This window comes from Rhabdonatronobacter sediminivivens (genome assembly GCF_013415485.1).
Taxonomy (GTDB): domain Bacteria; phylum Pseudomonadota; class Alphaproteobacteria; order Rhodobacterales; family Rhodobacteraceae; genus Rhabdonatronobacter; species Rhabdonatronobacter sediminivivens.
Genome location: NZ_JACBXS010000013.1, coordinates 1 through 57,671 on the forward strand (window position 1 = coordinate 1; position 57,671 = coordinate 57,671).

The 57,671-nt window shown below is 67.1% G+C and carries 47 protein-coding genes (1 of these 47 running past the window's edge); 14 read left to right on the forward strand and 33 right to left on the reverse strand.

The features are described from left to right. Positions 1-100 precede the first annotated feature (100 nt). Positions 101-526 (forward strand): hypothetical protein, encoded by a 426-nt coding sequence (locus tag HUK65_RS07915; protein ID WP_179905622.1) that lies wholly within the window; start codon positions 101-103, stop codon positions 524-526. A gap of 209 nt (positions 527-735) precedes the next feature. On the opposite strand, the gene glmM is transcribed toward HUK65_RS07915, so the two are convergent. The 8 genes from glmM to HUK65_RS07955 form a co-directional block, all read right to left on the reverse strand. Then, positions 736-2,085 (reverse strand): phosphoglucosamine mutase, encoded by a 1,350-nt coding sequence (gene glmM / locus HUK65_RS07920; protein ID WP_179905623.1) that lies wholly within the window; start codon positions 2,083-2,085, stop codon positions 736-738. Further along, a complete protein-coding gene (gene folP, locus HUK65_RS07925) occupies positions 2,082-3,128 on the reverse strand; it encodes a dihydropteroate synthase (RefSeq protein ID WP_179905624.1) in 1,047 nt (348 codons plus the stop codon). Before folP ends, glmM begins: the two co-directional genes overlap by 4 nt. A gap of 50 nt (positions 3,129-3,178) precedes the next feature. Further along, positions 3,179-4,096, reverse strand: coding sequence for a dihydroneopterin aldolase (locus HUK65_RS07930; RefSeq protein ID WP_235441836.1), 918 nt, complete (start codon positions 4,094-4,096; stop codon positions 3,179-3,181). A 123-nt stretch (positions 4,097-4,219) separates the two neighbouring features. Continuing rightward, a complete protein-coding gene (locus HUK65_RS07935; protein ID WP_235441837.1) occupies positions 4,220-4,876 on the reverse strand; it encodes a cell wall hydrolase in 657 nt (218 codons plus the stop codon). A gap of 232 nt (positions 4,877-5,108) precedes the next feature. Then, positions 5,109-7,652, reverse strand: coding sequence for a putative PEP-binding protein (locus tag HUK65_RS07940; protein WP_407692422.1), 2,544 nt, complete (start codon positions 7,650-7,652; stop codon positions 5,109-5,111). Positions 7,653-7,938: 286 nt separating this feature from the next. Further along, the gene (gene glyS, locus HUK65_RS07945; protein WP_179905626.1) at positions 7,939-10,188 is read right to left on the reverse strand and encodes a glycine--tRNA ligase subunit beta; all 2,250 of its coding nucleotides are present in this window, start codon (positions 10,186-10,188) and stop codon (positions 7,939-7,941) included. Positions 10,189-10,203: 15 nt separating this feature from the next. Beyond that, positions 10,204-10,713: a DUF6446 family protein gene (locus tag HUK65_RS07950; RefSeq protein WP_327787062.1), complete on the reverse strand. Its 510-nt coding sequence runs from the start codon at positions 10,711-10,713 to the stop codon at positions 10,204-10,206. After that, complete coding sequence (locus HUK65_RS07955; protein ID WP_179905627.1) at positions 10,710-11,648, reverse strand: glycine--tRNA ligase subunit alpha; 939 nt, start codon at positions 11,646-11,648, stop codon at positions 10,710-10,712. The genes HUK65_RS07950 and HUK65_RS07955 overlap by 4 nt, the downstream gene beginning before the upstream one ends. Before the next feature lie 158 nt (positions 11,649-11,806). Between HUK65_RS07955 and HUK65_RS07960 the strand changes: the two genes are divergently transcribed. From HUK65_RS07960 to dnaJ, 3 genes are all read left to right on the forward strand, one after another. Further along, entirely contained in the window at positions 11,807-13,555 is a 1,749-nt protein-coding gene (locus HUK65_RS07960) for a trypsin-like peptidase domain-containing protein (protein WP_179905628.1), read from the forward strand. A gap of 244 nt (positions 13,556-13,799) precedes the next feature. Next, positions 13,800-15,713: a molecular chaperone DnaK gene (gene dnaK, locus HUK65_RS07965; RefSeq protein ID WP_179905629.1), complete on the forward strand. Its 1,914-nt coding sequence runs from the start codon at positions 13,800-13,802 to the stop codon at positions 15,711-15,713. Positions 15,714-15,783: 70 nt separating this feature from the next. After that, positions 15,784-16,950: a molecular chaperone DnaJ gene (gene dnaJ, locus HUK65_RS07970; RefSeq protein WP_179905630.1), complete on the forward strand. Its 1,167-nt coding sequence runs from the start codon at positions 15,784-15,786 to the stop codon at positions 16,948-16,950. 655 nt (positions 16,951-17,605) lie between these two features. On the opposite strand, the gene mutT is transcribed toward dnaJ, so the two are convergent. From mutT to HUK65_RS07985, 3 genes are all read right to left on the reverse strand, one after another. Further along, positions 17,606-18,004, reverse strand: coding sequence for an 8-oxo-dGTP diphosphatase MutT (gene mutT / locus HUK65_RS07975; protein ID WP_235441843.1), 399 nt, complete (start codon positions 18,002-18,004; stop codon positions 17,606-17,608). Positions 18,005-18,021: 17 nt separating this feature from the next. Continuing rightward, a complete protein-coding gene (gene argJ, locus HUK65_RS07980; protein WP_179905632.1) occupies positions 18,022-19,401 on the reverse strand; it encodes a bifunctional glutamate N-acetyltransferase/amino-acid acetyltransferase ArgJ in 1,380 nt (459 codons plus the stop codon). 74 nt (positions 19,402-19,475) lie between these two features. Then, positions 19,476-20,336 carry a peptidylprolyl isomerase gene (locus HUK65_RS07985; RefSeq protein ID WP_179905633.1) on the reverse strand — a complete coding sequence of 287 codons (861 nt, stop codon included), beginning with the start codon at positions 20,334-20,336 and terminating at the stop codon, positions 19,476-19,478. A gap of 222 nt (positions 20,337-20,558) precedes the next feature. Here HUK65_RS07985 and secA point away from each other — a divergent pair, with 222 nt between their 5' ends. Then, the gene (secA, locus tag HUK65_RS07990; RefSeq protein ID WP_179905634.1) at positions 20,559-23,249 is read left to right on the forward strand and encodes a preprotein translocase subunit SecA; all 2,691 of its coding nucleotides are present in this window, start codon (positions 20,559-20,561) and stop codon (positions 23,247-23,249) included. A gap of 145 nt (positions 23,250-23,394) precedes the next feature. Next, on the forward strand, positions 23,395-24,369 hold the full coding sequence (locus tag HUK65_RS07995; protein ID WP_179905635.1) for a hypothetical protein: 975 nt from the start codon (positions 23,395-23,397) through the stop codon (positions 24,367-24,369). A 62-nt stretch (positions 24,370-24,431) separates the two neighbouring features. Here HUK65_RS07995 and HUK65_RS08000 read toward each other — a convergent pair whose 3' ends face one another. The 8 genes from HUK65_RS08000 to HUK65_RS08035 form a co-directional block, all read right to left on the reverse strand. After that, positions 24,432-25,859, reverse strand: coding sequence for a nodulation protein NodH (locus HUK65_RS08000; RefSeq protein ID WP_179905636.1), 1,428 nt, complete (start codon positions 25,857-25,859; stop codon positions 24,432-24,434). Further along, positions 25,856-27,553, reverse strand: coding sequence for a beta-1,6-N-acetylglucosaminyltransferase (locus HUK65_RS08005; protein ID WP_235441839.1), 1,698 nt, complete (start codon positions 27,551-27,553; stop codon positions 25,856-25,858). Before HUK65_RS08005 ends, HUK65_RS08000 begins: the two co-directional genes overlap by 4 nt. After that, positions 27,550-28,509 (reverse strand): glycosyltransferase family 2 protein, encoded by a 960-nt coding sequence (locus HUK65_RS08010; protein ID WP_179905637.1) that lies wholly within the window; start codon positions 28,507-28,509, stop codon positions 27,550-27,552. Before HUK65_RS08010 ends, HUK65_RS08005 begins: the two co-directional genes overlap by 4 nt. Before the next feature lie 227 nt (positions 28,510-28,736). Continuing rightward, entirely contained in the window at positions 28,737-29,426 is a 690-nt protein-coding gene (locus tag HUK65_RS08015; protein ID WP_179905638.1) for an ABC transporter ATP-binding protein, read from the reverse strand. Further along, positions 29,423-30,181 carry an ABC transporter ATP-binding protein gene (locus HUK65_RS08020; RefSeq protein ID WP_179905639.1) on the reverse strand — a complete coding sequence of 253 codons (759 nt, stop codon included), beginning with the start codon at positions 30,179-30,181 and terminating at the stop codon, positions 29,423-29,425. Before HUK65_RS08020 ends, HUK65_RS08015 begins: the two co-directional genes overlap by 4 nt. Further along, entirely contained in the window at positions 30,174-31,154 is a 981-nt protein-coding gene (locus HUK65_RS08025) for a branched-chain amino acid ABC transporter permease (protein WP_179905640.1), read from the reverse strand. Before HUK65_RS08025 ends, HUK65_RS08020 begins: the two co-directional genes overlap by 8 nt. After that, positions 31,147-32,064: a branched-chain amino acid ABC transporter permease gene (locus HUK65_RS08030; protein ID WP_179905641.1), complete on the reverse strand. Its 918-nt coding sequence runs from the start codon at positions 32,062-32,064 to the stop codon at positions 31,147-31,149. Before HUK65_RS08030 ends, HUK65_RS08025 begins: the two co-directional genes overlap by 8 nt. A 61-nt stretch (positions 32,065-32,125) precedes the next feature. Next, positions 32,126-33,262 (reverse strand): ABC transporter substrate-binding protein, encoded by a 1,137-nt coding sequence (locus HUK65_RS08035; RefSeq protein ID WP_179905642.1) that lies wholly within the window; start codon positions 33,260-33,262, stop codon positions 32,126-32,128. Between the two features lie 226 nt (positions 33,263-33,488). Between HUK65_RS08035 and HUK65_RS08040 the strand changes: the two genes are divergently transcribed. From HUK65_RS08040 to HUK65_RS19000, 3 genes are read left to right on the forward strand one after another with little or no spacing between them, the layout of a single operon-like run. Beyond that, positions 33,489-34,919: a YcjX family GTP-binding protein gene (locus HUK65_RS08040; protein ID WP_179905643.1), complete on the forward strand. Its 1,431-nt coding sequence runs from the start codon at positions 33,489-33,491 to the stop codon at positions 34,917-34,919. Then, positions 34,916-35,923: a YcjF family protein gene (locus HUK65_RS08045; protein ID WP_179905644.1), complete on the forward strand. Its 1,008-nt coding sequence runs from the start codon at positions 34,916-34,918 to the stop codon at positions 35,921-35,923. Before HUK65_RS08040 ends, HUK65_RS08045 begins: the two co-directional genes overlap by 4 nt. Further along, positions 35,920-36,750 (forward strand): FAS1-like dehydratase domain-containing protein, encoded by an 831-nt coding sequence (locus tag HUK65_RS19000; protein ID WP_179905645.1) that lies wholly within the window; start codon positions 35,920-35,922, stop codon positions 36,748-36,750. The genes HUK65_RS08045 and HUK65_RS19000 overlap by 4 nt, the downstream gene beginning before the upstream one ends. On the opposite strand, the gene HUK65_RS08055 is transcribed toward HUK65_RS19000, so the two are convergent. From HUK65_RS08055 to coxB, 10 genes are all read right to left on the reverse strand, one after another. Beyond that, positions 36,747-38,168 (reverse strand): FAD-binding oxidoreductase, encoded by a 1,422-nt coding sequence (locus HUK65_RS08055; protein WP_179905646.1) that lies wholly within the window; start codon positions 38,166-38,168, stop codon positions 36,747-36,749. The genes HUK65_RS19000 and HUK65_RS08055 overlap by 4 nt on opposite strands. A gap of 129 nt (positions 38,169-38,297) precedes the next feature. Next, positions 38,298-38,885 carry a GNAT family N-acetyltransferase gene (locus tag HUK65_RS08060; protein WP_179905708.1) on the reverse strand — a complete coding sequence of 196 codons (588 nt, stop codon included), beginning with the start codon at positions 38,883-38,885 and terminating at the stop codon, positions 38,298-38,300. After that, positions 38,885-40,147, reverse strand: a complete 1,263-nt coding sequence (locus HUK65_RS08065) for a M16 family metallopeptidase (protein WP_179905647.1) — start codon at positions 40,145-40,147, stop codon at positions 38,885-38,887. Before HUK65_RS08065 ends, HUK65_RS08060 begins: the two co-directional genes overlap by 1 nt. Beyond that, positions 40,144-41,541, reverse strand: coding sequence for a threonine synthase (gene thrC / locus HUK65_RS08070; protein ID WP_179905648.1), 1,398 nt, complete (start codon positions 41,539-41,541; stop codon positions 40,144-40,146). Before thrC ends, HUK65_RS08065 begins: the two co-directional genes overlap by 4 nt. Beyond that, entirely contained in the window at positions 41,538-42,242 is a 705-nt protein-coding gene (locus HUK65_RS08075) for an SURF1 family protein (protein ID WP_235441840.1), read from the reverse strand. Before HUK65_RS08075 ends, thrC begins: the two co-directional genes overlap by 4 nt. A gap of 107 nt (positions 42,243-42,349) precedes the next feature. Next, positions 42,350-43,156, reverse strand: coding sequence for a cytochrome c oxidase subunit 3 (locus HUK65_RS08080; protein WP_179905649.1), 807 nt, complete (start codon positions 43,154-43,156; stop codon positions 42,350-42,352). 72 nt (positions 43,157-43,228) lie between these two features. Next, positions 43,229-43,834, reverse strand: a complete 606-nt coding sequence (locus HUK65_RS08085) for a cytochrome c oxidase assembly protein (RefSeq protein ID WP_179905650.1) — start codon at positions 43,832-43,834, stop codon at positions 43,229-43,231. A gap of 22 nt (positions 43,835-43,856) precedes the next feature. After that, positions 43,857-44,057, reverse strand: a complete 201-nt coding sequence (locus HUK65_RS08090; RefSeq protein WP_179905651.1) for a hypothetical protein — start codon at positions 44,055-44,057, stop codon at positions 43,857-43,859. A 5-nt stretch (positions 44,058-44,062) separates the two neighbouring features. After that, positions 44,063-45,022: a heme o synthase gene (cyoE, locus tag HUK65_RS08095; RefSeq protein WP_179905652.1), complete on the reverse strand. Its 960-nt coding sequence runs from the start codon at positions 45,020-45,022 to the stop codon at positions 44,063-44,065. Positions 45,023-45,101: 79 nt separating this feature from the next. Next, a complete protein-coding gene (coxB, locus tag HUK65_RS08100; protein WP_179905653.1) occupies positions 45,102-45,983 on the reverse strand; it encodes a cytochrome c oxidase subunit II in 882 nt (293 codons plus the stop codon). Between the two features lie 210 nt (positions 45,984-46,193). Between coxB and tldD the strand changes: the two genes are divergently transcribed. Together tldD and dprA are read left to right on the forward strand one after the other, a co-directional pair. Next, positions 46,194-47,615, forward strand: coding sequence for a metalloprotease TldD (gene tldD / locus HUK65_RS08105; protein WP_179905654.1), 1,422 nt, complete (start codon positions 46,194-46,196; stop codon positions 47,613-47,615). Between the two features lie 98 nt (positions 47,616-47,713). Further along, positions 47,714-49,015 carry a DNA-processing protein DprA gene (dprA, locus tag HUK65_RS08110; protein ID WP_179905655.1) on the forward strand — a complete coding sequence of 434 codons (1,302 nt, stop codon included), beginning with the start codon at positions 47,714-47,716 and terminating at the stop codon, positions 49,013-49,015. Between the two features lie 332 nt (positions 49,016-49,347). Here the strand turns inward: dprA and HUK65_RS08115 are convergent, their stop codons facing one another. Beyond that, positions 49,348-50,322 carry a DUF2125 domain-containing protein gene (locus tag HUK65_RS08115; RefSeq protein WP_179905656.1) on the reverse strand — a complete coding sequence of 325 codons (975 nt, stop codon included), beginning with the start codon at positions 50,320-50,322 and terminating at the stop codon, positions 49,348-49,350. An 86-nt stretch (positions 50,323-50,408) separates the two neighbouring features. Between HUK65_RS08115 and HUK65_RS08120 the strand changes: the two genes are divergently transcribed. The 3 genes from HUK65_RS08120 (at position 50,409) to HUK65_RS08130 (ending at position 54,409) form a co-directional block, all read left to right on the forward strand. After that, on the forward strand, positions 50,409-50,960 hold the full coding sequence (locus HUK65_RS08120; protein ID WP_179905657.1) for a gamma-glutamylcyclotransferase: 552 nt from the start codon (positions 50,409-50,411) through the stop codon (positions 50,958-50,960). A 133-nt stretch (positions 50,961-51,093) separates the two neighbouring features. Continuing rightward, positions 51,094-52,296 carry an AAA family ATPase gene (locus HUK65_RS08125; protein ID WP_179905658.1) on the forward strand — a complete coding sequence of 401 codons (1,203 nt, stop codon included), beginning with the start codon at positions 51,094-51,096 and terminating at the stop codon, positions 52,294-52,296. Between the two features lie 4 nt (positions 52,297-52,300). Further along, on the forward strand, positions 52,301-54,409 hold the full coding sequence (locus HUK65_RS08130; protein ID WP_179905659.1) for a peptidoglycan -binding protein: 2,109 nt from the start codon (positions 52,301-52,303) through the stop codon (positions 54,407-54,409). Positions 54,410-54,530: 121 nt separating this feature from the next. Here the strand turns inward: HUK65_RS08130 and HUK65_RS08135 are convergent, their stop codons facing one another. The 3 genes from HUK65_RS08135 to argS all read right to left on the reverse strand — a co-directional run. After that, the gene (locus HUK65_RS08135; protein WP_327787065.1) at positions 54,531-55,523 is read right to left on the reverse strand and encodes a glycoside hydrolase family 3 protein; all 993 of its coding nucleotides are present in this window, start codon (positions 55,521-55,523) and stop codon (positions 54,531-54,533) included. A 7-nt stretch (positions 55,524-55,530) separates the two neighbouring features. Then, complete coding sequence (locus HUK65_RS08140) at positions 55,531-56,499, reverse strand: SPOR domain-containing protein (RefSeq protein ID WP_179905661.1); 969 nt, start codon at positions 56,497-56,499, stop codon at positions 55,531-55,533. Between the two features lie 113 nt (positions 56,500-56,612). Continuing rightward, on the reverse strand, positions 56,613-57,671 hold the 3' portion of the coding sequence (gene argS / locus HUK65_RS08145; protein ID WP_179905710.1) for an arginine--tRNA ligase. It continues 687 nt past the right edge of the window; the window shows 1,059 of its 1,746 coding nt (coding positions 688-1,746); its start codon lies beyond the right edge, outside the window — the gene reads right to left on this strand; its stop codon occupies positions 56,613-56,615.

Consider the following 57,671-nt stretch of genomic DNA (forward strand, 5'->3'; position numbering starts at 1 on the left):
ATGATCTCCGTTCTGTGTCGCAACTGAACAGAATCACAACCTGCTGAATTCACTCAACTCATTTCCGATTGGCCTCTCAGAGCTGGCATCCAAGCTCGGGGTGGACAAGAGCACGGTTTCAGGTTGGCGGGCGCGCCGCAGAGTTCCGACCCGTTTCGTCAAGATGCTCGATGAACCAGGGCGCGGCACCTTCAATACAGGGGAAGTCTCGGGCGAACTTCAGGAACGCGCCTACTCCATAGCGCTGGCGCGCTTCGTGCTCTTGCGGCACGATCTGGCCGCCAGCGGTGAAGTCAACAAGTCACTGCCCGCTTTCCGCCAGATGCTGCCCTTCTGGCTCATAGTACATCGCGCCGTCCATGACATGCTCTCCACGGTCGAAAGCCTTCAGATCGATCTGGACGCTGCGCAGGTGCTCATTCTTCAGGATGACTTGCTTCATCCAGAGAGAACAAAGATCCGAGTTGCTAGACAACTCGAAGAAGACCTGCGCGACAATCCGCAGCTCACCGGCTCAGGCCGGTAAGGCGCATTTCATACCCCTGGACTGACCGCGACGTGGGACGCATTTGCGTCCCGGTCGCAAAATCCCCCCATTGATTTCATTGAAGAGTTTCCAGCGCCGTTTCGCGCCGCCAGCCCCATAACCCCCGAAATCCCGCAAAAGGCATCAAACTGACTGAAATCGCTCAGCGCTTCACCATCGCAGCCGGGCATGCCCTTTCCGGGGCGCTGTCACTCCGCCGCCAGACCCTCCAACCCGTCGGCAATGCCCTCCACAACCTCGATCATCAGCCCCTCGTCCTCACATTCCGCCATGATCCGCACCAAGGGCTCGGTGCCCGAGCGCCGGATCAGCAGCCGCCCGCGCCCCTCCAGCCGGGCCGAAGCCGCAGCGATCATGCGTTCGGCGCCGGGACGCTCCAACGGGTCATCGCCAGGGGTGTAGCGCAGGTTACGCAGCACCTGCGGCACCGGCTCGAAGCTCCGCGCCAGGGTCGAGGCCGGCTGCCCGGTATCGATCATCGCCACCAGAAACTGCAGCGCCGCGATCAGCCCGTCACCGGTGGTGGTGTAATCGGTCATCACGATATGGCCGGATTGCTCGCCGCCCAGGTTCCAGCCGCCCTCGCGCATGCGTTCGACCACATAGCGGTCGCCGACATTGGTGCGCTCCAGCCGCAATCCGTGGCCATGCAGGAACTGTTCAAGACCCAGATTCGACATGACCGTGGTGACCAGGGTGCCGTCGGCCAGACGCTCTTCCTCGGCCCAGCGGCGGGCGAACAGCGCCATGATCTGATCGCCATCGGCGACCTGCCCACGCTCATCGATCAGGATCACCCGGTCGGCATCGCCATCCAGCGCAATGCCCAGATCCGCGCCTTCGGCCAACACCCGCTGCGCGCAGGCCTGCGGATAGGTGGAGCCGCATTGCGCGTTGATGTTGGTGCCATCCGGCGCCACGCCGAGGGCGATCACCTCGGCGCCCAGTTCCCACAACACCTCGGGCGCGGCGCGATAGGCGGCGCCGTGGGCGCAATCCACCACCACCTTCAGCCCCGACAGGGTCCTGCCCCGGGGAAACGTGGTCTTGGCATATTCCACATAGCGGCCCAGCCCGCCCTCGATCCGCTTGACGCGGCCGATATTGGCGGGCTTGGCGAGCTTGATCTCGGCGGCAACAATGGCTTCGATCTCGGCCTCGGCGGCGTCGGACAGCTTGAAGCCATCGGGGCCGAACAGCTTGATCCCGTTGTCATGATGCGGGTTGTGACTGGCCGAGACCATGATCCCCAGATCCGCGCGCATGGACCGGGTCAGAAACCCCACCGCCGGGGTCGGCACCGGCCCCAGAAGCAACACATTCATCCCGGTCGAGGTCAGCCCCGCCGTCAGCGCGTTTTCCAGCATGTAGCCCGAAAGCCGCGTGTCCTTGCCGATCACCACCCGGTGCCCGTTCGTGCCTCCCTTGCGAAAGAAGCGCCCCGCCCCGGCGCCCAGCCGCAGCGCCATTTCGGCGGTCATGGGCCAGGAATTGGCCGTGCCGCGCACCCCGTCGGTTCCAAACAGCTTTCTGCTCATGCCTGCTTCCCCTGTTCCTGCCCGGCCTCGCCCGGCCCGGCCAGCGCCTGCCACATGGTCAGCGCCTGTCGGGTTTCGGCAACATCATGCACCCGCAACAGATGCGCGCCCTGCGCCGCACCATGCAGCGCCACCGCAACCGACCCGGCCACCCGGTCGGCCGCCTGCTCCACCCCGGTCAGCGTGCCGATGAACCGCTTGCGCGAGGCCCCCAGCAGCACCGGAAGGCCCAGTTCATGCAGCACCGCCAGATGGCGCAGCAGGGCCATGTTATGCGCCACCGTCTTGCCGAAACCGATGCCCGGATCAACGATGATGCGCGCAGGATCAATCCCGGCAGCCTGCGCCGCGGCGACCTGGGCGGCCAGCATGTCGCCGACCTCGGCCACCACATCTGTGTAGCGCGGATCATCCTGCATGGTCTGAGGATCTCCCTGGGCATGCATCAGACAGACCGGCACGCCCGTCTCGGCCACCAGCGGCGCCATCTGCGGGTCATGCCGCAGGGCCGAGACATCATTGACCATATCTGCGCCTGCCTCAATCGCGGCGCGGGCCACGGCGGCATTGCGGGTATCGATGCTGATGGGCGTGGCGATCCCGGCTGCGCGGATGGCGCGGATCACGGGGATGGTGCGGTTGATCTCCTCATCCAGCGACACGGGCAGCGCGCCGGGACGGGTGCTTTCGCCGCCAATATCCAGAATATCGGCATCGCGCGCCATGGCAATGGCAGCATCCAGCGCAGCCTGCGGCTCAAAGATCCTGCCCCCGTCCGAGAAACTGTCCGGGGTGACATTCAGGATGCCCATGATCCGTGGCCGATCCAGGGACAGCCCGCAAATATCCGCGCGCCGGTCGGTCAGGCGCGCGCGCAACCCGGGCGACAGGTCCGGCAGGGGCGCCCGGCCGACGACCGCGCCGCGTTCCAGAAGCTCCGCGTCATGGCACCAGACAAAGGCGCTGCCGGCGACCGGCCAGATACCAACGTCTTCGCGCCCGCAAAACCCGGTCTGCGCCCGAAGCTGCACCCGCCGGTTCATTGCACCCCCCGGACATGCCGGGCGCAAGAGGTCTTCCCCGACATGCGCGCTCACTCCGACCAGGTTTCCCGCGGGACCTGCCCGCCGTCAGTCAGGGATGTCCCCGCAGGCAGGATCAGCGCCGCCGCTGCCAGTTGCTCGGCCAGCCATCCGGCCAGGGCGGGACCGTCGCCCGCGCGGTCCAGCGGGCTGTCGGGGCTGTCCAGCACCAGCTTGGTCGGCGCCCAGATCAGGCTGTGGCCCTGGCGCAGCGCCCAGTCGATTTCCGTCCGGCTGTCGGTCACCATCAGCCGCCGATCGCGCGAGGCAAGCCGCCAGGCGTTCTGCTCCATCGCCAGAAGGTCGATCCGGCGCTGCACGGCGCGCACCCCGGTCTGCGGCACCGCTTCGCGCGGCAAGCCCACGCACAGCACTACAGGCCGCCCCCGCCCCTGCAGCGCATCCAGCCGTGCGCCAAGGTCAGCGGCCTCGATCATGGCGTTGTCCACATAGGCCACCAGCGGATGCACCGCCCGCTCCTGGCCCAGCGCATTGACGCTTTGCACCGGCAGCGCGGCACGGTTGCGCACGATCTCGACCCCCAGCGCGCCGGGGCCGCGGTCCAGCTTTTCGATCCGCACGAAGGCGCGCATGCTCTGGGGTTCGGTCAGGATCCGCTCGGCCACACGCTCGGCCAGGGTTTCCAGCAGGTTCAGCCGCTCGGCGGCCAGTTCATGGGCGATGGCCTCGGTGATCCTGTCATAGGACAGGATCCGGTCCACATCATCCTCCAGCGGCGCAGGATGCGGGCGGATTTCAACCACCACGTTGAAGCACAGCCGCTGCTGCATCCCCCGTTCCGCCTGAAAGGCACCGATTTCAGCCGAAACCACATGATCACGCAGGCTGATTCGATCCCGCGGATCAGCCGGGGCGGTTGCCTCCGACCGCTCGATCGGGTGCGCAAAGGCAAGGTGGATGTCGCTCATGGGGCCCCCTTGGTGCCGTCGGTCCTGTCTGAGCATCCGATACACCGCTCGGCCCGGATTGCCCAGTCAGCACGCGGCATTGCACAGCCCCAAAGCGCCGGTATCCTGTATCGCCGCGCGGGATCAGGCGTTGTTGTCGCGATAAAAGATGTGCGAGCCGATCCGCGTCACCCGCTCGAACACCCGCGACCAGCGCGGGGAGACCTGAGTGGTATGGAAATGGGTTGCGCCCTCGGTCAACGCACGTGGCGCGCCATCGGTCATGACATGGGCAATGCGCTTGGCGGTGCGGCGGGCTTCGGCCTCGTGCATGTTCAGGGACTTGCCGTCACAGGCAAAGCTGAACTGGCACCGGCCCCGCACGGCAGCCGCGGCGCCCTGGTTGACCACGCCGCAGACCGAATTCGGAAAGGCGGGGGATTCGACCCGGTTCAGGATCACCTCGGCCACGGCGAACTGCCCCGCGATGCTCTCACCCCGGGCTTCATGATAGAGCGCGGTGGCCAGACAACTGGCTTCGGACGACAGCTCGCCCACCTGGACAGAGGCCAGCCAGTTGCGGTCATACCGCACCTGCTGCGCCTGCGTTTCGCCCGAAGGCCGAGTCAACCGGGATACATGATGCGCGGCAACACCGTTCATCCCGTCACGTTCCAGCGACATCAGCCGCACCACCTGCGCGCCAGCCACCTCTGGCTCGGCCATTGCCTGCGGCGCGAGAGCCACCATCGAGATTGCCACCATGGCGCCCATCACCGGCAACGTGACCGAAACACGCATGTTGTCTTTTCCCTTGCTTCAGACGCCACTCAGGCGACGGACAAGGTTTCCATCGCAGGCGCCAAATACCGAATTGCAGGACATCGATCCCCTGCGCGAGCCCATGACAGGCCCGTGATCTCAGCGCGGTCGGTAAACCAGCAGGGACGATTCGTCCAGCTTGCGACATGGGGGTGCCGTTTTCATGCGCGAAAACATGCCGATACAGGTTGCCAGCCCCTTAACGGCGCCCCTACCTGGCCCCGGCGATGGCAATCTGCGCCGCGGCCAGCCGCGCCACGGGCACCCGGAACGGAGAGCATGAAACATAGGCAAACCCGGCATCGCGGCAGAACGCGATGGATTCGGGGTCGCCCGCATGTTCGCCACAGACCGAAAGCGTCAGGTCCGGCCGCGCCACGCGCGCGCGTTCAGCACCGATCATGATCAACTCGCCCACGCCTTCGCGGTCCAGCATCTGGAACGGGTCTTCGGAAAAGATGCCCAGCTTGACGTAATCGGACATGAAGCGCCCGGCATCATCACGCGACAGGCCATAGGCCATCTGCGTCAGATCATTGGTGCCAAAGGACAGGAAGGACACATGCTGCGCGATCTCTCCCGCGCGAAGGGCGGCGCGTGGCGTCTCCACCATCACCCCCAGCCTGTAGTCGATTTCCGCGCCCGTTTCGGCGCGCACCGATGCGGCCACGGCTTCAACCCGCGCCTTCACCATCTCGACCTCGCGCACGGCCGAGACCAGCGGGATCATGATTTCCGGCACCACGCGGTCGCCGCGGGTGCCGCCTACAGCTGCAGCAGCCTCGAATATGGCGCGCGCCTGCATGTCATAGATTTCGGGCACCGTCAGGCCCAGTCGCACCCCGCGCATCCCCAGCATGGGGTTGAACTCGGACAGCGCCTCGGCCCGGCGGGTGATTTCCGACAACGGACGGTCCAGCGCATCGGCCAGCCCGCGCATCCCCTCGCGCGTGTGGGGCAGGAATTCATGAAGCGGCGGATCGAACAGACGAATACAAACCGGGCGGGCCTGCATGATGTCGAACAGATGCGCGAAATCCGCCCGCTGCATGGGCAGGAGCCGCTCCAGCGCGGCAGCGCGGTCCTGTTCGGTATCAGCAAAGATCATTTCGCGCATGACCAGCAGGCGGTCATCCTCGAACAGCATGTGCTCGGTCCGGCACAGACCCACGCCCTCGGCCTCGAACCCGCGGGCAATGCCGGCATCGGCGGGGGTGTCGGCATTGGCGCGCACACCGATGTCCCGGCGGGCGTCGGCCCAGACCAGCAGGGTGCGGAAACTCTCGTCCAGGGCAGGCTCCAGCAGCGGCACCGTTCCGGCCAGAACCTCGCCGGTGGAGCCATCGAGCGTGATCATGTCGCCTTCGCGCAGCACGCGCCCCCCGACACTGACGCTGCGTTCGCGCATATCCACCCGCACGCCCGAGGCCCCGACCACACACGGCAGCCCCAGCCCGCGCCCGATCACCGCCGCATGGCTGGTCATGCCGCCGCGCTCGGTCAGCACCCCCGAGGCCGCATGCATCCCGCGGATATCCTCGGGCGTGGTTTCGCGGCGCACCAGAATGCAGGCTTCCTCGCGCGCGGCGCTGGCCTGCGCGGCCGAGGAAGTGAAGACAATCCGCCCCTGCGCCGCGCCAGGGCTGGCGGCGATCCCGCGCGCAAAGAGATCCCGCGGAGCGCGCGGATCAACCTGCCGGTGCATCAGATCCGCCAGCGCCCGGGGCGGCACTCGCATCAGCGCCTCATCGCGCGAGATGATGTTCTCTTCAGCCAGGGCCACGGCCACACGCACCTCGGCCCGGCTGGAACGCACCACGGGCACCGCGTCCAGAACGGCCAGCTCGCCCTTGTCCAGCGTGAATTCGATCTGCATCTCCTCACGTAGTTTGGCACGGGCGATCTCGCCATGGCGCACAAGCGCGCCAAAGGCCTCGGGGCTGTGGTCTTCCAGTGAAGGGCCGCGCGGGTCTCGGGTCAGATAGAGCGTGTCGGCACCGTTCTCCAGCGCCTCGCGGCCCTGGCCATGGGCCTTGAACCGACCCGTGATGCGTCGCTCACCACTGACCCGGTCGATGAACTCGATCACCCCGGCACCGCTGTTGTCTGCACCAAGCCCGCCGGCCATGGCCTGCACCACCAGCCCTAGCCCTGCTTCGGCCGGGGCGCCCTTGGCCTGGCGCAGAAGCCGGGCCGATGTCCCCTCCCAGGCCCGGGCCATGGAGCGCAGCACCTCGGCCAGTTGCAGGGCTGGATCCTGGGGAAAGGGCTCCTCCATTTCGTTTTCATAGTCATGCAGCGCGGCCTGCAGGGCGGGCAGGCAGGGCTCGGCAGCATCAAAGAGTTCGGGGTCCAGGCGGGCGACGTGCTGCGCATAAGCCTGCACGAAGCGCAGATAGAGCCGCGTGGCCACGGGCTCGCCATGGGCAGCGGCGATCTCGGCATGGCGGGTGTCATTCATGCCGATGTTCAGAAGCGCCCCCGGGCCGCCCCAATCCGGAAACTGCGGGCTGGGACGAACCGACAGCAACTGCCCGGGGGCAAATCGCGCCAGCAACCGGTCCATGTCCGGCAGATTGCCGGCGGCAATGGCGCGCACTGCGGCAAAGGAGAGCGAGACAGTGCGCGGCACGGGCATGTCCAGCCGGATCAACCGCTGCAGGCATTTGGCGCGCCAGCCATGGGTTTCCTGCCGGATCACGGCGGAATGGGTGATCTCGGTGAAATCGGTCCGGGTCATGTATCGGCTGGGCATGGGCGGGTCTCCGGGCGTTCGGGGCACCATACGCCGATTGCGCGCCGCTTCAAGCGTGGCGTCGCCGCAGTGCCGCATGGACGGACCTGGCGCCGGTGGCAAAGGGGGGGCTCCCGCCCGTCGGCGACGCATCACAGATGCGCCCCCTCCCGTTGGGCCGGGCGCGCGCTGCGCGCGCGGCCTGCGTGCCAGAGGTGTCGTGCCAGATGTGCAGCGTTAAGGCGGGGCGGGGCTGGCGGGCGGGGGTGGGTGGGTGGGTGGGACGTCCGCCAGCCCCGCCCCTCCGTCAGCCTTCGAGCCGGGTGAGGTCGGCGACCTGCAGGCAGGTGCTGCGGATGCGGTGCAGCAGGTTCAGGCGGTTGCGGCGCAGGATCGCGTTGTCGGCGTTGATCTTGACCGCCTCGAAGAAGGCATCGATGGGCGCGCGCAGGCGGGCCATGGCGGTCATGGCTGTGGCGAAATCCTCGGCGCCCATGGCAGGGGCGATGGTGGCCTCGGCCTTGTCCAGTGCGGTGAAGAGGGCGGTTTCCTCGGGCGTCTCGGCCAGTTTGGGGTCGGGGCCGAAGGAGTATTCGACACCGTCCTTCGCCTCGGCCTGGGTCAGCAGGTTGTTGGCGCGCCGGAACCCCTGGACGAGGTTTTCGCCATCGTCGGTTTGCAGGAAGGTGCTGAGGGCCTCGGCCCGTTTGATCAGGAGGGTAAGGTCGTCGTTGCCAGGCATGGCCAGGCAGGCGTCGATGACGTCGTGGCGGATGCCCTGGTCGCGGAGGTGGACCTTGAGGCGGTCGTGTATGAAGGCGAGGAGGTTGTCTTGCCAATCCTTGGTCGAAGGTATGTAAGTTACCAAATCCACGATTGCCGTGGCCCCTTTTGCGATCACTCTCAGCTGTCCGGTAGCCGCGTCGTTGACAGGGTCCACAGATGGAACCATTTGGCCACCTTTTTTGGCCGCGATCCATTCCGGGTTGTCAATATATAGCTCTCCGTTGGCGGCCCATTGAGCAAGTATGTTTTGGTATGCTTCTCGAACCAACCGAGACAAAGATATCCGTAGGTTGTTTTGCAGCATTAGTCTGAACGCACCGATAACAGCCCGCCGCAGCGCATAGGGGTCTTTCGAGCCCGTGGGCTTCTCGTCAATCGCCCAGAACCCGGTGAGCGTATCAATCTTGTCGGCCAGCGCCACGGCCACGCTCACGGGACTGGAAGGCACCGCGTCGCCTGGCCCCAGCGGCTGGTAGTGCTCCTTGCACGCAAGAGCCACGTCCTTGGGCAGGCCCTGTGCGCGGGCGTAGTAGACGCCCATCACGCCCTGCAGTTCGGGGAATTCGCCCACCATCTCGGAGCGCAGGTCGGCCTTGGCGACGCGGGCAGCGAGGGCGGCGGCCTCAGGGTCGGCGCCGACCAGCGGGGCGATCTCGCGGGCCTGGGCTTCGATGCGCAAAATCCGATCTTTCTGGGTTCCGAGCTTGTTGTGGAACGTGACGTTGGCCAGTCCCTCGGCCATGCCCTCCAGACCGGCCTCGCGCACCTTGCGCAGGTCGTTTTCCCAGAAGAACCGGGCGTCCGACAGCCGGGCCGCCAGCACCTTCTGGTTGCCGGCCAGAATCGTCTGTCCCCCATCCACCGTGTCACGGTTTGCCACAGTCACAAATCGAACAATCTGCCCGGATCTCGGATCGCGCAGAGAAAAGAACTTCTGGTGCTCCTTCATCGAGGTCTGCAGGACCTCGGGCGGGAGGGTCAGGAAATCGGCGCCGATCTGGCCGACCAGCACCACGGGCCATTCGACCAGCCCGGCAACCTCGGCCAGAAGGGCGGGGTCCTCGACCAGTTCCAGCCCCAGCGCGAAGGCCTGGGACTGGGCCTCGGCGCGGATATGGTCGGCGCGGGCCTGCGGGTCCAGCATCACGAAGGCGCGGCGCAGCTTGGTCTGGTAGTCTTCAAACCCGGTGACGGCAAAGGCGTCAGGCGCCATGAAGCGGTGGCCGCGGGTGGTGTCGCCCGCGGTGATCCCGTCCACGTCCAGCGGCACCACCTGCGTTCCAGCCTCGTCCGTCAGGATGCAGAGGATGGAATGGAGCGGGCGGACCCAGCGCAGGGCGCCCGCGCCCCAGCGCATGGATTTGGGCCAGGGGAAATGGCGGATCGCATGGTCCAGCACCTCGGCCACGATCTGGGCTGCTGGGCGGCCCGGGGTTTCGATGGTGGCGAAGAACACCTGCCCCTTCTTGTCGTCGCGCGCCTGCAACTGGTCACGGGTCAGGCCGGTGGCGCGCAGGAACCCTTCGATGGCTTTTTCGGGGGCGTCGGTGCGGGGGCCGCGCCGTTCCTCGTGCCGGGTGGGGCTTTGTGCGCTCAGCCCCTCGATCGCCAGCGCAAGCCGCCGGGGCGTGGCGAAGGCGCCTGCGTGGGCATAGGTCAGGCCGGCCTCGACCAGCCCATCGGTCATCAGCTTGCGCAGATCCTGCGCGGCGCGGGCCTGCATCCGGGCGGGAATTTCCTCGGAGAAGAGTTCGATCAGCAGGTCGGGCATTGCGGGGCCTCGGGCTTAGCGTTCAGGGGGCGGCGGGCAGCCGGGGGGCACGGGGTCGCCATCGAAATGGGCCTCGCCGCAGGGGTTGATCTGGTGCCAGGCAAAGGCGCGGCCATCGGGGTAGACGGCCACCACCCGGTCAATGCCATAGCGGATATGCGCCTGCCCCAGAACGCCGGTGGCGCGGCCCGCCTCCAGATCGGCGCCGATGGTCTGGGCGTCGAAACAGTTGAACCAGTTCGGCGCTATCAGGGGGGCGGCCTCGGGGTAGGGGGTGAATTGCGCGGGGTCAGCATCCAGCGTGAAGCAGGCGCGGTAGCGAATGGGGGAGCTGTCGCTGTCGATCCCCTCGAAATCGCGCACGGGCTGGTCCTGGGCCGCCAGCGCGGCGATGGGGGTGAGCGCATAGCTGTCCTGCGCGGGCAGGCGGTCGTAATAGGCGTAGACGGTCAGATACCACGCCCCAAAGCCCGCCAGCGCGGCGCCGCCCACCAGCAGGATCACCATGAACCGGGCCATCATCATGCCGCCGCCCCAGGGACTGCGCCGCCCGCTTCGGTCTGCAGGAAAGCGTCGGCGCAGAGCTTGGCCAGCGCCCGGACCCGCCCGATATAGGCCTGCCGTTCGGTGACCGAGATCACGCCGCGCGCATCCAGCAGGTTGAAGATATGGCTGGCCTTGATGCATTGGTCATAGGCGGGGTGGGCCATGATGATCGCCCGCCCGGCGCTGTCTTTTGCGGGGGCATCAAGGATGCGCTGGCACTCGGCCTCGGCGTCCTTGAAGTGCTGGAACAGGGTGTCGGTATCGGCCTGGTCGAAGTTCCAGCGGGAATATTCGGCCTCGGTCTGGCGGAAGATGTCGCCGTAGCGCAGCGGGATGGGGGCGTCCGGGGCGTTGAAGGGCATGTCCATCACATGGTCCACGCCCAGCACATACATGGCCAGACGCTCCAGACCATAGGTCAGCTCACCCGAGACGGGGCGGCAGTCATGGCCGCCAACCTGCTGGAAATAGGTGAATTGGCTGACCTCCATCCCGTCGCACCAGACCTCCCACCCCAGGCCCCAGGCGCCGAGGGTGGGGGATTCCCAGTCATCCTCGACAAAGCGGATATCGTGCAGCGCATCATCGATCCCGATGGCGCGGAGCGAGCCTAGGTATAGCTCCTGCAGGTGCGGGGGCGAGGGTTTGATGATCACCTGATACTGGTAATAATGCTGCAGCCGGTTGGGGTTGTCGCCATAACGCCCGTCGGTGGGCCGGCGCGAGGGCTGGACATAGGCCGCCGCCCAGGTCCGCGGGCCCAGCGCGCGCAGCGTGGTGGCCGGGTGGAAGGTGCCCGCGCCCACCTCCATGTCATAAGGTTGCAGCACCGCGCAGCCCTTCGCGGCCCAATAGGATTGCAGCCGCAGGATGATTTCCTGGAAACTACGCGGTTTTTCCGGGGTTTGGGGCATCGGGGCCTCTTGTCACGGCGGGGCGATCACTTAAAGCTGTGCCTCCATAGGCAAGCTGTGCAGGGGGGTCAACGGCGCTGAACCATATTTGAGGTGCCATGCGCCACCCGTCTGCTAGGCTTGGCTGCAACCGTGCAGACAACACATTGGGGACAGTCGTGATAAGAAGTTTTTGGGCAACCCTGTTTGCCGCCTGCCTGGCGGTGCTGGCATCCGGGCAAGGCGCCAGTGCGCAACCGTTCTGGGTTCAGGTCGAAGCGCATTCGAGCCTGGAGGAGGCCCGCGCCCGCGCCGAAGGCTATGACAGCGATCTGGGCGGCGCATCCGGGTTTCGGCTGCCCAGCGGCTGGCATGCGGTGGTGCTGGGCCCCTATGAAACCCGCGAGGATGCCGATGCCGTGCGCCGCCAGTTGCAGGCCGAGTTCCGGATCCCCTCGGATGCCTTTGTCTCGGATGGCGGCGGCTTTGGCATGCAGTTCCATCCGCAGGGCACGCAGACAGCCCGCCCCCCGGCCCCGGCTGACACCCCTGAACCTGCGCCGCAGACAGCCGAAGCCACCCCTGAGCCCGCTGAACCGCCCGAGGAAACCCTGCGCGAGGCGCAGGCCTCGGAAAGCCGTCTGACCCGCGATGAACGCGCCGCCCTGCAGGTGGCGCTGCAATGGTTCGGCTTCTACAATCTGGGCATCGATGCGGCCTTTGGCCCCGGCACGCGCCGCGCCATGACCGCCTGGCAGGAAGACCGCGGCCTGGACGCAACGGGCGTGCTGACCACCCGCCAGCGCGAGGCCTTGATCCGCGAGTATTCCATGGAACTGGCCGCCCTGGGCATGGAGGAATGGGAGGATGAGCGCGCGGGCATCCGCATCCAGCTGCCCAAGGGCATGGTCCAGTTCGACCGCTACGAGGCCCCCTTTGCCCATTTCACCGCGCGCGATGACAGTGGCGTGCAGGTGTTGCTGATCAGCCAGTCGGGCACCCAGGCCACGCTGTTCGGTCTCTATGAGATCATGCAAACGCTTGAGATCGTGCCGATGGAGGGCGAGCGGCGGCGCCAGGCCAATTCCTTCGTGCTGACCGGACAGGATGCCTCGCTGCGCTCGCATACATTCGCCCGGTTCCAGCGCGGCCAGATCAAGGGCTGGACCCTTGTCTGGACGCCTGAGCGGGATGAACAGATGGCGCGTGTCCTGCCCATGATGGAGGAGAGTTTCGCCACTTTCGGCGACACCCTGCCCGACGGGATCGGCGAGGCCAGCGCCGTGCAGCGCCGTGACCTGCTGTCGGGGTTGGCGGTGCGGCGGCCGGAACGCTCGCGCTCGGGCTTCTATGTCGATGCCGAGGGCACGGTGCTGACAAGCATCGAGGCCGTTCAGGGCTGTGCCCGCGTCACCATCGACGAGGCCTATGACGCCCGCGTCATCGCCAGCGACGCAGACCTCGGTGTGGCTCTCTTGCGCCCGGACGCGCCGTTGGCACCGCTGGCCTTTGCGCAGTTTGCCGGCGCGGACCCCCGGCTTGCCAGCGAGGTCTGGATCTCGGGTTTCGGCTTCGAGGACATGCTGACGCGCCCGCTGCTGACCATCGGCGCGCTGGAGGATCTGCGCGGCCTGAACGGCGAAGACACCCTTCTGCGCATCGGCGCCCAGGTGCAGCCCGGCGACAGTGGCGGGCCGGTGTTTGACGGCCATGGCGGCGTGATCGGCATGTTGCTGCCCGGCGCCCGGATCGATGGCCGCGTCCTGCCTGAAGATGTCAATTTCGTCGCCCGCGCCGATGCGTTGCGCGCCTTTGTCGAAACCCAGGGCATCAGCGTCCGCACCCTGGCCGAAGCCAGCGCCGTTCCGCCCGGCAGGCTGACCCAGAAGGCCGGGGACCTGACGGTGCTGGTGTCCTGCTGGAACTGACAGCCGCTGCGGGGCGCCGACCGGGCGCCCCGCCCGCCATGGGATGAGCGCAAGAGAACTGGCCACCAAGTCGCCGGCCACGCGGAATTTCACGCCACTGTGATGGTTGCAGCGCCGCAGGCACCTTCCTATATAGCCCGCGAGGAGGCCGGGCAGCCAAGGCCCGGTCCTGACCATCGGCGGGCCGGGGCCTGACAGGACTTGCCCGCCTGCCACATCGCTTGAAACATGAGGATGCTGTCACATGAGCAAAGTCATCGGTATCGACCTCGGGACCACGAACTCCTGCGTTGCCATCATGGATGGGTCGCAGCCGCGGGTCATCGAAAACGCCGAAGGCGCCCGCACCACCCCGTCCATCGTCGGCTTCACCGAAAGTGAACGCCTGGTGGGCCAGTCGGCCAAGCGCCAAGCCGTCACCAACCCCTCGAACACCGTGTTTGCGGTGAAGCGCCTGATCGGGCGCCGCCTTGGCGATGCCGAGGTGGAGAAGGACAAGAAGCTGGTGCCCTATAACATCGTCGATGGCGGCAATGGCGATGCCTGGGTCGAGGTGCGCGGCGAAAACTACTCCCCCAGCCAGATTTCCGCCTTCATCCTGCAGAAGATGAAGGAAACCGCCGAAAGCTACCTGGGCGAGGATGTGACTCAGGCCGTGATCACCGTTCCGGCCTATTTTAACGACGCCCAGCGCCAGGCCACCAAGGATGCCGGCAAGATCGCCGGCCTGGAAGTGTTGCGCATCATCAACGAGCCGACCGCCGCCGCGCTGGCCTATGGTCTGGACAAGAAGGACAGCAAGACCATCGCCGTCTATGACCTTGGCGGCGGCACCTTCGACATCACCATCCTGGAAATCGATGACGGGTTGTTCGAGGTGAAGTCCACCAATGGCGACACCTTCCTGGGTGGCGAAGACTTCGACATGAAGATCGTCAACTACCTGGCCGATGAGTTCAAGAAAGAGAACGGTGTCGATCTGACCGCCGACAAGATGGCGCTGCAGCGCCTGAAGGAGGCCGCCGAGAAAGCCAAGATCGAGCTGAGCTCCAGCCAGCAGACCGAAATCAACCAGCCCTTCATCAGCATGGACAAGGAGACGGGCCAGCCGCTTCACATGGTGATGAAGCTGACCCGCGCCAAACTGGAATCGCTGGTGGGCGAGTTGATCCGGAAATCACTCAAGCCCTGCGACGCGGCGCTGAAGGATGCAGGTCTGTCCAAGTCCGACATTGACGAGGTTGTCCTCGTCGGCGGCATGACCCGTATGCCGAAGGTGGTCGAGGAAGTGACCAAGTTCTTCGGCAAGGAGCCGCACAAGGGCGTGAACCCCGATGAGGTGGTGGCGCTGGGCGCGGCCATCCAGGCCGGCGTGCTGCAAGGCGACGTGAAGGATGTGGTCCTGCTGGACGTCACGCCGCTGAGCCTGGGCATCGAAACCCTGGGCGGCGTGTTCACCCGTCTGATCGACCGCAACACCACCATCCCCACCAAGAAGAGCCAGGTGTTCTCCACGGCCGAGGACAACCAGAACGCCGTGACCATCCGCGTCTTCCAGGGTGAGCGCGAAATGGCCTCGGACAACAAGCTGCTGGGCCAGTTCAACCTGGAGAACATCCCTCCCGCGCCGCGTGGCATGCCGCAGATCGAGGTCACTTTCGACATCGACGCCAACGGGATCGTCAATGTCTCGGCCAAGGACAAGGGCACCGGCAAGGAGCAGAAGATCACCATCCAGGCCTCGGGCGGGTTGTCCGACGAGGATATCGAAAAGATGGTGCAGGATGCCGAAGCCAATGCCGAGGCCGACAAGAAGCGCCGTGAACTTGTGGAGACCAGGAACCAGGCCGAAAGCCTGATCCATTCCACCGAGAAGGCGCTGGAAGAGCACAAGGACAAGGTCGATCCGACCACGGTCGAAGCGATCGAGCTTGCCATCTCGGCCCTGCAGGAGCAGCTTGAAGGCGACGATGCCGACAAGATCAAATCCGGCATCCAGAACGTGACCGAAGCCTCGATGAAACTGGGCGAAGCCATCTACAAGGCCCAGCAGGAACAGACCGAGACCGCCGAAACCGGCGAGGGTGAGCCCCGTGCCGCCGACGAGGATATCGTCGATGCAGATTTCGAGGATCTGGACGACGACAAGCGCAAGTAAGCGCGGAAATCCCTATCGGTCCCGGCCCGGCACCATCCGGGCCGGGACATTGCATTGACACGAGGCACACATGGCAAAGCGGGATTTCTACGACGTATTGGGCGTTGCGCGTGGCGCAAGCGCCGAGGAACTGAAGAAAGCCTATCGCAAGAAGGCCAAGGAACTTCACCCTGACCGCAACGCCGACAACCCCGAGGCCGAAGCGCAGTTCAAGGAAGTCAACGAAGCCTATGAGGCGCTGAAGGACCCGCAGAAGAAGGCGGCCTATGACCGCTTTGGCCATGCGGCATTTGACGGCGGCATGGGCGGCGGCGGCATGGGCGGTGGCCCGCGCGCCCGGGGCGGTCCCGGCTATGGCGGCGGCGGCGATTTCGCCAGCGCCTTTTCCGATGTGTTCGAAGACCTGTTCGGCGATTTTGTCGGCGGGCGCGGCGGCGGGCGCCAGCGTGCCAGCCGGGGGTCGGACCTGCGCTACAACATGCGCATCACCCTGGAAGAGGCTTTTGGCGGGGCGCGCAAGAGCATCAACGTCCCCACATTGTCGACCTGCGACTCCTGTAACGGAACCGGGGCCGAAGGCGGTGCCGAACCCGTGACCTGCCCCACCTGTTCGGGCATGGGCAAGGTGCGTGCGCAGCAGGGGTTCTTTACCGTCGAACGCACCTGCCCCACCTGCAGCGGCAGTGGCCAGATCGTCAAGAACCCGTGCAAGGCCTGCGGCGGTGCGGGCCGCGTGGAAAAGGAACGCCAGCTTTCGGTGAATATCCCCGCGGGTGTGGAAACCGGCACCCGCATTCGCCTGTCGGGCGAGGGTGAGGCCGGTCTGCGCGGTGGGCCGACGGGGGATCTCTATATCTTCATCGAGGTATCGGATCATCCGATCTTCATGCGCGACGGGGTGAACCTCTATTGCCGGGTGCCGGTCAGCGTGGCCAAGGCCGCCCTGGGGGGCGAGATCGAGGTGCCCACCATCGACGGGGGCCGCTCACGCGTGAAGGTGCCCGCAGGCAGCCAGTCCGGGCGCCAGATGCGCCTGCGCGGCAAGGGCATGCCCGCGCTGCGTGGCGCCGGGCAGGGGGATATGCTGATCGAACTGGCGGTGGAAACGCCGGTCAACCTGACCGCGCGGCAGAAAGAGCTTCTGGAAGAGTTCGAGCGGCTGAGCCCGGACAATAACCCCGAGTCCTCAGGATTCTTTGACAAGGTCAAGGGGTTCTGGGACGGGATGAAGGGCTGAAGCCCGCGCAAGGGCGTCGGCGACGGTTTCCGCTCGGCGTGCTTACCCGCCTGCGGGAGAGCAAGGTTGATGCCGAAAAGCGCCCGCGGGTCGCGCCCACCCACCCACCCTGCGCGCCCCGCGGGCGCCCTACGTTGCGCAGGCGCAACGTAGGGGTCAGACAGGACTTCGCAGGTTCGCATGAGATCAGCAGGCTGCGCGTCTGCCACGAGTATTTCGGCGCGGGGAATTGCGACAGACCTTTTCCACAGACCCTTGCGACAGACCAAACCCTTGTGACGAAAAGGAAAACGCCTTGCCCCGGGGGGCAAGGCGCTTCGCTGAGCAAAACGAGACAGACGTTGTTCAGGCGTCCGCCCGGAGACCGGGACCTCAGCAAGAACACTTTGCCGTCCCGTTTCGATTGCACCTTCGGAGCGTTGTTCAACCACGACCCGTGTGCGTTAACGATATAATGGCGCGAATGGGGCGGCTTGCCAAGAGCAAAACCCCGGGCGCGTCTAATTTTCGACAATTTTCAGGGCCTTGCGCGGAAGGTCCGTCGCCATGGCCGAAACAATGAACCAGCGCCTGCTTCACTGTTTCCCGCTGCGCCACGCGCGGATTGATCAGCGCGATGGCCCGGACCCGCGGCCACGAATCAACGCCCCGTGGATCAGAGCCAGTCGCGCAGGATTGGAATCAGCGGAATATCCGCCGGGGGCATGGGGTAGTCCTTGAGCGCGGTGGGGGCGACCCATTTCAGCGTCTGCCCCTCGCGCGGTTGGGGTGCACCGTCCCATTTGCGGCAGGCATAAAGCGGCATCAGCAGGTGGAAATCGGCATAGCCGTGGCTGGCAAAGGTCAGTGGCGCAAGGCAGGACGCCCAGGTGTCGATGCCCAGTTCCTCATGCAATTCGCGGATCAGGGCGGCCTCGGGGGTTTCGCCGGGTTCAACCTTGCCGCCGGGAAATTCCCACAGGCCCGCCATGGACTTGCCCGGCGGGCGCCGGGTCAGTAGCACCCGCCCGTCACGGTCGATCAGCGCCACGGCCGCCACCAGCACCACGCGCAGCCCCGTCTGCGCCTGCGTCATGAACGGTAATCCGCGTTGATGTCGATATAGCGATGCGTCAGGTCACAGGTCCACATGGTCGATGCCCCCTGCCCCAGGCCCAGATCGACGCCGATGACCAACTCGCTGTTGCGCATGTAGGCGGCGGCCGCGGCCTCGCTGTAGCGGGGCGAGACACGGCCCCCATCGGCCACGGTGAGCGCCCCGAAGCGGATGGTCAGCCGGTCACGGTCCGCCCGGGCGCCGGATTTGCCCACGGCCATGACGATCCGCCCCCAGTTGGGATCCTCGCCCGCGATGGCGGTCTTGACCAGCGGTGACTCTGCAATGGCGCGGGCCACGCGCAGGGCGTCAGCATCGGTGTCAGCGCCGGTGACCTTGACCTCGACGAATTTGGTGGCCCCTTCGCCGTCACGCACGATCTGCTGGGCCAGATCGCTCAGCACGACCTCAAGCGCGCTTTCCAGGGCGCGGGCCTCAGGGGTGGCGCGGTCGGTGATGGCCGGGGCGCTGGCACGCCCGGTGGCCGCCAGAAGCACCGTGTCCGAGGTCGATGTATCGCTGTCCACGCTGATCCGGTTGAAGCTGCGATCCACCGTGCGGCGCAACATGTCCTGCAACACGGCCCGGTCCACGGCTGCATCGGTAAAGACATAGGCCAGCATGGTCGCCATATCCGGCGCGATCATCCCCGAACCCTTGGCAATCCCGGCCACGCGCACGGTTGTGCCGCCCAGGTCCAGCTCTGCCACCGACCCCTTGGGGAAGGTATCGGTGGTCATGATGGCGCGGGCGGCATCGGACATGCCATCGGCGGCCAGGGCCGGGGCCAGCACGGGCAGCGCGGCGGTGATGCGCTCATGCGGCAGATCCTCGCCGATCACCCCGGTCGACGAGGTGAACACCCGCCCCGTCGGCACCCCCAGCGTTGTCGACACAGCGGCGACGATCGCTTCGACCGCGGCAACTCCGGCGGCGCCGGTAAAGGTGTTGGCATTGCCGGAATTCACCACGATTGCCGCGCCTGCATCGGCGGCAGCATCGGTGGCCAACTTGGCCTGACAATCCAGCACCGCAGCCGAGCGCGTGGCCGAGCGCGTGAACACCCCGGCGAGGGTGGTTCCGGGGGCAAGGCGCGCCAGCATCACATCCGTGCGCCCGGCATAGCGCACGCCAGCGGCGACCGTGGCGAAGTCCACCCCCTCGATGGGCGGGATCACCGGAAAGCCGCCTTCTGGCGCCAGCGGCGAGACCACAACCGCCTCCGTGCTGGGCTCCAGTGGCGCCGCGGCCTCGGCCTCGGTCAGGGCGCGCAGTTTCTTCAGCTTCGACTTCAGCTTTCGGGTCTTGAGCTTCTTGATCTCGGCCCGCAGCTGCTTTCCGGATTTCTTGGCCATGTCCTGCCCCCATTGGCGCATGCGCGCCCCGCCTGGCGGCCGGGCGTCGGTCCAGCACACTAGCGGTGCCGCGCTCAGTCGTCCAGAAGGTCCATCCGGCCGATCACCGAAGGATCCGCCGCATCCGCATTGCGCGAGACCTCGACCCCTTGAAGCACCCGGGCGACTTCGGCCACGGCGGCCTCGCGCTGGATGGACTCCTGCAGCTGCGTGCGGACCTCGTCCAGTTCTGGCGCGGTGCTGACGCGGGTGTCGTTCAGGCGCACCAGATGCCATCCGAACTGGGTCTCCAGCGGGCCCTCGATGTCACCGGGTTCCATGGCCATCACTGCGGATTCGAATTCCGGGATCATCACGCCGGGGCCGAACCATCCAAGCGAGCCGCCGCCTACCGCAGCGCCATCGGTGGAATGTTCGCGCGCCAGATCGGCGAAATCGGCGCCGGCGTCCAGTTCCTCGCGCAGGGCCTGCGCCTCCGCCTCGGTTTCGACGATGATATGGGAGGCGTTGAACTCCGGCACCGGCCCCTCGGCCTCGAACTCGGCCACGAAGGCCTCGTAGGCGGTGGCCAGGCTTTCATCGGTCACGGCGCCTTCGGTGGCCCGGGTCAGCACGGAATTGGCGATTACCGCGCGGCGGTCGTTTTCCAGGGCCACGCGCTCGGCGGTGGTCAGATCGTCTTCGCTGCCCTGCATCATCAGCGCGGTCTGTTCGATAAGCTGCTCCAGCAGCGGATCGAACAGGGTTTCAGGCGGCAGCTGCCGGAACTGTTCCGGCAACGACTGATGCGAGACAATCAGGTGCCCCACGGTGATTTCGACCCCGTTGACCGTGGCCAATACCGTATCGACCGATGGCCCCTCTTCGGCGGCAGCCCCCGCCCCGACAGAAAGCGCAAGGGCGGTAGCGGCGGCGATACGCGGAAATCTGATCATCACAGTGGACTCCTTCGACGGCGCAGCAGGTGCGCGACATTGACAGTTCCAAGGCCACCCATTACATCCGCAGCGATCTTGCGATGCCCGGGGCCGCCCCGCTCAGCCGCGTTTCTATGGAAGCATGCGCGCACGGGCAACCCCGGTGCCAGCACGAAAGTTTGAGGTTACGGTACATCGGCGCCCGCGGGTGGCTGGGCACGGGCAAAGAGGCGGAGACATATGCTAGGGTTCGGGACAATCACGAAAAAGGTCTTCGGCACGCCGAATGACCGCATGGTCAAGAAGACCCGCCCCCTGATCGGAGCCATCAACGCACTGGAAGACAGCTTTGCGGCCATGTCCGATGCCGATCTGGTGGCCAAGACCGAAGAGCTGAAGGCCCGCGTCGCCGAAGGCGCGCCCCTGGAGGACGTGCTGGTCGAAGCCTTTGCCAATTGCCGCGAGGGCGCGCGCCGCGCCCTGGGGCTGCGCGCCTTTGACGTGCAGCTCATTGGCGGCATCTTCCTGCATCGCGGCAATATCGCCGAAATGAAGACCGGCGAGGGCAAGACCCTGGTGGCCACCTTCCCCGCCTATCTCAACGCGCTGACCGGCAAGGGCGTGCATATCGTCACCGTCAACGACTATCTGGCCCGGCGCGACAGCGAATGGATGGGCAAGGTCTATGCGAAGCTGGGCATGACCACCGGCGTGGTCTATCCCCAGCAGCCGTCCGAGGAAAAGAAGGACGCCTATAACGCCGATATCACCTATGCCACCAATAACGAGCTGGGCTTCGATTACCTGCGCGACAACATGCGGTCCGAACTGGACCAGATGTTCCAGCGTGGCCACAACTTCGCCATCGTGGACGAGGTCGACTCGATCCTCATCGACGAGGCGCGCACGCCGCTGATCATCTCGGGGCCATCGCAGGACCGCTCGGACCTTTATGTGACGGTGGACAAGCTGGTGCCCCGTCTGACCGAAGAGCATTACACCATCGACGAGAAGCTGCGCAGCGCCAGCCTGACCGAGGCCGGGAACGAGCTGATCGAAGAGCTGATGTCCGCCGAGGGCCTGCTGCCCGAGGGGCAGTCGCTCTATGACCCGGAATCGACGACGCTGGTCCACCATGTCAATCAGGCCCTGCGCGCGCACAAGCTGTTCATGAAGGACCAGAATTACATCGTGCGCGACGACAAGATCGTGCTGATCGACGAATTCACCGGGCGAATGATGGCCGGGCGGCGCCTGTCGGACGGGCTGCACCAGGCGATCGAGGCGAAGGAGGGCTGCGCGATCCAGCCTGAGAACGTGACCATGGCCTCGGTCACCTTCCAGAATTATTTCCGACTGTATGAAAAACTGGCCGGGATGACCGGCACCGCCTCGACCGAGGCCGAGGAATTCCGCGAGATCTACGATCTGGGCGTGGTGGAGATCCCCACCAACCTGCCCATCGCGCGGCTGGATGAGCATGACCAGGTCTATCGCACCCAGACGGAAAAGCTGAACGGGGTGATCGAGGAAATCCGCGCCGCCAATGAAAAGGGCCAGCCGATCCTGGTGGGCACCACCTCCATCGAGAAATCCGAGGAACTCTCGGCGGTGCTGAAGAAAGAGGGGATCGCGCATAACGTCCTCAACGCCCGCCAGCATGAGCAAGAGGCCCAGATCGTCGCCGATGCGGGCCGCCTGGGCGCGGTGACCATCGCCACCAACATGGCCGGGCGCGGCACCGACATCCAGTTGGGCGGCAATGTGGAAATGCGCGTGCTGCAAGCCCTGAGCGCGGACCCCGAAGCCGATCCCGCCGAAACCCGCGCCCGGATCGAAGCCGAGGTGGCCGAGGAAAAGAAAAAGGTGATCGAGGCCGGCGGGCTGTTCGTGCTGGCCACCGAACGCCATGAAAGCCGCCGCATCGACAACCAGCTGCGCGGCCGGTCGGGGCGGCAGGGCGATCCGGGGCGGTCGGTGTTCTTCCTCAGCCTCGAAGATGACCTGATGCGGATCTTCGGGTCCGAGCGGCTGGACAAGGTGCTTTCCACCCTGGGGATGCAGGAGGGCGAGGCGATCGTGCACCCATGGGTGAACAAATCGCTGGAAAAGGCGCAAGCCAAGGTCGAAGCGCGCAATTTCGACATCCGCAAGACGCTGCTGAAATTCGACAATGTGATGAATGATCAGCGCCGGGTGGTCTTTGGCCAGCGGCTGGAGATCATGAAATCCGACGATCTGTCCGATGTGGTCGATGACATGCGCCATCAGGTGGTGGATGACCTGGTGGACCGTCACATGCCCGCCAACAGCTATGCCGAACAATGGGAGCCCGAGGCCCTGCGCAAGGACGCGCTGGAGATGCTTGGCATCGACATCCCCGCCGAGGCCTGGACCGAGGAGGACGGCGTCGATCAGGAAGTCGTGCGCGAGCGGATGTATGAAGCCTCGGACGCGCTGATGACCGAAAAGGCCGAGGAATTCGGCCCCGAACAGATGCGCTCCATCGAAAAGCAGCTGCTGCTGACCACCATCGACCGCAAGTGGCGCGAACATATCCTGACGCTGGAGCATCTGCGCACGGCGGTCAATTTCCGCGGCTATGCCGGGCGCGACCCGCTGAACGAATACAAGTCCGAATCCTTCATCCTGTTCGAATCGATGCTGGAATCCCTGCGCGAGGATGTCTCCAGCCAGATCTCGCGCGTGCGGCCCCTGTCCAAGGACGAGCAGGAGGCCATGGTGCGCCAGTTGCAGCTTCAGGATCAGGCAATGCAGGTGGCCGCCGAAAATGACGGTGTGGCACCCACGCCGCTGGTCGAGGGCTTTGACGAGATGGACCCCAGCACCTGGGGCAATCCCGGGCGCAACGATCCCTGCCCATGTGGTTCGGGGAAGAAGTTCAAGCACTGCCACGGCAAGCTGGTCTGAGGGCCAGCCCCGCGCGGCGGCTCCCCTTGGCGGGCCGCCACGGGGCGGTGCGCAAACCTTGACTTGATTGCCCGAATCTTGCCCACCCAATGCCGCATTCACCGTTCATTGTTTCCTCATCGGACACGAATCGAGGATTCTGACAATGGTGCCTGTAAAACCACTGAAGCTTGCCGCTGTCGCGCTGGTTGGGGCGCTTGGCTCGGGATACGCGCTGCAACTGCTGGACGGAGAGGATGCAGCCAGCCGTGGGCAAACCGCCCAGATGGCGGGGCCATCGCTTGCGCGCCCCTCACCGCCCCAGGCGGGAACCGAAATCTCCGGCGCCCTGGTCTCGCTGCCCGGCAGGGAGGCGCGCGACATCGTGTCCGGGGACCGGATCGTTCAGACCGCCGCGCTGGATGATGCCCCTGCCCCGGGCCTGCAATTCACGCCGCCCGCCGAAACCGATAGCGCCGCCGCGCCCGATTGCGCCATGACGCTCAGCCTGTCGCCCGGCGCCGCCGGGACCATCACTGCCACCCTGACCGCGCCCTGCAACGGGGGTGAGGCCGTGTCCATCACCCATGACAAGCTGCGCTTCGACGACCGGATGCCGGAAAGCGGTCCGCTGACCGTGATCCTGCCTGCGCTCAAGGTTGATGCCACGGTGCAGATGTCGCTTCCGGGGGCCGAAGCCCAGCATGCACAGGTGACCGTCCCGGAGGCGGCAGATTATGCGCGCACGGTCCTGCAATGGTCCGGCACGCCGGATTTCGCCCTGCACGCATTTCACGGCGAGACCGGCTTTGGCCAGCCCGGCCACGTTCACGCGCTCAATCCCGTGGACCCGGGCGCCCAGGGCGCGTTCACCCTGACGCTGGGTCATGGCGGGCTGGAGCAGCCGCGGCTTGCCCATGTGCATTCCGTACCCGCCGCCAGCGCCGATCCCGTGCACTTTGCAATCGCGGCGCAGCATAACGGCGATACCTGCGGCCGGGTGTTGCAGGCGGAAACCTTTGTCAATGCCCCGCGTGCAACCACCTCGGTGCCCGTGACCGTTCATATGGACAGCTGCGAGACCGAGGCGAGCTTTGTAATGCTGCCCGTGCCCCAGCCGCTGGAACTGGCCGCCAACTGACGCGCGCGCCGCCCCTGTCCCTACCGCCGCCGCTGCACCCCGGGTGCGGCGGCGCCTGTGGTTCAGGACAGATCGTCGAAACCCAGCATCCGGTAATCCATGCCATAGGCGGCGCGGCAGGCGGCGTCGATCTCGGGCGTGCGCGTCTCTGCCAGTGCAAAGCGGTGCCGCGGCGGCGGCGCGGCGTATTCGGGCGCGTGCGCCACCCCCAGATCAGCCGCGATCCGCGCCAGATCACGCGGCAGCGTTGCCTCATGCAGCACCCGGTCGGGGACGCATTGCTGGCGGAACCCTTCGATGATCATGGTCTGACTGGCCCAGGGCGGCTGCACCGGCAAGCCCGTCTGCCCCGCCAGATTGGCCTGCACAAAGCGCAGATACGCCAGAAACCCGGCGCGGTGCAGCTCCAGATCATAGGTCTGGTCCAGCGCCTCGGCGGGCGGCAGGTCGATCCCGTGGACACGCTGCAGATAGCCGCGCACCCCGCTGCGCGTGCCTTCCACCACCTGGCGCAGGTAAACGTCATGGGCACGTGCCAGCGGATGGCGCAGCACGGTGAAACACACCCGCCCCGGCGCCCCCCCCTGCCAGCCGCGCAGCTCTGGCACTGTCATGGCCGGGGGAAGCGCCCCGCGCGCAACCCCGTCCAGCCCGGCCAGCCAGTCCAGAACCGGACCTTCGGGCCCGCCCGGAACCGGCATGAACAGCACCGGCGCCTTCACGGCCCGGCGCCAGGTGCCCACGCGCGCCCCGCGGCGCGGCTCGGTCCCCGGGATACGGGCCAGGTCAAACCGGTCCAGCCGGGCAATGCCTTCGTGCAGGGCCTCGGGGTTCAGCACCTTGTCCTGCGGCAGTTCCGGGTTCTGGCGCTTGAGCTTGCCCGAAAGCGCCTGAAACCGCGCGGGCACACCCAGCCATTGCGCCAGACCGTTGAGCACCTCCAGATCCGCCAGATCGTCATACCCGATGACAAAAGGCGCCTGCCCGCTGATCTGCAACCCGTGCAGGATGCGTTCGTGGAAGCCCTGGGTGGTCAGCACATGCGACTCGAACTCGGCGGCATCGAACCGGACCTGCGCGGCGCGCTTGTGCTTGACATCGCCCAGTTTCCACTGATCCGTCGCCGCCGCGATCTTGCGCGAGATATAGCTGTCGAGCGGATTGCGGGTCAGCAGGATCTTGGCGCAGCGCGGGTCCGGCAGAAGCTGCTCCAGCACCCGCGGATCATGGTCATGGAACAGCCGGAACCCGCATAGCCCGGGCTGCGCGCGCAGGGCCGCCACCATCCCCAGCGGATCAGCCTCGCGCCGGGTCAGGTCATAGCCCAGCCACGCCTGCTGCTTGCGATGCCCCACGAAATGAGGGTTGAACAACTCCCCAGCGCAGGTCACACCCGCCAGCGCGTTCAGATGCTCTTCCAGCAGGTTCGAGCCGGTGCGCATTCCTGCAAGCAAAACGAACATGTCAAAGCGCGGTGCTGTTCCGGTCATTCGCGGGCCTTTCGCACAGGGCGGGCGGGTGCCTCGGTATGGGGGTAATCGGCCAGTTCCACCAGCGGCAGGCCAATATCGCGGGCACGGGCCAGAAAAGCGCCGAAACCGTCCAGCGCAATCATTGGCGGAGGCGGCGCGGCAGCGGCACGGGGGGCGATCTCGGCCAGAACCTCGGCCATGGCGGCCTGAGGCGTGTCCAGATACTCGGCCAGGGACCAGATGCGCACGCGCGCGCGCACATGCGGTGAACGCAGCGCCCACAGAAACGCCTGTTCGCGCTTCTGCAGCATCGCCAGTTCGTCCCGCAAATCCCCGGCATCCGCCCCACGCTGGAAAAGGGGCACGGCCCAGGCGCCGGCGATCACGGCAATATGGGCGTTGGGATCGGTGGCCATGAACCATTCCAGCGCGCCATCCACGGCATCGGCCGGGCCATACTGGAGGCACTGCCGCTCCCCGCGCGTGTTCCAGATCAGGTTGGTCAGGAACATGCGCGGGTTGTAATCGCGCAGGGCCGCGCTGTCGCTCAACGCGCCGTTATAGACCCGCGCGCCACCGGAAAACATCACCCGCCGCGGATCATAAAGATGCCCGTGCACGCGCAGCCGCGCCACATCCGACAGCCAGCGGTCGAACCCTGGGTGCAGCTCGGCAAAGCCGCACAGTACCGAATAGGGCGCGGCGGTCTTACCCTGGGGCACATGGCCATGCGGAAAGCGGCTTTGCATATAAAGCCCCGCGCGCCCTTCGCGCCGCTGCCGCTCGGCCCGGCTGAAATGGCGATGAATGCGCCCGGGCTGGGGGTTCACGGGGGCCGCGCGGGCGGGCTGGTCGGACAGGAAATAGTCATAGAGCCGATCCGCCTGCGGCCAGATCTTGCGCGCCAGAAAACAGTCCGAGCGGCGCAGCAATTGCAGATGATCGTCATAGAACAGATGCGGGCGGCCGTTCCCGTCGAACTTGACCAGGGTCAGCGCGCGGCTTTCGATACGCCGCGCGTGCTGGCGCACAAGGGTCTGAAAGTACGCCTCATCCGGGATCCAGACCTGGCGGAAATAACGCTCATACCGTTTGCGTTTGGGATCCGACAGGATCGCCTCCAGCGTGGTGCGGCTCAGGCACCACCACTGACTGCCCAGATGCGGTTGCAGGGGGCGGGGAACCTCACGCTGCAGCCCCAGGCGGCGCTGCAGGTCCACCGCGCGGTCAAACAGCCAGCGCTGGCGGCGCCAGTCAAAGGGGAACCAGCGCGTGAACCGTTCCTGCGACAGCCCGCCGACGGTCCAGACGACATCCTCCACCGCCACGGATTCGATGAAATCCACCCCCTCGCGCGCGGCCAGCCAGTCGATCATCTCGGCCGCCGGGCGCAGCGGCAGACAGGCGCCCGAGGTCAGGCACACATGCCCCACGCCCGGGAAATCCCGCAGCAACAGGGCGGCAGCCTCCTGCGTGGCCTGCACCAGGGACCAACTGCCCCAGGCACAGCGATGGCGCGGGCTGAAGCGCAGATGCGGCAGATGGGCAAGCGCGGCGCGCATTGCCTCGGCCTCGGCCTCGGGCGCGGCGCGGTCCAGATGGATCACCACCGGGCACCCGGCATCCGCCCAGAACCGGGCCACCGCCGCCGCGCGTTCCAGCGCGGTATGGCACAGCATGATGATGCCCAGCGGCGCGGTTTGCGCGCTCATGCCCAGTCCCCCTTGGACATCAACCCCAGGATCTCCAGCTGGCGCCAGTTGATGTATTCCGTGGACCAGTCGCACCACAGATCCGCCGCCCCGTCCAGCCCCTCGGCATAGGCTGCATATTCGCGCCCACCGCCGTAATGCTCGGCGCGGCGGGCTTCCTCCTGCGCCCTGGGCAGCAACGTATCCAGAAACTTCGCATGCAGCAACACGCCCGAGGCCTGCTCCCCCCCGCTGCGATCATGGACCTGGTTGAGGCCCCGGGGCAAAAGCGCATGGGTCGAACTGACATAGGCATACTTGCGCGTCCAGCGCACCAGCGGCGTCTTGTTGAGCGCGGGCGCCGCACCGGGCCGGTCGGCAAAAAACCGGCGCATGCGCACCCCGCCCTGTATCCACAGGTTGCGATACCTCGGATTGTGCGAAATGCACAGATTCCCCGCATCGAACCAGCGCGCGATCTCGAACGGGTCCTGCCCTTCGGCATAGGGTTGCGCGCCCAGCGGGCCCTTCGGATACATGTCCAGCAGCATCGCGCCAAAGGACCGCCGCCCGGCCTCGTCCAGCCAGCCGGTCAGCGCGGGCAGCGGGCGGGTGTCGCAGAACGGATAGACCAAGAACTCATCGGGATCGACCACCAGCGTCCAATGCCCCGCGCCATAGCGCCATTGCAGATGGTTCAGCCAGTCCACCCCGAACCCTGAGCGCCGGTAACTCCCCCCCGTCCGCCAGAGCGAGACATCCTCCTGCGCCCCCAGATACTCCCCGCTGCCATCGTCCGAGCCATTGTCCACCATCAGGAAATGCCCCACCCCCAGATCGCGGTAATAGCGCAGGAAATACGGCAGGCGCAGGCGTTCGTTGCGCAGCGTGGTAAAGGCCAGGATCATGCCGGGGCGGATCGCGCGGGTGCGGTCCGCAACGCGGCGCAGCTCCAAGCTCTTGCGCAAAGCGCGCATCAGCTTGATCTGCCGCTCCGCCCGCAAACTCAACCTTGCGCGAAATCCCACGTCCTGCCTGCCCAACCCTGATCCTGAGGCGCCCGAAACCCTGGCCCGGACCTTGCCGCCCCGATGGCGAAACTGCAACCGCTTTGCACCACCCTGCCCTTGCCGCCCCCCGTCGCGGCGGCGCGCAAGGGTGGGCGGCTGGGCGCGACGGCGCGGCGGGGGGCGGCAAGGGCGGCTCAGACGCCCAGGTGGCGCGCTTCAACCTCAGCGTCCAGCGCAGCCGGCGGGCCGGTCCAGACAACCTCGCCGCGGGCCAGGATCGCGCAGCGGTCGGCCAGGGGCTTGATCTCGGACAGGGCCTTGTCCACCAGCAGGATCGAATACCCCTCCCCCTTCAGGGCGCCGATCGCCGCCCAGATCTCGCGCCGGATGGTCGGGGCCAGACCCTCGGTCGCCTCGTCCAGAACCAACAGGCGCGGGTTGGTCATCAGCGCGCGGCCAATGGCCAGCATCTGCTGCTCCCCGCCCGAGAGCGTCCGCGCCGACTGGTCCCGGCGCTCGGCCAGCCGGGGAAAGAAATCCTGCACCCGCGCCAACGTCCAATGCCCGGGGCGCGCGGCGGCGATCAGGTTCTCGGTGACGCTCAGGTTGGGAAAACACCGCCGCCCCTCGGGCACAAGCCCGATCCCCAGCCGCGCCGCCCGGTGTGACGGCCAGCCGCTGATATCCTGCCCCGCGAACCAGACCTTGCCGTAGCGCATGGGCAGCATCCTGCACAGCGTGTGGATGGTGGTGGTCTTGCCCATCCCGTTGCGGCCCATCAGCGCCAGCACCTCGCCCTCGGCCAGGTCCAGATCAACCCCGAACAGCGCCTGGCTCGCGCCATAGAACACCTGCACCCCTTCAAGTTTCAGAAGCGTGCTCATGCGGCGGGCTCCTCATCCCCCAGATAGGCGCGGCGGACTTCCGGGTTGGCGCGGATTTCGCCCACGGTGCCGGTGGCGATGATGCGGCCATAGACCAGCACCGAAACCCGGTCGGCCAGCGCGAACACCGCGTCCATGTCATGTTCCACCAGCAGGATTGGCGCCTCCTGCTTCAGGTCGCGCAGGAACGCCACCAACCGCCCCACCCCTTCGGTGCCCATGCCCGCCATGGGCTCATCCAGCAGGAAACACGCTGGCTCCAGCGCCAGCGCGATGGCGATCTCCAGCAGCCGCCGCTCGCCATGCGCCAACACCCCCGCCGGAACCGAGGCCCGCGGCCCCAGCCCCACGCGGTCCAGGATGGCGCGGGCCGGGCCAGTCAGGCTGCGGTCATGGCGTACCGGCCAGAGGAAGCGGTACGAATGCCCCTGCCGCGCCTGCAAGGCCAGCATCACGTTGCGCCGGGCCGAGTATTCCGGGATCAGCGAGGAAATCTGGAAGCTTCGCCCCAGCCCCAGCCGCGCCCGCTGCGCCACGCTCAACCCCGTCACGTCCTGCCCGCGGAACCGGATGACACCCGCATCGGGGGCCTGCGCCCCGCTGATCTGCGCCATCAGCGTGGTCTTGCCCGCGCCATTGGGACCGATCAGCGCATGAATCTCGCCGGGCTGCAGCGTCAGGGACACATCATCCGTGGCCTTCAGCGCACCAAAGGCTTTGCAAAGCCCCTCCAGTTCCAGAACCGCGCTATCCATGGCCTTCGCGCCCCGCAATCAGCCCGATCACGCCGCCGCGCGCGAACAGAACCACCCCCAGCAGCACCAGCCCCAGCCACAACTGCCAATGTTCCGTCCAGCCGCCAAACAGGGTTTCGAACCCCACCAGAATTGCCGCGCCCAGCACCGGCGCGCACAGCCGCCCGACCCCGCCCAGGATGATGATCACGATCAATTCGCCAGACATGGTCCAGGCCATCATCGCCGGGCTGGTGAACCGGCTGAGGTCCGCCATCATCGCACCCGCCAGCCCTGTCAGCATGCCCGATATCACAAAGGCCGTCAGCTTCACCCCGAAGGGCGAGATCCCCACAGCCGCCGCCCGGTCCGGGTTCTGCCGTATCGCCATCAGCGCCGCGCCAAACCGCGAAGCCCGCAGCATGGCAAACACTACCAGCGCCACCAGCAGCACGCCAAAGGCCAGCAGGAACAATTCCCATGGGCGCATGGTGTTCACGCCCGGAAACTGGTTGCGCACGAAGATCGGCAACCCGTCCTCGCCGCCATAGGCGGGCCAGGATAGCGTGAAGAAGAACCCCATCTGCGCGAAGGCCAGCGTGATCATGATGAAGAAGATGCCGCTGGTGCGCAAAGACAGCGCCCCCACCACAGCCGCCACCAGCCCCGACAGCGCCATGGCCACCGCCCAGATCACCAGCATCTGGTTGGTCCCCGACAGCCCAAAGGCCACCGGCGTGCCCGAAAACGCGTGATGGGCCAGAATGCCCGCGCAATAGCCGCCGATGCCGAAATAGAGCGCATGGCCAAAGGACACCATCCCCCCCAGCCCCAGCGCGATGTTCAGCCCCACCGCCGCCAGTGCCAGGATCGCCACCCGCGTGGCGAGCGAAATGATGAACGGCTCCCCGGCCATCAGCGCCCAGAGTGGTACAGCGAACAGCGCGAGCACGATCACGGCGTTCAGGATAAATTCGCGGCGCGCTTCAACCATGAGCAGGAAACAACCCCTTTGGGCGCAGGATCAGCACCAGCGCCATCAGCAGATAGATCAGCATCGAGGCCAGCGCCGCCCCCACCCCCATGGCCTGCGAGGGCTCCATGAAGGTGGCAAAGGCGCGCGGCAGCAGGAACCGGCCCATGGTGTCGATCACGCCGACCAGCAGCGCACCGACCATGGCGCCCTTGATCGACCCGATCCCCCCGATGACAATGACCACGAAAGCCAGGATCAGCACCGGCTCTCCCATGCCCACCTGCACCGACTGGATCGCGCCCACCAGCGCGCCCGCCATCCCCGCCAGCGCCGCGCCCAGCGCAAAGACCACCGTGTAAAGCCAGCGGATATTCACCCCCAGCGCGGCGATCATCTCGCGGTCGCTCTCACCAGCGCGGATCTGGATGCCCAGCCGGGTCTTGGCGATCAGCAGCCACAGCCCCACCGCCACCGCGATGCCAAAGCCGATCAGCGCCAGCCGATACAGCGAATAGCGCGTCACCCCCAGATCCACCGTCCCGCGCAGCACATCCGGCACGTTCAGATACAGCGGAAACGGCCCAAAGATCAGCCGCACCCCTTCGGACAGGATCAGGATCAGCGCAAAGGTCGCCAGCACCTGGTCCAGATGGTCGCGGGCGTAAAGCCTTCGGATCACGGTCACCTCGATGATCGCGCCGGCAGCGGCGGCGGCGGCGATCCCCGCCACCAGCCCCAGCCAGAAATTCCCCGTCATCGCCGCAAATGCCGCGCAGCAGAACGCCCCGATCATGTAGAGCGACCCATGCGCCAGGTTGATCAGCCCCATGACGCCAAACACCAGCGTCAGCCCGGCGGACATCAGGAACAGCATCAAGCCGAATTGCACACCATTGAGCAGCTGCTCCAGCACCAGCGCAAGCGACATGGGCAAGGGCCTTATCGGTCAGGGGAAAGGGCGCAGGCACCGGTGCGGTGCCTGCGGGCGCTTACATCGGGCAGTTTTCGCCATGCACGTCCTGATGACGCTCAAAGGCGGTGCCGATGATGCGGTTGGTCAGCACGCCATCGGCCTCGACCACCTCGCGGACATAGACGGTCTGGATCGGGTGATGATTGGCGGCGAATTCGAAATCGCCGCGGACGGAGGCGAAATCGGCGGCGTGCAGCGCGTCGCGGAAGGCGTCCATGTCCGAGACATCGGCCGCCTCCAGCGCCGAGAGGATCAGATTGGCCGTGTCATAGCCCTGGCTGGCATAGAGCGAGGGCAGGCGGTCATACGCCTCTTGGAAATCGGCGACGAAGCGGGCGTTGGCGTCATTGTCCAGATCCGGCGACCACTGGCTGGTGTTGATCACCCCCAGCGCGGCCGAGCCCATGGCGGGCAGCACATCCTGGTCAAAGCTGAACCCCGCCGAGACGATGGGCAGCCCCACGTCCGAGCCCTCATACTGGCGCATGAAGCTGATCCCCATGCCGCCGGGCAGGAAGATGAATACCGAATCCGCCCCCGAGGCGCGGATCTGCGCAATCTCGGCGGCGTAATCGGTCTGGCCCACCTGGGTGAACAGCTCTCCGGCCAGCTCGCCCTCATAATAGCGCTTGAAGCCGTTCAGGGCATCCGTGCCTGCGGGATAGTTCGGCGCCATGATGAAGGTGTTTTCATAGCCCAGCTCGTTGGCATGCTGGCCCGCGGCCTCGTGCAGCATGTCATTCTGCCAGGCGGCGTTAAAGTAATTGGGGTGGCAGTTCGCCCCCGCCAGCGCCGACGGCCCCGCATTGGGCGAGATGTAGAAGATATCCTGCGCCACCGTGGACGGCACCACCGCCATGGCCAGGTTGGACCAGATGATGCCGGTCAGGATATCGGCACGCTCGGACTGGATCATCCGCTCGGCGATCTGCACCGCCAGTTCCGGGCGCTGGGCGTCATCCTCGACCACCAGGCGGATGTTGTGCTCCCCCGCATGCTCCAGCGCCAGGTTGAACCCGTCGCGCACATCGATCCCCAGCCCGGCACCACCGCCTGAAAGCGTGGTGATCATGCCCACCGTCACGCTGTCTGCCTGCGCCATGCCTGTTGTCAGTGCAAGCGCGGCCAGCCCGGCCTTGAGTTTCCCTGTCATAGCGTCCTCTCCCCGTATTATTTTGATCTTGCCATTAGTGCCGGAACCGTGCGTCAGGTCAACGCTAGCAAAGCACCCTGAGCGATGCAAAGAATATTTCAAGCTTGAATGAAAACACCCCAAGGAACCCGGCGCCATTGTGCGCGTCACGTCAATCGCGCATAGCGGTTTCACACGGCCCATGCGCACTGTATGGTCGCGCGGAACGGCAAACAGGGTTGCATGCATGGTTATCGGACGGCTGGCAGATGGACTCCTCAGCGGCACCGAGCGGCTGACCGGCGCCGTCACCGGCACCGTGTCCGAGGCGTTCTTCGAACCCGTTCTGCGGCTGGGGGTGACGGGGCTGTCGGGCGCGGGCAAGACGGTGTTCATCACCGCGCTGGTGCATAACATGATGAACCGCGCGCGCATGGGCCAGATGCAGGCCGTGGCCAGCGACCGGATCGCCGCCGCCTATCTGCAACCCCAGCCCGATGACATGCTGCCGCGCTTTGACTACGAAACGCATCTGGCTGCGCTGACCGCCCCCACCCCGCACTGGCCCGAAAGCACCCGCGCGGTGTCGGAATTGCGGCTGTCCTTCCGGCTGCGCCCCGGGGGCATGTTCGGGGCGCTGACCGGCGCGCGGGTGCTGCATCTGGACATCATCGACTACCCCGGCGAATGGCTGCTGGATCTGGCATTGATGGAGCGCAGCTATCGCGCCTGGGCCGATGACACCCTGGCCCGGATCGACCACCGCCCGGCCGCGCGCGACTATCTGGACCGCGCCCGCGCCATTGACCCCGATACCCGCCATGACGAACCCCTGGCCCAGGATCTGGCCGCGCGTTTCACCACCTATCTGCAGGCCGCGCGCCGCCAGGGCTTCGCCGATGTGACGCCGGGGCGGTTCCTGCTGCCCGGCGATCTGGCAGGCTCGCCGGTGCTGACCTTCGCGCCCCTGCCCGCCAGCGGGCCGTCCCGCCGCGGCACACTTCTGCGCGAGATGGAGCGGCGGTTCGAGGCCTACAAGGCCCGCGTGGTCCAGCCGTTTTTCCGCGATCATTTCGCCCGGATCGACCGGCAGGTGGTGCTGGTGGATGCGCTGGACGCCATCCACCACGGGCCGCAGGCGGTGGAGATGCTGGGCCGAACCATGTCCGAGGTCCTGTCCGCCTTTCGCCCCGGGCGCAACGCCTGGCTGTCGCGCCTGCTGATGGGGCGGCGGGTGGAGCGCATCCTCTTTGCCGCCACCAAGGCCGACCACCTGCACCACACCCAGCACGCCCGCCTGACCGCGCTGGTCGAGGCCCTGCTCCGCCAGTCGCGCGACCGGGCGGATTTCGCCGGCGCCTGCACCGCCGCCATGTCCATCGCCGCCCTGCGCGCCACGGTGGAAGAAACCCGCCGCCAGGGGGCCGATAGCTTCGATTGCGTCCGGGGGCGGCTGCTGGACGGCGGGCGGCAGGCGGCCTTCTACCCCGGAGAGCTACCCGACGATCCCGCCCGCCTGCTGGCGCCGGGGCGCACGGGCGGCGAGGGCTGGCTGGACGGCGATTACCGGATCATGCGCTTCGCCCCCGCCGCCCTGAGCCTGCGCCCGGGCGAGGGGCTGCCCCATATCCGCCTGGACCGGGCAGCGGAATTCCTGTTCGGGGACCGGCTGGCATGAGCACGCGCAAACCCATCCTGTTCGATGTCGATGACGCGGCCCCCGCCGATCCCGCCGCCGCCCCGCCGCTGCCCGATGATGCGCCCGCCCCGCCCCGGAGCCAGGCCATGGCGCGCGCCGCCACGCTGGCCGGGCGCCCGCGCTCACGCCTTGCCCGTGCTGCCTGGGCAGCGCTGGGCGCGCTGGTCGCGCTGGCGCTGTCGGTGGCGGCCTGGGATTTCGCCACCGCGCTGGTGCAGCGCAGCCCGGCGCTGGGCTGGCTGGCAACGGGGCTGATGGCGGTGGTGGCGCTGGGGCTGGTGGCGCTGGCGTTGCGCGAACTGGCAGGCTTTCGCCGCCTGCGCCGGATCGATGCCCTGCGCGCCCAGGCCGCCACCACCGACCTGCGCATGGCGCGCGATGTCTCGGACCGGATCGCCACGCTCTATGCCGACCGGCCAGAGCTGCTCTGGGCGCGCGAGCGTCTGGCCGAAGGCACCGCCAACGCCTTTGACGCCGATGGCGTGCTGGCGCTGACCGAAACCACGCTGCTGGCCCCCATCGACCAGGCCGCCCGCGCCGAAGTCGAGGCCGCCGCCCGCCAGGTCGCCCTGATCACCGCCGTGGTTCCCATGGCCGCGCTGGATGTGGCGGTGGCGCTGCTGACCAACCTGCGCATGATCCGGCGCATTGCCGCCCTTTACGGCGGGCGCAGCGGCACGCTGGGCAGCCTGCGGCTGCTGCGCGCGGTGCTGGCGCATCTGCTGGCCACGGGGCTGGTTTCGGCGGGGGATGACCTGATCGGCTCGGTCGCGGGCGGGGGGATGCTGTCGAAACTCTCGCGCCGCTTTGGCGAGGGGGTGATGAACGGCGCCCTGACCGCCCGCGTCGGCGTCGCCACCATCGAGGTCTGCCGCCCCCTGCCCTTTGCCGCCGCCCCGCGCCCGCGCGTCACCGCCCTGATCCAGCGCGCCCTGACCGGCCTGTTCGACCGCACCCCCCCAACCAGACCCGAGGCCCCATGACCGACGCCCCAAAGATCGACATCGCCCATCTGCGCGGCTGGATCGGCCAGAGCGCCGAGCACCATGACACCATCACCCCGCGCCTGCTGGCCGAATTCGCCGCCACGCTGGACCGGCCCGTAGTGGAAACGCCGCTCTCGCCGGCGCTGCACTGGTGCCTGGCGCTGCCCACCCCGCCCTTGTCCGATCTGGGCTATGACGGGCATGAGGCGCTGGGCCGCTTCCTGCCCCCCGTCCCCCTGCCCCGGCGCATGTGGGCGGGCGGCGAGGTCGAGCTTCTCGCGCCTCTGCGCCTGCATGACCCGGTGACGCGCCGCTCCAGCGTGCAGGATGTGACGCTCAAGACCGGCCGCAGCGGGGCGCTGGTCTTTGTCACCGTCGCGCATGAGTTGCACAGCCCCCGGGGCCTGGCGGTGCGCGAACGCCAGGACCTGGTCTATCGCGCCCCCGCCGACAGCGCCGCCCCCACCCCGCCGCCCGAGGCGCCCGCGCCCGAGCACAGCCGGGAACTGACCGCCGACCCGGTGATGCTGTTTCGCTACTCGGCCATCACCTTCAACGGGCACCGCATCCATTATGACACCGACCATTGCCGGGACGAAGGCTACCCCGGCCTGGTGGTCCACGGCCCCTTGCAGGCCACGCTGATGCTGGAACTGGCCACGAAGCTGATGGGCCGCCCACCCGCGCGCTTCCGCTTTCGCGGGCTGGGGCCGCTCTTCGCCGGCACCCCCTTCACCGTCAACGCGCGCGAGGGCGCCGCCGGGCTGGAGCTCTGGACCGCCGGCCCGGACGCCCGCATCGCCATGCGGGCCAAGGCCGCCTAGCCCCCCTCCACCGGCAGGACCGCGCCGGGGTTCATGATCCCCGCCGGGTCCAGCGCGCGCTTGATCGCGCGCATGGCCGCCAGCTTCGCCGGATCGCCGTAGCGCTGAAGATCGGCCACCTTGGCCCGGCCGATCCCATGCTCGGCACTGACCGAGCCACCCATCGCATCCACCAGATCATGCACGCAGCGCTGCACATCGGCGCGCAGATGAGTCAACGCGGCGCGCTCCACACCGGCGGGCGGGAACACATTGTAATGCAGGTTCCCATCGCCCAGATGCCCGAAACAATTGATCCGAAAGGCGCCGATCCGGGCCAACGCCGGTTCGGCCCGGGCCAGAAACGCCTCCACCGCTTCCAGCGGCAGGGAAATATCGTGGCTGGAAATGGCACCGATCAGGCGGTTGGCCTCGGGGATGGATTCGCGCACCGCCCAGAACTCCGCCCCCTGCGCCTGCGATTGCGCAATCACCCCGTCCAGCACCAGCCCGGCCTCGAACCCTTCGGCAAAAAGCGCCTCCAGCGCCGCGCCCGGATCCTGCGCAGCCGACAGGCCCAGCTCCACCAGCACCATCCAGTCAGGCGCATCGGCGAAGGGCAGGCGCACCTGCGGCATTGTCTCGGCCAGAAAGCGCAGTCCCATGCCGCTGATCAGCTCAAAGGCCGAAACCCCCTCGCCCACCCGCGCCTGCGCCCGCCCCAGCAGGTCCAGCGCCGCGCCCGGATCACGCACCACCATCACCGCAACGCCGCTGCGCGCAGGCGGCAGGAACAACCGCAAGGACGCCGCGGTGATCACCCCCAGCGTCCCTTCGGCCCCGATCAGCAGGTTGCGCAGATCATAGCCGGTGTTGTCCTTGCGCAGCCGCTTCAGCCCGCACCAGACGGAGCCGTCCGGCAGCACCGCTTCCAGCCCCAGACACAGTTCGCGCGCATTGCCATAGCGCAGCACATTGACCCCGCCCGCATTGGCCGCCAACACCCCGCCAATCCGCGCCGACCCTTCCGAGGCGAGCGAAAGCGGAAACAGCCGCCCCTCCGCGGCCGCCGCCGCCTGCACATCGGCCAGAACCACCCCGGCCTCGGCAATCAGCACATTGCCGCGCGGATGGACGGCACGAATGGCCGCCATCTTTTCCATGGACAGCAGCAGCGGCACCGGCCCCTCGGGGGCGACTTGCCCGCCCACCAGCCCGGTCCCGCCGCCATAAGGCACCAACCCCACGCGCGCCGCCGCACAGGCCCGCACGACCGCCGCCACTTCCTCCACCGAGCGCGGCAGAACCACCCCCCCGGCGCGCCCGTGCCAGCGCCCGCGCGGCTCCTCCAGGTAACGCGGCGCAGCCTCCACCACCCGCCCCTCGGGCAAGACCGCCGCCAGATCCCGCAGAAACCCGGTATCACACTCCGCCAGCATCACAGCCTCCCCTGCACCCGCGCACGCGCGCACCCCGGGCCCGGCGCGCAAGGGCCTGTGCCCCCGGCACAGGCCCGAGGGTGGGCGGGCGGGCGCGCCGGGTCCGGGGCGCGTGCGCGATCAGTGCGGCTACAGCCCCGCATCGGTGCGCCCGCGCCGATCATGGCGCAGGTTCGCATAGAGCACATGGTTGCGCCAGCGCCCGTTGATCTGCAGATAACTCTGCGCCACCCCTTCATACTTGAACCCCGACGCCTCCAGCACCCGGCGCGAGGCCGCGTTTTCCGGCAGGCACGCCGCCTCGATCCGGCTCAGGTCCATCGCGCCAAAAGCGTGCGAGACCAGCGCCCGGATCGCCTCGCGCATGTAGCCCTGCCGGGCAAAGGGCGCACCGATCCAGTATCCCAGCGTCCCCGCCTGCGCGGGGCCACGGCGAATATTATCCAGCGTGATCGCCCCCAGAAGCGACTGGTCCTCGGTGCGGATGATGAACACCGGCACCGCCGTGCCCTGCGCCGCCGCCCGGTTCGCCCAACGCACCCGCGCGGTGAAGGCACTGCGCGAGAGGTGATCGCTGGCCCAGCTCGGCTCCCAGGGTTGCAGGAAATCGGCGCTTTCGGCGCGCAGCGCGCTCCAGGCGCGGAAATCGGAATGCAGCGGCAGGCGCAGATGCAGGCGCTCGGCCTCGATCCGCAGGGCTGGCCGCAGCCAGAGCATCACGCCGCCAGCCTCCGGCTCAGCGCCACCAGATCCGGCGCGCCCCCCACCGGCCCGTAAAGCGCCAGCGCCGCGTTGCCCCGTTCGGCCAGACCGGCGGCATGGGCGCGCAAGGCCGCCGCATCCACGGCATCGATCCGCGCCACGGTCTCGGACACATCCGGCACCCTTCCCCAGATCGCCAGCAGCCGCGCCAGCCGTTCGGCCCGCGCCGAGGGGCTTTCCAGCCCCATCAGCAGCCCAGCCTTCATCTGCGCGCGCGCCCGGGCGGTCTCGGCCTCGGTCATGTCCTCGGCCGAACGGCGGATCTCGTCGATGGTCAGCCCTGCCAGTTCGGCCAGTTCCGCGCCCCCGGTGCCCGCATAGATGGTGGTCATCCCGGTATCGGAATGGGCGCCGGCCTGGGCAAAGATCGCATAGCACAGGCCGCGTTCCTCGCGCAGGGACTGGAACAGCCGCGAAGACATGCCGCCCCCCATGGCCCCGGCATAGACCTGCGCCACATAGAAATCCGGCGCACAATAGCCCGGCCCCTCGAAGGCGAGGGCGAAATGCGCCTGCTCCAGATCACGGACCTCGCGCCGCTCGCCACTGTGAAACCGTGCAGGCAGGGCGACGGGGGCCGGCGATGGGCGCATGTCGCCGAAATGATCCTCGGCCAGTTTCACCAGCAACTCATGGTCCACCGCCCCGGCCGCGGCCAGGATCATCTGCCCCGGCCCGTAGTGATCGGCGGTAAAGCGGCGCAGGTCATCCGCGCCAAAGCGCGCCACATCGGCGCTGCGCCCCAGGATCGAGCGCCCGATGGGCTGGGCGGGATAAGCGGCCTCCTGCAGCCAGTCGAAGATCACGTCATCGGGCGTGTCCAGCGCCTGGCCGATCTCCTGCAGGATCACGCCGCGCTCCACCTCGATCTCGCGCTGCTCGAACAGCGGGTGGCGCAGGATATCGGCGATCAGATCCACCGCCAGACGCACATCGGCACGCAGGACGCGGGCGTAATAGGCCGTCGTCTCGCGCGAGGTATAGGCGTTGATATAGCCGCCCACATCCTCGATCTCCTCGGCGATCGCCAAGGCGCTGCGGGTGGTGGTGCCCTTGAAGGCCATGTGTTCCAGGAAATGCGCAACCCCGTTCTGATCCTCGGCTTCATGCCGGGCGCCGGCATCCACCCAGACCCCCACGGCGGCAGACTCCAGCCCCGGCATGAACTCGGTCACCACGCGGAACCCGTTGGGAAGCGTCGTCAGGCGGAAACTCACGCGGCGATCCTTTCGCGGATGAGCGCCTGCAGCGTGGCCAGATCATCGGGCAGGCGGGTCATGCGTTCGGGGCGGTCGAACAGATCGGCCATGCGCGGCGGCAAGCCGGGGCGCTGGCCGGTGGCGGCCTCGACCGCATCGGGGAATTTCGCCGGATGCGCGGTCGCCAGCGTGACCATTGGCGTGGCCGGGTCGCGCGCCAGATGGGTTTCGGCCACATGCACGCCCACGGCGGAATGCGGGCACAGAAGCTCGCCCGTTTCGGCAAGGGTGGCGGCGATGGCGGCGGCGGTCTGCGCCTCGTCGCAGCGGCCGCTGGCATAGACCCCGCGCAGATGCGCCATGGCGTTTTCGGACAGGTGGAACGCCCCGCCCTGCGCCAACTCCCCCATCAGCGCGGCCACGGCGGCCCCGTCCTGCCCATGGGCCCAGAACAGCGCCCGTTCGAAATTGGACGACACCTCGATATCCATGGAGGGCGAGATCGTGGGCGCCACCCCCTGCCGTTCATAGGTGGCGGTTTCCATGCAGCGGTGCAGGATGTCGTTGCGGTTGGTGGCGATCACCAGCCGCGCGATCGGCAGGCCCATTTCCCGCGCGATGAAGCCTGCGAAGATATCGCCGAAATTGCCGGTGGGCACGGTGAAGCTGACCTTGCGATGCGGCGCGCCCAAGGCGACACCGGCAAAGAAGAAATACACCACCTGCGCCAGAACCCGCGCCCAGTTGATGCTGTTGACGCCCGCGAGCGCGACCTCATCGCGGAAGGCATGGTCGTTGAACATGGCCTTGACCAGCGCCTGGCAGGTGTCGAAATCGCCATCCACCGCCAGGGCGTGGACATTGGCTTCGCTGGGCGTGGTCATCTGGCGGCGCTGCACGTCCGAAACGCGGCCATGCGGGAACAGGATGAAGACATCGACATTGGCCAGACCCCGGAATGCCTCGATCGCGGCGGATCCGGTATCGCCCGAGGTAGCCCCCACGATTGTCACCCGCTGCCCGGACCGCGCCAGCGCGGCCTGGAACATCTGGCCGATCAGCTGCATGGCGAAATCCTTGAAGGCCAGCGTGGGGCCGTGGAACAGCTCCAGCAAAAAATGCCCCGGGGCCAGTTGCTTCAGGGGCGCGCGGGCGGGGTGGCCGAAATCGGCATAGGCGCGGGCGATCAACTCGCGGAACGCGGTTTGGGAGAACGCCTCGCCGATGAAGGGGTGCATGACGGCCAGGGCCACATCCTCGTAGCTTTTCCCGGCCAGCGCGGCGATCTGGTCGTGCGTCATCACCGGCACGGCGCGGGGGACGTAAAGGCCCCCGTCACGGGCCAGCCCGGTCAACATTGTGGCCTCGAAATCCAGTTCCGGCGCCGCGCCGCGGGTGGAAATATAGCTCATCGCGTGTCTTCCTTGATGCTCTCGCGCCTCATACGCCACAGAAGCACCGCTGTCATCCCCGCCCAGACCACCGCCAGAGAGAACCAGGTGATGGCGTATTCCAGATGGTCATCCGGGATATCGGCCGTGGCAATGGGCACCGGCTGCGCAGGTGGCGCGGTTTCGGATGTGGCGCGCAACACAATCATGGCGGGCTGCGTGTCCAGATGCGCGGCCAGCGGCCCAACCTCGCGCGAGAACCACAGGTTGCGGGCCAGATCCGGGTCCGGGGTATAGGAATCGCGGTCCTGCGGCCAGTCCAGATTGCCGTCGATCTGCACAGGCGCCTGTGACGGCGGGCGCACGGCATCGCCCTGCGTCTGCGGAACATAGCCGCGATCCACCAGAATGCGCTGTCCGCCGCCGGTTTCGAACACGCCGACCACCCGGTAGCCGGGCCCGGCGCCACGCTGGCTGGACAGGACCAGCGCCTCCTCCCCCGTAAAGCGGCCCACGGCATGGACGGGCAGGTAGCGGTCGGTTTCCGGGTCAGGGTCAGCGGGCAAGGGCGTAGGGGCGTCATGGATGCGCGCCTCGATCGCGGCGATGACGGCGGCCTTCTGGCCCATACGGTCCACCTGCCAGAAACCAAGGCTGAGCAGCACCGCCGTTCCCAGCAGGCCCGAGATCAGGGGCAGGATCATGCGACGTGTGAACATCATGGCCCTTGTCATGGCTTTTTCAAACGGAAAGGCGCGCGCCTTGCGGCCCGCGCCTTGCGCCTTTACGTGGCATCCGGCCCCAGGGGCCGGATGCGCGCGCGGCGTCGCTATTGCCCCCAGACGTAGATCGAGGCGAACAGGAACAGCCAGACCACATCGACAAAGTGCCAGTACCAGGCCGCAGCTTCGAAGCCGACATGGCGTTCGGCAGTGAAATGGCCCGCATAGACCCGCAGCAGGCAGATCGCCAGGAAAATGGTCCCGATGATGACGTGCACACCGTGGAAACCCGTCGCCATGAAGAAGTTGGCGCCATAGATATTGCCCGCAAAGCCAAAGCCTGCGTGGGTGTATTCATAGGCCTGCAGGAAGGTGAAGATCACACCCAGCGCCACGGCGATGGCCAGACCCATCTTGATTTCATCACGCTTGTTGCCATGGACCAGCGCATGGTGGGCCCAGGTCGCTGCACATCCCGAAAGCAAGAGGACCAGCGTGTTGATCAGCGGCAGGTGCCAGGGGTCAAAGGTCTCAACCCCAGCCGGTGGCCAGGGGCCATCCACCGCGGGGCTCAGACCTTCGGGGTGCATGGGGTAGAGCGCATGCTTGAAGAAGGACCAGAACCAGGCGGCGAAGAACATCACCTCGGACAGGATGAACAGGATGAACCCGTAGCGCAGGCCGATCGTCACAACCGGGGTATGGTCGCCGGTCAGGCTTTCGACCACCACATCCTTCCACCATTCGAACATGACGTAGAGCACGCCGACGAAGCCCATGAGGAACAGCCACGGCCCATTGCCGTGCATCCACATGACCGCGCCGAAGAGCATGACGAAACCGGCCACGGCGCCCGCGAAGGGCCAGATGGACGGCGGCAGTATGTGGTAGTCGTGGTTCTTTTCATGCGCCATTTGGTTGTTCCCTCGCTTGGTCGTTCTGCTGTCCCGCGGCGGCTGACGTCCGGCCCCGGGGCGCGCTTTTGATTATTGGGTCAGGTCCATGTCCTCGGCCGGAATCGCACCGGTGTTCAGCTCGGCATAGTTTTCCGGCAGATCCGTGGGGTGGAATGTGTAGGACAGGGTGATGGTGTGATTGTCGCGGGCTTCATGGTCATCCAGCATGTCAGGGTCCACGAAGAAGGTCACGGGCATCAGCACCCGTTCGCCCGGCTGAAGCACCTGCAATTCGAAGCAGAAGCAGTCGATCTTGGTGAAGTAGATTCCCGCCGAATACGGGGTGACATTGTAGCTGGCGGTGCCGGCGATGACCTCATCCGTAGGGTTGTAGGCTTCGTAGAAGGCCAGGCCCATTTCGCCCAGGCGCACCTCCATCGTGCGCTCCACGGGGCGAAACTCCCAAGGGAAGCCGCGCGCCCTGGAGCCGTCAAACCGGACCCGGACGGTTTCCTCGAGGATCCGGTCCCCGGCGGAGTCCGCGACATTGGTGGTGCCGCCATAGCCGGTCACCCGGCAGAACAGATCATAAAGCGGGACTGCCGCCCAGCCCATCGCCCCCATGAACAGAACCGTGCCCACAGTGGCGGCCAGAGACTTCTGCTTGCCGGGCAGGGCGCGAAACTTGCAGATCATCGGGTCCTCCGTTCAGGTCTGGTCAGTCATCCTGCGGCAGAAGCGCAGGGCGGAAGGTGTGGTCATAGGCCTGCAGCGTGCCGCCGCCCTGGACCTTGGCAATGGTCAGCCCGAAGACCAGCGCAATGAAGGCCACGAGCGTCAGCCCCACGCCAAGGTTGCGGCTGAAGCGGCGCTTGTGCAGCTCATGCGTGGGGCGCAGGGGCGTGGTGCGTGTGGACATCGCGGTCACCCTGCAATGCCCACCAGCGCATAGGCGCCGGTGCCACGCAGGGCAGCCTCGACCAGAAGGGCGCTGAAATGCACGAACAGATAGTAGAGCGACAGCCTGAACACCTGCTTTTCGGTGCGGTAGCCGTCAGCCTCGGCGCGCGCTTCATCACGGCGCCAGATGGCCCAGGCACCATGCAGGAACAGGGCATTCATCACCAGCGCCGCGGCCAGATACACCGGCCCGCCGATCGAGGTGAACCCCGCCGCAAGCGCCACCGGCACCAGCAGCACCGTATAGGCCAGGATATGCCTGCGTGTGCTGCGGCGGCCATGGGTGACGGTCAGCATCGGCACGCGGGCGTTCGAATAGTCTTCCTTCATGAACAGTGCCAGCGCCCAGAAATGGGGCGGGGTCCACATGAAGATCAGCGCGAACATGAGCCAGGCCTCGATCCCCACGCTGCCGGTGACTGCGGCCCAACCGATCATCGGCGGGAAGGCCCCGGCGGCACCGCCGATGACGATGTTCTGCGGCGTGGCCCGTTTGAGCCACATGGAATAGATCACCGCGTAAAAGAAGATGGTGAAGGCCAGCAGCCCCGCCGCCAGCAGGTTTGTGGCCAGCCCCAGCATGATGACGGCAATGCCCGAAAGCGCCAGCCCCAGGCCCAGCGCCTCGCCGGGTTCGACCTTGCCGGCGGGGATGGGGCGGCGCGCGGTCCGGCGCATCACCTGGTCGATATCGGCATCCCACCACATGTTGAGCGCCCCCGAGGCCCCCGCCCCAAGCGCGATGAAGATCACCGCCGCCAATGCCTCGATCGGATGCAGCGCAACCGGTGCGACCAGCAGACCAACCAGCGCGGTGAACACCACCAGCGACATGACCCGCGGCTTCAGCAAGGTCACATAATCGCCGAACCCGGGTTCAGAGGCACCGGTCTGGGCGTGGATGTCAGCACGAATATCGGTCATGGGTCGGATCGGTCCATCATGTGGTATGGCGCCGGAAGGTCCCGCCCCGCGAAACCCGCAGGGCAGCACCTGGCAGGGATCATTCGGTGGCGGCCAGCTGGACGTCAGGCTCCCAACCCGGCAGCGGCGGGTTCTGGGCGAAATCAGCGCCCTGACGCTCCAGCCACGCGATATACTCTTCCTCGCTGACAACCTTCACGGTGATCGGCATGTAGGCATGGTTGATACCGCAGAGTTCGGAGCACTGCCCGAAATAGATGCCCTCTTCCTCGGCGTTGAACCACAGCTCGGCCAGACGCCCCGGGACACCGTCCTGCTTTACCCCGAAGGCCGGGATCGTCCAGGCGTGGATCACATCGCCCGCGGTCACCTGCACCAGGATGTTGCGGCCCACGGGCACCACCATCGCGGTGTCGGTGGCCAGCAGAAAATGCTCGTCGGAATAGCCATATTCGGCCAGCTCATCGCGCTCCAGCATGAAGGACGAGAATTCGATGCCGTGATCGACATATTCGTAGTCCCAGTACCACTGCAAGCCGGTGGTCTTGATGGTCACATCGGCCTCGGGCATCACTTGCTGATGGCGCAGCGCGGGAAAGGTGAAGATGGCGATGAACACCAGGATCAGCGACGGAACCACGGTCCAGGCGATCTCAAGCGGGGTGTTGTGGGTGAAGCGCGCGGGCTCGGGGTTGGCCTTGCGGTTATGGAAGATCACCACCCAGGCCAGCAGCCCCGTCACCAGCAGCGTGATCGGCGTGATGATCCACAACAGCAGGTTGTCCAGGAACACAACCTCACGGGCAAGCGCGGTCACCGGGTTCTGCAGGGCGGTGCCTCCCGGCTCTGGCGCACCCAGCACCGGCAATGCGGGCAGCTGGCTTTCGGCCCATGCCGTTCCCGCCGCGACCGATGCCGCCGCTGCACCCGCCAGACGCAAAGAAACCTTTGAAAGTTGCATGTCGTTTTCCCGTTCCCAGTGCGGCCTTGCCGGCCTTTTTCTCTGTCATCGCGGCCCGCCACGCTACGGCAGAATCCGGCAACAACCCGTTGAGCTTTGCGGATGTAAAACCATATCAGAGGGGATAGAACAAGCAAAACTGACGCGACACGCAGACGCGGTTTGACATGGATCAACGACAGAATTCGCACAGCAGGAGTGCCCTCGAACATGACCGATGCCCCCTTTCGCCCTTTCGACACGCATCTGGACGAAGCCCACGCGCTGACGCTGCTGCAAGAGGCTACGTCCGGCGCCGATGATGGCGAGCTGTTTCTGGAACGGCGCGTGTCCGAGGCGCTGGTTCTGGATGACGGGCGCATCCGGTCGGCCAGCTATGACGCCTCGGAAGGGTTCGGCCTGCGCGCCGTGCGCGGCGAGGTCGCGGGCTATGCTCATTCCACCCATCTGACCGAAGCCGCGCTGCGCCGCGCGGTGCAGACCGCCCGCCTGGCCGTGGGCGATGGCGGCGGCGTTCTGGCCGCCCCGCCACCGGGCACCAATACCCGGCTCTACACCGATGCCGACCCCATGGCGGACGCGGTTTTCGCCGTGAAGATCGACCTTCTGCGCGAAATCGACGACTTCCTGCGCGCGCTGGACCCACGGGTGGTGCAGGTCAGCGCATCGCTGGCCGCATCCCTGCAGGAGGTCGAAATCCTGCGCCCCGAGGGCACACATCTGCGCGACATCCGCCCCATGGCACGGCTCAATATCTCGGTCATCGTCGAACATGAGGGGCGGCGCGAATCGGGGAGCGCGGGTGGTGGCGGCCGCATCGGGCTGAAGGGTCTGATGGCGCGCGATCACTGGCAGGCCACCGCGCGGGAGGCCCTGCGCATCGCCGTTGTGAACCTGGCCGCCGAACCGGCCCCCGCAGGGGTCATCGATGTGGTTCTGGCCCCGGGCTGGCCCGGCATCCTGCTGCATGAAGCCGTGGGTCACGGGCTGGAGGGCGATTTCAACCGCAAGAAATCCTCGGCCTTTGCCGGGCTGATGGGACAAAGGGTCGCAGCCCCCGGGGTGACTGTGATCGATGACGGCACCCTGCCGGATCGGCGCGGCTCCATCAATATCGATGACGAAGGCATGCCCTCGGCCCGTAACGTTCTGATCGAGGATGGCATCCTGACGGGCTACATGCAGGACCGCCAGAACGCGCGGCTGATGGGCGTGGCGCCCACCGGCAACGGGCGGCGCGAATCCTACGCCCACGCGCCCATGCCGCGCATGACCAACACCCTGATGCTGGGCGGCGACACCGATCCCGCCGATATCCTGGCCGATTTGAAGGACGGGATCTATGCCGTGGGCTTTGGCGGCGGCCAGGTCGATATCACCAATGGCAAGTTCGTCTTCTCCTGCACCGAGGCCTATCGCGTAAAGGACGGCAAGGTCGGCGCCCCGGTCAAGGGCGCCACGCTGATCGGCGACGGGCCCACGGCGCTGCAGAAGATTCGCGCCATCGGCAATGACATGGCGCTGGACCCGGGCATGGGCAATTGCGGAAAGGCCGGGCAATGGGTCCCGGTGGGCGTGGGCCAACCCACGTTGATGATCGGCGGGCTGACGGTGGGCGGCAGCGCCGCCTGATCCCCGGCGCAGACGGAAATTCTTGCGGGGGGCGCGAATCTTTACCGACTTTTAACCATCGCCGGGCAAAACTGTGTCCAGAATGAGGCGAGGCGGCGATGGCGAAAGATTTGTTTTCTTCTCACCCACCCATCACCCCACCCACCACGGAGGAAGACAGGCTGTCCTGGCTTCGCCTCATTCGCTCCCCCCGGGTCGGCCCCAGCACCTTTCATCGTTTGCTCGCGGAACATGGCAGTGCGCAGGCCGCAATCGACGCCCTGCCCGATGTCGCCCGCGTTGCCGGGGTACGGACCTACACAGCCTGCGACCTTGGCACCGCTGAACGCGAAATCGATGCTGCCCGCGCCTGCGGCGCGCGGCTTCTGCTCCATGGCACGCCGGAGTATCCCGCGGCCCTGGCCGCCATCACCGACCCGCCGCCGGTCCTCTGGGCCATTGGCCGTGTGGAGTTGCTGCAGGGCCCGGGCATCGCCCTTGTGGGGGCGCGCAATGCCTCCAGCCTCGGCAGCCGCATGGCACGCCGCCTGGCCGAAGGGTTGGGCCATGCGGGGCTGACCATCGTGTCCGGCCTGGCCCGCGGGATCGACACTGCCGCCCATCGTGCCGCGCTCAAGACCGGGACGGTCGCTGTCATGGCGGGGGGGGTGAATGTGATCTATCCCACGGAAAACACACCTCTCTATGATCTGATCAGCGAACAGGGCTTGCTGCTGTCGGAACAGCCCATGGGCATGGTGCCGCAGGCCCGGCATTTCCCCCGGCGCAACCGGATCATCTCGGGGCTGGCGCATGCGGTGATTGTCGTTGAAGCGGCCGAGAAATCGGGCAGCCTGATCACCGCGCGCGATGCGCTTGACCAGGGGCGCGAGGTCATGGCCGTCCCCGGCCACCCGGTCGATGGCCGCGCGGGGGGATGCAACCTGCTGATCCGCGAAGGTGCAACGCTGATTCGCGGCGCCGAGGATGCGCTCCGATCCCTGGGTCCCGTGTCCCGCCTTGCGGCCGCACCGTCGCCACAGGAACAGACGCCCCCCTCCGCCGGAACACCAACAGCGCCATCCGGCGCTTCTCAACTGCATGCCGCTCGCCCCCCCCGGGCGGCGTGCAAGCCCGCAGCTCCGCCCTCCGCTCCGGGCACGCGCGCACGCAGCCCGGGCGCATTGCCTATGCAGAGGAGTCCGGCCGCGGATTGCGCAGTGATCGAAAGGGCCTCAGCCTTCGCTGAAGCGCCGCTACGCGACCGCTTGCTGTCCATGCTGGGCCCAAGTCCCATGGCCGAAGATCAGCTGATACGCGACCTGGAGCAACCGGCTGCAGTCGTCATGGCCGAACTGGTCGCGCTGGAACTTGACGGGATGATCCAACGCCATCCCGGTGGGCTGGTCACCCTCGGCTGAGTATACAGCAGCATTCCGGGGATGACGCCGAACATGCCGACGGGGCGCCCGCAGCGTTCGGACAGGCCGAGCATTCCCAGACTGATGGCGCGGGACCTGCAGCGCATACTCCCAAGGCATACCTGCGCGCAAACGGCCAGACTGAGGCTCTTCCCATGATGCCGGCTGCCCGGGCCGATCCGGCACGCGCCCGGGCCGCCGCACGCATCGGACGGGGCGGCCCCGGACCGCGCCGGGTGAATGGCCGGACCCTGGGCCGGGAGCGTTCTCCGGCATTGATCCTGCACGGCGAAACTGGACGTGAGCGCCCGGTCACCGGCTTTTGGCAAGCGTCAGAGGGCGGGCAGATATCCCAGCGGGAACATGCCCAGATAGACCTGCCCGCTCTGCACTGAAATCGGCAGGGTCAGGGTCGTTTCATCACCATCTTCGCGGGCCAGGCCACCGAGCAGTCCCGTGATCAAGGAGTCCATGCCCGGATCCCAAAGCCCCGCCCCGCGCAACCCGTCCAGCAGTTGCATCCAGTTGGTGACGGTGGCCTCAACCTCGCCCGAGAGCAGGCCCGCACGGTCGATCGTCACCTCTCCGACGCCACGCAGGCCAATCTCGCCCCAATCGACCGCAAGGGCGCGCAGATCGATCTGCTGCGGCCGCGCATCGGCACCATTGCTGCGGTCAAGGGGGCGGTCAAACTGCACGGTCGCATCCAGATGCAGCCGCTCCACCTCGGCTGGCAGCGCATGAGCAGGGTCCAGCAGCGCGCGCAGCTCGGCGGGCAGGCGCAGGCCCAGGATCTCGGCCCCGATCTCATGGGCAAGGGGGTCGCCTTCCACCGCGCGGCTGGCCAGCCGCACCGTCTGCGCCTGAAGCGCTTCGCCCGCGTCAAGACCACGCGCGCGCAGCCCGTCGATCACCATGTTTGCGCGGTCCAGCGACAGATCGGCGCGGGCGCGTGTGACCACGCTGGCGCGCATGTCGCCGGACTGGACCGCATAGTCCATCCCGTTGATCCGCAGTGTCTGATCGTGGGGAAATACTGCCAGCAGGTGGTTGGGCTTGTAACTGAGCGAGAACACCTGCGCGAAGGGCGCGCTCCAGCGCAGGGCGGCGGTTTCATAGACCGGGTTGGTCAGGGTTACGTCGAACCGGTTGGGAAAGCCGCGCACGGACAGGGCATCGGCCCGGGCGGCGGGGGTTTCGGTGATCCAGTCGCCCACCGCCCGCTCCAGCGCGCGCGATCCGACAAACCAGTATCCCCCCCACGCCAGGAATGCCCCCACGATCAGCACCAGCAACGCCCGCAGCATCGCGCATCCTCCACTCCGGCGCCCCTGCCCTTTTCAGGCGCCGCAGGATGGTGTTTACACCGGCAGGGGGCAGAAGGGCCAGTCACATGAACAAGAGCGCATCCATCTGGGTCTTCGGCTACGGGTCACTGGTCTGGAACCCGGGCTTTGCCTATCAGGGCGCGCATGTGGCGCGGCTGGAGGGGTTCCGGCGGTCATTCTGCATGCGCTCCATCCACCATCGCGGCACGGTAGCGGCGCCGGGGCTGGTTCTGGCGCTCGATGCCGATGCTGGCGCCTGTCAGGGTCTGGCCTTTGAGATCCCTGCGCGAATCGGGGCCGAGACGCTGGAATACCTGCGCGCGCGGGAGTTGATTTCGGCGGCCTATCTGGAAACGCTGCAACCGCTGGTGCTGGCCGACGGACGCCGGGTCGAGGCGGTGACCTATGTCATCGACCGTGACCATGACCAATATTGCGGCGGCCTGCCGATGGAGGAACAGGCCCGCATCATCGCCCGCGCCCATGGCGGGCGGGGGCCGAATGCCGAATACCTGTTCAACACCGCCGCGCATCTGGCGGAACTGGGCCTGCGTGACCCGGAACTGGACTGGCTGGTGGCGCGGGTGCGGGCGCTGCTGGACGCCCCCGCGGACTGAGCAATACCGCGGCAGTTTTGCAGCATTTCCCCACATCCGACATCACGCGGGACCGGCGGGGCATTTGTTATTTGGCAAGAAACCGCGCAATCCCTATGCTGCGCAGCAACAACAGAGCAGGAAGCAATACCGCATGGCCAGACCGCCAATCGGGGCCACGACACAGTTTACCCAACCTGTCCGTCAGTTGGTGATCATGCTGGTCATCCTGGCGCTTGTCGGCGTGGGCACATGGTTCCTCTTTCCCCGCGTCTCGGGCGTGTTTCTGGCCAATGTCTGGCTGAACGGCTTCATCTTCTTCGTGTTCCTGATCGGCGTGGGGGCAACTTTCTGGCAGGTCTTCCAGCTGCGCCGCTCGGTGGTGTGGATCGAAGGGTTTGCCGCCGAAACACCGGGGCATCAGGTCACCATCGCCCCGCGCCTGCTGGCGCCGCTGGCCGCGCTTCTGCGCTCGCGCGGGCGGGGAAGTCATATCAGCGCCACCTCGGCCGGTTCGATTCTGGATTCGGTCGCCACCCGGATCGAGGAACAGCGCGACATCACCCGCTATCTGGTCAGCCTGCTGATCTTTCTGGGCCTGCTGGGAACGTTTTACGGGCTGGCAACCACCGTCCCGGCGGTGGTGGAGACCATCCGCTCGCTCGCGCCCACCGAGGATGAGGCCGGGATCGTCGTCTTTGACCGGCTGATGACGGGGCTGGAGGCGCAACTGGGCGGCATGGGCACGGCGTTTTCGTCGTCGCTGCTGGGGTTGGCCGGGTCGCTTGTGGTGGGGCTGCTGGAGCTGTTTGCCGGGCATGGCCAGAACCGCTTCTACCGCGAGCTGGAGGAATGGCTGTCCTCCATCACCCGCCTGGGCACCGCCGGCACCGAATCGGAACCAGGCAGCGTGAGCGGCGACATGGGCGCGCTGGTGTCGGTGCTCGATGCCATGGCCGAACAGATGGAAGCCATGCGCATGGCCCAGACCGAAGCCGACCGCGAGCGCGCCATGCTGGACCAGGGGCTGGGCTATCTGGCCGAGGCCGTGGACCGGCTGGCGAAATCCGGCGGGGGCGGCGATGGCAGCACCGCCGTGCTGGAACGCATCGCCGACACGCAGGAAGAACTGGTTGCCCTGATGCGCCGCGATGAAGAGGAGGGCGGCCCCCATATCGAGGCCGAAACCCGCCTGCGCCTGCGCTCGATCGACCTGCAACTGCTGCGCGTGCTGGAGGAGCTTTCGGCCGGGCGACAGGAAAGCATCACCGACCTGCGCACCGATCTGGCGACCCTGACATCGGCGGTGCGGCAATTGTCGCGTTCGGTTCCTTCGGCCCGCGGCCGGGAGGGTTAGGCCCATGTCGCTTTCCCGCCGCTCGGGACAGCGCACGGTCAGTTCCAGCATCTGGCCCGGCTTCGTGGATGCCATGACCGCGCTGCTGCTGGTGCTGATGTTCGTGTTGTCGATCTTCATGATCGTGCAATTCGTCCTGCGCGAAACCATCGACACCCAGGACACCGAATTGCAGGGGCTGGCGCAGCAGGTGGCCAGCCTGTCGGATGCGCTGGGGCTGTCACAGGCGCAAGTGGCCCGGCTGGAAACCGAGGTCGAAGGGCTGAGCGAAGACCTGACCGAGGCCCGCGCCACCGCCGCCGCCCAGGCCACGCAGATCGCCGGGCTGACCCGCACGCTCCAGACCCGCGATGCCGAACTGGCCGAGGCCCGCGCCGATATCACTGCGTTTGAAGCGCAGGTGGCCAGCCTGATCGCCGAACGGGACACGGCCCTGGCCGCCGGGGCCGAACTGGCCGCCGATCTGGCCGATCTGGAAGCCGCGCAGGCGGTGCTGATCTCGGAGCAGGAAGCGCTGCAACTGGCGCTGGCCCAGATGCGCGAGGAACTGGACGCCGAAACCGAAGCCGCCCGGCTGGCCGCAGCCCAGCGCGAGGCGGTCGAGGCCGCGCTGGCCCAGATGCAGGCCGAGGCCGCCGAACGCGAGGCCTCATTGGCCGCTCTGGCCGCGCAACTGGCGGATGAGGAAACCGCCCGCGCCGCAGCCCAGGCCGATCTGGTCGCCGCACTGGACCGGCTGGAGGCGCGCGAGAGCGATCTCGAGGCCGCCGAAGCCACCCGCCGGAGCCTTGAGGCCGACCTGATCGACATGGCCGCGCGGATGCAGGCCTCCGAAACCCTGCGCAGCGGTATGGCCGAACGGCTGGAGGCCTCGGAGGCCGAACTGGACGCCGCCGAAGCCGAACGCCTGGCCGCGTTGGCCGCCGCCGAAGAACTGCGCGCGCGGCTGGCCGATGCCGAGGCCACGCTCGATGCCGCCGAGGCCGAACGTCTGGCAACGCTCGCCGCTGCCGAGGACCTGCGCCGTCGCCTGAGCGCGGCCGAGGCCGAGTTGAGCGCCGAGGAAGAGGCGCGGCTGGCGGAAATGGCGGCCGCTGAAGCGCTGCGCGCGCGGCTGGCAGAGATGGAGGAGGCGCTGTCCGAAGAAGAAGCCGCGCGCCTGGCCGAAGCTGCCGCGGCGCAAGCCCTGCGCGACCGGCTGGAAGGTGCGGATACCGAACTCACCGCCATGACACTTGCACTGGAAGAACAGCGCCGACGGGCCGAGGAAACCCTGTCCATGCTGGCCGCCGCCGAGATGGCCCGCGCCCGCGCCGAAGAGATCGCCGAGGACGAAATCACCGCACGTGAACGCCAGCAGGCGCTGGCCGCGCTGGCCCGTCAGGAACTGCTTGAGGCCGAAGGCATGGCCGCCCAGGAACGCCGCCGCCTGGCCCTGCTGAACCAGCAGGTGGCGCAGCTGTCCGAACAGGTGGCCAGCCTGCAGGAGCTTCTGGGCGATGTGCGTTCGCGAGAGGCCGATGCGCAGGTCCAGATCGAAAGCCTGGGCGCGGATCTGAACATGGCGCTGGCCCGGCTGGCCGCCGAGGAGGCCCGCCGCGCCGCGCTGGAGGAAGCCGATCGCCGCCGCCTTGAGGCCGAGCGCGACGAGCTGGAGCTGTACCGGTCCGAGTTCTTCGGGCTGCTGCGCGAGGTGCTTGGCGGGCGCGACGGGATCGAGATCGTCGGCGACCGCTTCGTGTTCTCCTCGGAGGTGCTGTTCGAGATCGGATCGGCCGATCTTGCCGACGAAGGGCGCCCCCAGGTTGCCAATGTCGTCGGGCTTCTGCGCGATATTGCCGACGAAATACCGGACAGCATCGACTGGGTTCTGCGGGTGGATGGACATACCGACAACCTGCCCATCGGCCCCGGGGCACGCTTCGCCGACAATTGGGAGCTGAGCCAGGCCCGGGCGCTGTCGGTGGTGCGCTACATGATCGACGATCTGGGGTTTCCGCCCGACCGACTGGCCGCCGCCGGTTTCGGCGAATACCGCCCCATCGACCCCCGCGACACCCCCGCAGCGCGCGCGCTGAACCGCAGGATCGAATTGAAACTGACCGAACGCTGAGACCACTGGACGCCATGCATCTGGCCGATGCAGGAAAGCGCCCCCGAGCCGCGCCCACCCGCCCACCCAACGCGCGCCTCGGGGGCGCTTGGCCCGGTGCGCGGGCGCACCGGGCCGGCGCTCAGTCCAGAAGCTGGTCGTATTCCCGGGCCAGCGCCCGGCTGTCGGCGCCGTCCGGGGATGCCTTTGCGGCCAGGGCGGCGTTGCAGCGCGCCAGGGCTGTACCGGCGAGTGGCGGGCAGATTTCAGCCAGGGTCGCCATTTCGGCGGGATTGCCGTTGCAATGAAGCACCAGATCGCAGCCCGCGGTCAGCGCCGCCGCGGCGCGCTGTGTCACCGGCCCGGGCAGCGCCTGCATGGAGATGTCATCGGTCATCAGCGCGCCACGAAAGCCGATGCCGTTGCGGATCAGCGCAATCAGACGGGGCGATACGGTCACCGGCGCCTCTGCATCCAGCGCGGGGAACAGCAGGTGGCCTGTCATTCCCAGCGGCAGATCGGCCAGCGCGCGGAAGGGGGCGAAATCGGTGGCCTCCAGTTCGGCGACCGGGGTATCCACAAAGGGTAGCGCCAGATGGCTGTCGCTGCGCGCCCGGCCATGGCCGGGGATATGCTTGAGCACCGGCAGCACGCCCCCCGCCTGCAACCCCGCAGCCATGGCGCGGGCCAGCGTCAGGACCTGCGCGGGGCTGTCCGCATAGCAGCGGTTGCGCAGGAAGGGATGCGTATCCGGCCGCGCGATATCGGCCAGCGGCGCGCAGTTCACGTCAATCCCCACCGCCGCCAGTTCCGTGGCAATCAGCCGCCCGCGCAGATACATGGCGCGCTGCGGGTCGCGGGCCCGGGCGGTCTGTTCCAGCGGCGGCAGCCAGCCGCGCCAATGCGGCGGCCCCATGCGCTGGACGCGCCCGCCTTCCTGGTCGATCAGCACGGGTGCCGCGCGCCCCAGGGCTGCCCGCAGCTCGGCCACAAGTGCGGCAAGCTGCGACGGGGTTTCGATATTGCGCGCGAAGAGGATGAAACCCCAAGGGTCTGCCCGCGCGAACAGATCACGTTCAGCCGGGGTCAGGCGCGGGCCGGCGCAGCCCAGAATCAGCTGGCGCGGGGTGCTCACGGCCGGGTCACCGGATGCGCACGGGAATGCAATCGTTGTTCTGCGACAGCAGCACGGTGCAGAAATTGCGCGCATCGGTTTCATCGTCGAACCCATGGGCGCGCAGCCTGAAGAACACCGATCCGCCGCTATGGGCCTGTTCGATCACCCGGCCGCGTTCATCCAGCAGGGGGCTGTAGCGCGCGGCGATCACGTCCCAGGCCTCGTGCGCGGCGTCCACACTGGGATAGGTGCCCAGCTGGACCAGACGCATCCCCGGCTGCAGCGTGGCCGGGTCGATGTCGATGCCGCTGCGCCCGCCCGTGCGCGAGGCCACGGAACTGGCCACGGCCTGAGCCATATCATCCGCAGCCCCCGCGCCCGTGCGCGCAGCCGGGCTGCTGGACGTCATGCGGCGCACGGCGTCAGGCCGCGCCAGCGGCAGGGGCGAGCGCTCCAGCACGGTGACCGATTCGGGCGGCGGCGGGGTTGCGGCGCTTTCCGGGGCGGGGCGGGCATCATCGGGGCGAAAGGCCGCTTCGATCACCTCGGCCTGCGACCCGGACGCACCTGTCGCTCTGCGCGCGACCTCGGCCTGCGGCAGGTCTTCGGCATCCAGATCCAGCGGCGCGGGGGCCAGAACAATCTGGTCGCCCAGCCCTCCGGCACCGCCGCCTGCGGGAATTTCATTGACCGACAGCCCCTGAAAGGCCGCCTGCTGGCCGCCTGCGTCCTCGGGGAGCGCGCGCATCGGACCTTCGAGGGCACGCACCACCGGCACGCCGGTCACATCGCGCGCGATCAGCTGCCAGCTCCACCAACCCAGCCCGGCGACCAGCGCGAGCGACAGCGCCGCCCCCGCCAGGTTGACCATGGCTGCCATCCGAAAGGCCCGCCCCTGAGGCTCCGGAGCGTGAAACCGGTTGCCGCTGGACGCATACACATCGGCGCCGCCATGATGGACCGCGCCACGATGGGGAGAATAGCTGTCAGTCATGCCCTGCCCTTGCGCAAGCACACCGAAGATGCGCGCGCCTGCCTGCTCTGTTCCACAGGGTGCCGCTGCACCGCTGTCTTGCCTGTTTCAGACCGGCCGCGGACGCATTCTGATCAGCGCATCTCTTCGACCGGAGTGACGCCAAGGATAGCAAGCCCGGCCGAAATCACAACGGCTGTGGCGCGGGTCAGGGCGATTTTGGCCTGTGATGTGGCGAAATCGTCCTCCTGCACGAACCGCAAGGCGGGATCATCATTGCCGCGGTTCCACAAGCCGTGGAATTCCGCCGCCAGTTCCGACAGATAGCCGGCCACCCGGTGGGGCTCATGGGCCTGCGCGGCGGTTTCCACCAGACGCGGCCATTCGGCCAGCTTGGCGATCAGCGCCAGTTCCGCCGGATGGTCCAGCGCGCCCAGATCCGCCGCGGCCAGGGCCGCATCATCCACGGCGATCCCGGCGGCTTCGGCCTTGCGCAGGACCGAATGCACCCGGGCATGAGCGTATTGCACATACCAGACGGGGTTGTCGCGAGATTGCTCCAGAACCCGCGCGAAATCGAAATCCAGCGCCACATCATTCTTGCGCGTCAACATGACAAAGCGGGTCACATCCGGGCCCACCATCTCGACCACATCGCGCAGGGTGACGAAGGTGCCCGCGCGCTTGGACATCTTGAACGGCTCGCCATCCTTGTAGAGCTTCACCAGCTGGATCAGCTTGATCTCCAGCGGCACGCGGGCATTGGACAGCGCCGCAACCGCCGCCTTCATCCGCTTGACATAGCCGCCATGATCGGCGCCGAAAATGTCGATCAACTGATCGAAGCCGCGTTCGATCTTGTCATGGTGATAGGCAATATCGGGGGCGAAATAGGTCCAGCCGCCATCGGATTTGCGGATCGGGCGGTCCACATCATCGCCATGCGCGGTGGAGCGGAACAGCGTCTGCTCGCGCGGCTCCCAATCCTCGGGCGTCTTGCCCTTCGGCGGCTCCAGCACGCCGTCATAGATCAGGCCCTGCGCGGCCAGCCGGTCAATGGCGGATTCGATCCGCCCCGTGCCGTAAAGCGCCTTTTCGCTGGAATAGACATCCATGCGCACGCCAAGGGCGGCCAGATCGGCGCGGATCATCTCCATCATCCGCGCAGTGGCGAAATCGCGGATCACCTCCAG

Coding starts and splice junctions, on each gene's coding strand:
- HUK65_RS07930 (WP_235441836.1), bottom strand. CDS start 4,096: ATGAGCGACATCCACCTTGCCTTTGCGCACCCGATCGAGCGGTCGGAG.
- HUK65_RS08140 (WP_179905661.1), bottom strand. CDS start 56,499: ATGACTGACAGCTATTCTCCCCATCGTGGCGCGGTCCATCATGGCGGC.
- HUK65_RS08060 (WP_179905708.1), bottom strand. CDS start 38,885: ATGCTCTGGCTGCGGCCAGCCCTGCGGATCGAGGCCGAGCGCCTGCAT.
- HUK65_RS07950 (WP_327787062.1), bottom strand. CDS start 10,713: ATGATGATGGCCCGGTTCATGGTGATCCTGCTGGTGGGCGGCGCCGCG.
- HUK65_RS08030 (WP_179905641.1), bottom strand. CDS start 32,064: ATGTCGCTTGCGCTGGTGCTGGAGCAGCTGCTCAATGGTGTGCAATTC.
- HUK65_RS08090 (WP_179905651.1), bottom strand. CDS start 44,057: ATGTCCACACGCACCACGCCCCTGCGCCCCACGCATGAGCTGCACAAG.
- glmM (WP_179905623.1), bottom strand. CDS start 2,085: ATGAGCAGAAAGCTGTTTGGAACCGACGGGGTGCGCGGCACGGCCAAT.
- thrC (WP_179905648.1), bottom strand. CDS start 41,541: ATGAGCTATATTTCCACCCGCGGCGCGGCGCCGGAACTGGATTTCGAG.
- dprA (WP_179905655.1), top strand. CDS start 47,714: ATGGCGAAAGATTTGTTTTCTTCTCACCCACCCATCACCCCACCCACC.
- HUK65_RS08000 (WP_179905636.1), bottom strand. CDS start 25,859: ATGACCGGAACAGCACCGCGCTTTGACATGTTCGTTTTGCTTGCAGGA.
- HUK65_RS08005 (WP_235441839.1), bottom strand. CDS start 27,553: ATGAGCGCGCAAACCGCGCCGCTGGGCATCATCATGCTGTGCCATACC.
- HUK65_RS07995 (WP_179905635.1), top strand. CDS start 23,395: ATGGTGCCTGTAAAACCACTGAAGCTTGCCGCTGTCGCGCTGGTTGGG.
- HUK65_RS08045 (WP_179905644.1), top strand. CDS start 34,916: ATGAGCACGCGCAAACCCATCCTGTTCGATGTCGATGACGCGGCCCCC.
- HUK65_RS08075 (WP_235441840.1), bottom strand. CDS start 42,242: ATGATGTTCACACGTCGCATGATCCTGCCCCTGATCTCGGGCCTGCTG.
- HUK65_RS08130 (WP_179905659.1), top strand. CDS start 52,301: ATGTCGCTTTCCCGCCGCTCGGGACAGCGCACGGTCAGTTCCAGCATC.
- HUK65_RS08125 (WP_179905658.1), top strand. CDS start 51,094: ATGGCCAGACCGCCAATCGGGGCCACGACACAGTTTACCCAACCTGTC.
- HUK65_RS08055 (WP_179905646.1), bottom strand. CDS start 38,168: ATGCTGGCGGAGTGTGATACCGGGTTTCTGCGGGATCTGGCGGCGGTC.
- HUK65_RS08020 (WP_179905639.1), bottom strand. CDS start 30,181: ATGGATAGCGCGGTTCTGGAACTGGAGGGGCTTTGCAAAGCCTTTGGT.
- HUK65_RS19000 (WP_179905645.1), top strand. CDS start 35,920: ATGACCGACGCCCCAAAGATCGACATCGCCCATCTGCGCGGCTGGATC.
- HUK65_RS08035 (WP_179905642.1), bottom strand. CDS start 33,262: ATGACAGGGAAACTCAAGGCCGGGCTGGCCGCGCTTGCACTGACAACA.
- tldD (WP_179905654.1), top strand. CDS start 46,194: ATGACCGATGCCCCCTTTCGCCCTTTCGACACGCATCTGGACGAAGCC.
- HUK65_RS07935 (WP_235441837.1), bottom strand. CDS start 4,876: ATGCGTGTTTCGGTCACGTTGCCGGTGATGGGCGCCATGGTGGCAATC.
- coxB (WP_179905653.1), bottom strand. CDS start 45,983: ATGCAACTTTCAAAGGTTTCTTTGCGTCTGGCGGGTGCAGCGGCGGCA.
- cyoE (WP_179905652.1), bottom strand. CDS start 45,022: ATGACCGATATTCGTGCTGACATCCACGCCCAGACCGGTGCCTCTGAA.
- secA (WP_179905634.1), top strand. CDS start 20,559: ATGCTAGGGTTCGGGACAATCACGAAAAAGGTCTTCGGCACGCCGAAT.
- HUK65_RS07940 (WP_407692422.1), bottom strand. CDS start 7,652: ATGCCCAGCCGATACATGACCCGGACCGATTTCACCGAGATCACCCAT.
- HUK65_RS07985 (WP_179905633.1), bottom strand. CDS start 20,336: ATGATCAGATTTCCGCGTATCGCCGCCGCTACCGCCCTTGCGCTTTCT.
- HUK65_RS08085 (WP_179905650.1), bottom strand. CDS start 43,834: ATGATCTGCAAGTTTCGCGCCCTGCCCGGCAAGCAGAAGTCTCTGGCC.
- HUK65_RS08120 (WP_179905657.1), top strand. CDS start 50,409: ATGAACAAGAGCGCATCCATCTGGGTCTTCGGCTACGGGTCACTGGTC.
- dnaK (WP_179905629.1), top strand. CDS start 13,800: ATGAGCAAAGTCATCGGTATCGACCTCGGGACCACGAACTCCTGCGTT.
- folP (WP_179905624.1), bottom strand. CDS start 3,128: ATGAACCGGCGGGTGCAGCTTCGGGCGCAGACCGGGTTTTGCGGGCGC.
- HUK65_RS07955 (WP_179905627.1), bottom strand. CDS start 11,648: ATGCCCCAAACCCCGGAAAAACCGCGTAGTTTCCAGGAAATCATCCTG.
- HUK65_RS08080 (WP_179905649.1), bottom strand. CDS start 43,156: ATGGCGCATGAAAAGAACCACGACTACCACATACTGCCGCCGTCCATC.
- HUK65_RS08115 (WP_179905656.1), bottom strand. CDS start 50,322: ATGCTGCGGGCGTTGCTGGTGCTGATCGTGGGGGCATTCCTGGCGTGG.
- glyS (WP_179905626.1), bottom strand. CDS start 10,188: ATGCCCGACCTGCTGATCGAACTCTTCTCCGAGGAAATTCCCGCCCGG.
- argJ (WP_179905632.1), bottom strand. CDS start 19,401: ATGGCCAAGAAATCCGGAAAGCAGCTGCGGGCCGAGATCAAGAAGCTC.
- dnaJ (WP_179905630.1), top strand. CDS start 15,784: ATGGCAAAGCGGGATTTCTACGACGTATTGGGCGTTGCGCGTGGCGCA.
- HUK65_RS08025 (WP_179905640.1), bottom strand. CDS start 31,154: ATGGTTGAAGCGCGCCGCGAATTTATCCTGAACGCCGTGATCGTGCTC.
- HUK65_RS08010 (WP_179905637.1), bottom strand. CDS start 28,509: ATGCGCGCTTTGCGCAAGAGCTTGGAGCTGCGCCGCGTTGCGGACCGC.
- HUK65_RS08015 (WP_179905638.1), bottom strand. CDS start 29,426: ATGAGCACGCTTCTGAAACTTGAAGGGGTGCAGGTGTTCTATGGCGCG.
- HUK65_RS08040 (WP_179905643.1), top strand. CDS start 33,489: ATGGTTATCGGACGGCTGGCAGATGGACTCCTCAGCGGCACCGAGCGG.